At 71.0% G+C, this 57,671-nt stretch carries 48 protein-coding genes and 1 pseudogene (1 of these 49 running past the window's edge); 21 read left to right on the plus strand and 28 right to left on the minus strand.

All coding sequences use genetic code 11. From position 1 onward, the window contains the following. The first annotated feature begins 103 nt into the window (after positions 1-103). A complete protein-coding gene (locus ACFXJ8_RS36520; protein ID WP_379648923.1) occupies positions 104-733 on the plus strand; it encodes a 4'-phosphopantetheinyl transferase family protein in 630 nt (209 codons plus the stop codon). A gap of 4 nt (positions 734-737) precedes the next feature. Here ACFXJ8_RS36520 and ACFXJ8_RS36525 read toward each other — a convergent pair whose 3' ends face one another. Then, positions 738-1,655 (minus strand): cation diffusion facilitator family transporter, encoded by a 918-nt coding sequence (locus ACFXJ8_RS36525; protein WP_379648925.1) that lies wholly within the window; start codon positions 1,653-1,655, stop codon positions 738-740. A 78-nt stretch (positions 1,656-1,733) separates the two neighbouring features. On the opposite strand from ACFXJ8_RS36525, the gene ACFXJ8_RS36530 reads away from it, so the two are divergent. From ACFXJ8_RS36530 to ACFXJ8_RS36540, 3 genes are read left to right on the plus strand one after another with little or no spacing between them, the layout of a single operon-like run. Beyond that, a complete protein-coding gene (locus ACFXJ8_RS36530) occupies positions 1,734-2,192 on the plus strand; it encodes a MarR family winged helix-turn-helix transcriptional regulator (RefSeq protein WP_379648927.1) in 459 nt (152 codons plus the stop codon). 16 nt (positions 2,193-2,208) lie between these two features. Beyond that, the gene (locus ACFXJ8_RS36535) at positions 2,209-2,853 is read left to right on the plus strand and encodes an LppX_LprAFG lipoprotein (RefSeq protein WP_379648929.1); all 645 of its coding nucleotides are present in this window, start codon (positions 2,209-2,211) and stop codon (positions 2,851-2,853) included. Continuing rightward, the gene (locus ACFXJ8_RS36540; protein WP_379648930.1) at positions 2,850-4,367 is read left to right on the plus strand and encodes an MFS transporter; all 1,518 of its coding nucleotides are present in this window, start codon (positions 2,850-2,852) and stop codon (positions 4,365-4,367) included. The genes ACFXJ8_RS36535 and ACFXJ8_RS36540 overlap by 4 nt, the downstream gene beginning before the upstream one ends. Here the strand turns inward: ACFXJ8_RS36540 and aspS are convergent. Continuing rightward, complete coding sequence (gene aspS, locus ACFXJ8_RS36545) at positions 4,318-5,571, minus strand: aspartate--tRNA(Asn) ligase (protein ID WP_379648931.1); 1,254 nt, start codon at positions 5,569-5,571, stop codon at positions 4,318-4,320. The two genes, ACFXJ8_RS36540 and aspS, sit on opposite strands and share 50 nt — an antisense overlap. 351 nt (positions 5,572-5,922) lie before the next feature. Here aspS and ACFXJ8_RS36550 point away from each other — a divergent pair, with 351 nt between their 5' ends. Next, positions 5,923-6,372, plus strand: a complete 450-nt coding sequence (locus ACFXJ8_RS36550) for a DUF6220 domain-containing protein (RefSeq protein WP_379648933.1) — start codon at positions 5,923-5,925, stop codon at positions 6,370-6,372. Next, positions 6,369-8,213, plus strand: a complete 1,845-nt coding sequence (locus ACFXJ8_RS36555; RefSeq protein ID WP_379648935.1) for a multicopper oxidase family protein — start codon at positions 6,369-6,371, stop codon at positions 8,211-8,213. Before ACFXJ8_RS36550 ends, ACFXJ8_RS36555 begins: the two co-directional genes overlap by 4 nt. A gap of 161 nt (positions 8,214-8,374) precedes the next feature. On the opposite strand, the gene der is transcribed toward ACFXJ8_RS36555, so the two are convergent. The 13 genes from der to ACFXJ8_RS36620 all read right to left on the minus strand — a co-directional run bounded on the left by der (position 8,375) and on the right by ACFXJ8_RS36620 (position 22,756). Next, on the minus strand, positions 8,375-9,742 hold the full coding sequence (gene der, locus ACFXJ8_RS36560) for a ribosome biogenesis GTPase Der (RefSeq protein ID WP_379649015.1): 1,368 nt from the start codon (positions 9,740-9,742) through the stop codon (positions 8,375-8,377). Between the two features lie 86 nt (positions 9,743-9,828). After that, on the minus strand, positions 9,829-10,554 hold the full coding sequence (gene cmk / locus ACFXJ8_RS36565) for a (d)CMP kinase (RefSeq protein WP_379648937.1): 726 nt from the start codon (positions 10,552-10,554) through the stop codon (positions 9,829-9,831). A 66-nt stretch (positions 10,555-10,620) separates the two neighbouring features. Next, the gene (locus tag ACFXJ8_RS36570) at positions 10,621-11,988 is read right to left on the minus strand and encodes a carotenoid oxygenase family protein (protein WP_379648939.1); all 1,368 of its coding nucleotides are present in this window, start codon (positions 11,986-11,988) and stop codon (positions 10,621-10,623) included. Next, a complete protein-coding gene (locus ACFXJ8_RS36575) occupies positions 11,985-12,692 on the minus strand; it encodes a TetR/AcrR family transcriptional regulator (protein ID WP_379648941.1) in 708 nt (235 codons plus the stop codon). Before ACFXJ8_RS36575 ends, ACFXJ8_RS36570 begins: the two co-directional genes overlap by 4 nt. Before the next feature lie 123 nt (positions 12,693-12,815). Continuing rightward, positions 12,816-13,892: a prephenate dehydrogenase gene (locus ACFXJ8_RS36580; RefSeq protein ID WP_379648942.1), complete on the minus strand. Its 1,077-nt coding sequence runs from the start codon at positions 13,890-13,892 to the stop codon at positions 12,816-12,818. Continuing rightward, complete coding sequence (gene aroH, locus ACFXJ8_RS36585) at positions 13,889-14,248, minus strand: chorismate mutase (RefSeq protein ID WP_379648944.1); 360 nt, start codon at positions 14,246-14,248, stop codon at positions 13,889-13,891. The genes ACFXJ8_RS36580 and aroH overlap by 4 nt, the downstream gene beginning before the upstream one ends. A 66-nt stretch (positions 14,249-14,314) precedes the next feature. Continuing rightward, positions 14,315-16,339: a pseudouridine synthase gene (locus ACFXJ8_RS36590; protein ID WP_379648946.1), complete on the minus strand. Its 2,025-nt coding sequence runs from the start codon at positions 16,337-16,339 to the stop codon at positions 14,315-14,317. Continuing rightward, positions 16,336-16,869, minus strand: a complete 534-nt coding sequence (gene scpB / locus ACFXJ8_RS36595) for an SMC-Scp complex subunit ScpB (protein WP_379649017.1) — start codon at positions 16,867-16,869, stop codon at positions 16,336-16,338. Before scpB ends, ACFXJ8_RS36590 begins: the two co-directional genes overlap by 4 nt. Before the next feature lie 820 nt (positions 16,870-17,689). Then, positions 17,690-18,520, minus strand: coding sequence for a segregation and condensation protein A (locus ACFXJ8_RS36600; RefSeq protein WP_379648947.1), 831 nt, complete (start codon positions 18,518-18,520; stop codon positions 17,690-17,692). Next, positions 18,517-19,458 (minus strand): ParA family protein, encoded by a 942-nt coding sequence (locus ACFXJ8_RS36605; RefSeq protein WP_379648949.1) that lies wholly within the window; start codon positions 19,456-19,458, stop codon positions 18,517-18,519. Before ACFXJ8_RS36605 ends, ACFXJ8_RS36600 begins: the two co-directional genes overlap by 4 nt. 114 nt (positions 19,459-19,572) lie before the next feature. Continuing rightward, positions 19,573-20,478 (minus strand): site-specific tyrosine recombinase XerD, encoded by a 906-nt coding sequence (locus ACFXJ8_RS36610; protein WP_379648951.1) that lies wholly within the window; start codon positions 20,476-20,478, stop codon positions 19,573-19,575. Positions 20,479-20,492: 14 nt separating this feature from the next. Further along, positions 20,493-21,095 (minus strand): NUDIX domain-containing protein, encoded by a 603-nt coding sequence (locus tag ACFXJ8_RS36615; protein WP_379648953.1) that lies wholly within the window; start codon positions 21,093-21,095, stop codon positions 20,493-20,495. Next, positions 21,092-22,756 (minus strand): CTP synthase, encoded by a 1,665-nt coding sequence (locus tag ACFXJ8_RS36620; protein ID WP_379648956.1) that lies wholly within the window; start codon positions 22,754-22,756, stop codon positions 21,092-21,094. The genes ACFXJ8_RS36615 and ACFXJ8_RS36620 overlap by 4 nt, the downstream gene beginning before the upstream one ends. Positions 22,757-22,866: 110 nt before the next feature. On the opposite strand from ACFXJ8_RS36620, the gene ACFXJ8_RS36625 reads away from it, so the two are divergent. The 4 genes from ACFXJ8_RS36625 to ACFXJ8_RS36640 all read left to right on the plus strand — a co-directional run bounded on the left by ACFXJ8_RS36625 (position 22,867) and on the right by ACFXJ8_RS36640 (position 25,721). After that, on the plus strand, positions 22,867-23,523 hold the full coding sequence (locus ACFXJ8_RS36625) for an acyltransferase (RefSeq protein ID WP_379648957.1): 657 nt from the start codon (positions 22,867-22,869) through the stop codon (positions 23,521-23,523). Positions 23,524-23,732: 209 nt separating this feature from the next. Further along, on the plus strand, positions 23,733-24,308 hold the full coding sequence (locus tag ACFXJ8_RS36630; RefSeq protein ID WP_379648959.1) for a DUF4126 domain-containing protein: 576 nt from the start codon (positions 23,733-23,735) through the stop codon (positions 24,306-24,308). Between the two features lie 247 nt (positions 24,309-24,555). After that, a complete protein-coding gene (locus tag ACFXJ8_RS36635) occupies positions 24,556-25,092 on the plus strand; it encodes a hypothetical protein (protein ID WP_379648961.1) in 537 nt (178 codons plus the stop codon). Positions 25,093-25,148: 56 nt separating this feature from the next. Further along, entirely contained in the window at positions 25,149-25,721 is a 573-nt protein-coding gene (locus tag ACFXJ8_RS36640; RefSeq protein WP_379648963.1) for a Uma2 family endonuclease, read from the plus strand. Here ACFXJ8_RS36640 and ACFXJ8_RS36645 read toward each other — a convergent pair. Further along, positions 25,714-26,271 carry a hypothetical protein gene (locus ACFXJ8_RS36645; protein WP_379648965.1) on the minus strand — a complete coding sequence of 186 codons (558 nt, stop codon included), beginning with the start codon at positions 26,269-26,271 and terminating at the stop codon, positions 25,714-25,716. The genes ACFXJ8_RS36640 and ACFXJ8_RS36645 overlap by 8 nt on opposite strands. A gap of 231 nt (positions 26,272-26,502) precedes the next feature. Here ACFXJ8_RS36645 and ACFXJ8_RS36650 point away from each other — a divergent pair, with 231 nt between their 5' ends. Next, entirely contained in the window at positions 26,503-27,348 is an 846-nt protein-coding gene (locus ACFXJ8_RS36650; protein ID WP_379648967.1) for a serine protein kinase RIO, read from the plus strand. A 91-nt stretch (positions 27,349-27,439) separates the two neighbouring features. Here ACFXJ8_RS36650 and ACFXJ8_RS36655 read toward each other — a convergent pair whose 3' ends face one another. From ACFXJ8_RS36655 to ACFXJ8_RS36695, 9 genes are read right to left on the minus strand one after another with little or no spacing between them, the layout of a single operon-like run. Beyond that, complete coding sequence (locus tag ACFXJ8_RS36655) at positions 27,440-29,218, minus strand: amylo-alpha-1,6-glucosidase (protein WP_379648969.1); 1,779 nt, start codon at positions 29,216-29,218, stop codon at positions 27,440-27,442. After that, positions 29,218-30,039 carry a carbohydrate ABC transporter permease gene (locus ACFXJ8_RS36660; RefSeq protein WP_379648970.1) on the minus strand — a complete coding sequence of 274 codons (822 nt, stop codon included), beginning with the start codon at positions 30,037-30,039 and terminating at the stop codon, positions 29,218-29,220. Before ACFXJ8_RS36660 ends, ACFXJ8_RS36655 begins: the two co-directional genes overlap by 1 nt. Before the next feature lie 10 nt (positions 30,040-30,049). Then, on the minus strand, positions 30,050-30,979 hold the full coding sequence (locus ACFXJ8_RS36665) for a carbohydrate ABC transporter permease (protein ID WP_379648972.1): 930 nt from the start codon (positions 30,977-30,979) through the stop codon (positions 30,050-30,052). A gap of 2 nt (positions 30,980-30,981) precedes the next feature. Then, positions 30,982-32,268 carry an ABC transporter substrate-binding protein gene (locus ACFXJ8_RS36670; protein WP_379648974.1) on the minus strand — a complete coding sequence of 429 codons (1,287 nt, stop codon included), beginning with the start codon at positions 32,266-32,268 and terminating at the stop codon, positions 30,982-30,984. A gap of 55 nt (positions 32,269-32,323) precedes the next feature. After that, a complete protein-coding gene (locus ACFXJ8_RS36675; RefSeq protein WP_379648976.1) occupies positions 32,324-33,085 on the minus strand; it encodes an SDR family NAD(P)-dependent oxidoreductase in 762 nt (253 codons plus the stop codon). Then, positions 33,082-34,311: an ATP-NAD kinase family protein gene (locus tag ACFXJ8_RS36680; protein ID WP_379648977.1), complete on the minus strand. Its 1,230-nt coding sequence runs from the start codon at positions 34,309-34,311 to the stop codon at positions 33,082-33,084. Before ACFXJ8_RS36680 ends, ACFXJ8_RS36675 begins: the two co-directional genes overlap by 4 nt. Further along, positions 34,308-35,849: an aminomethyl-transferring glycine dehydrogenase subunit GcvPB gene (gene gcvPB, locus ACFXJ8_RS36685; RefSeq protein WP_379648979.1), complete on the minus strand. Its 1,542-nt coding sequence runs from the start codon at positions 35,847-35,849 to the stop codon at positions 34,308-34,310. Before gcvPB ends, ACFXJ8_RS36680 begins: the two co-directional genes overlap by 4 nt. Further along, complete coding sequence (gene gcvPA, locus ACFXJ8_RS36690; protein WP_379648981.1) at positions 35,846-37,171, minus strand: aminomethyl-transferring glycine dehydrogenase subunit GcvPA; 1,326 nt, start codon at positions 37,169-37,171, stop codon at positions 35,846-35,848. Before gcvPA ends, gcvPB begins: the two co-directional genes overlap by 4 nt. Then, positions 37,168-39,135: a beta-galactosidase gene (locus tag ACFXJ8_RS36695; RefSeq protein ID WP_379648983.1), complete on the minus strand. Its 1,968-nt coding sequence runs from the start codon at positions 39,133-39,135 to the stop codon at positions 37,168-37,170. The genes gcvPA and ACFXJ8_RS36695 overlap by 4 nt, the downstream gene beginning before the upstream one ends. Before the next feature lie 113 nt (positions 39,136-39,248). Here ACFXJ8_RS36695 and ACFXJ8_RS36700 point away from each other — a divergent pair, with 113 nt between their 5' ends. Further along, positions 39,249-39,911: a GntR family transcriptional regulator gene (locus ACFXJ8_RS36700; protein WP_379648985.1), complete on the plus strand. Its 663-nt coding sequence runs from the start codon at positions 39,249-39,251 to the stop codon at positions 39,909-39,911. A 531-nt stretch (positions 39,912-40,442) separates the two neighbouring features. Here ACFXJ8_RS36700 and uvrB read toward each other — a convergent pair. Beyond that, positions 40,443-42,551 carry an excinuclease ABC subunit UvrB gene (gene uvrB / locus ACFXJ8_RS36705; RefSeq protein ID WP_379648987.1) on the minus strand — a complete coding sequence of 703 codons (2,109 nt, stop codon included), beginning with the start codon at positions 42,549-42,551 and terminating at the stop codon, positions 40,443-40,445. 200 nt (positions 42,552-42,751) lie between these two features. Here uvrB and ACFXJ8_RS36710 point away from each other — a divergent pair, with 200 nt between their 5' ends. The 5 genes and pseudogenes from ACFXJ8_RS36710 to ACFXJ8_RS36730 all read left to right on the plus strand — a co-directional run bounded on the left by ACFXJ8_RS36710 (position 42,752) and on the right by ACFXJ8_RS36730 (position 49,439). Next, positions 42,752-43,549, plus strand: a complete 798-nt coding sequence (locus ACFXJ8_RS36710) for a SigE family RNA polymerase sigma factor (protein WP_379648989.1) — start codon at positions 42,752-42,754, stop codon at positions 43,547-43,549. Beyond that, positions 43,546-44,796: a hypothetical protein gene (locus ACFXJ8_RS36715; RefSeq protein ID WP_379648991.1), complete on the plus strand. Its 1,251-nt coding sequence runs from the start codon at positions 43,546-43,548 to the stop codon at positions 44,794-44,796. Before ACFXJ8_RS36710 ends, ACFXJ8_RS36715 begins: the two co-directional genes overlap by 4 nt. Positions 44,797-45,218: 422 nt before the next feature. Continuing rightward, a pseudogene (locus ACFXJ8_RS36720) lies at positions 45,219-46,763 on the plus strand (SPFH domain-containing protein); the annotation flags it as partial. A 650-nt stretch (positions 46,764-47,413) separates the two neighbouring features. After that, positions 47,414-48,643 (plus strand): SPFH domain-containing protein, encoded by a 1,230-nt coding sequence (locus ACFXJ8_RS36725; RefSeq protein WP_379648993.1) that lies wholly within the window; start codon positions 47,414-47,416, stop codon positions 48,641-48,643. Positions 48,644-48,665: 22 nt separating this feature from the next. Then, positions 48,666-49,439 (plus strand): sporulation protein, encoded by a 774-nt coding sequence (locus ACFXJ8_RS36730; RefSeq protein ID WP_379648995.1) that lies wholly within the window; start codon positions 48,666-48,668, stop codon positions 49,437-49,439. Between the two features lie 55 nt (positions 49,440-49,494). Here the strand turns inward: ACFXJ8_RS36730 and ACFXJ8_RS36735 are convergent, their stop codons facing one another. Then, positions 49,495-50,361, minus strand: coding sequence for a PIG-L family deacetylase (locus tag ACFXJ8_RS36735; protein WP_379648996.1), 867 nt, complete (start codon positions 50,359-50,361; stop codon positions 49,495-49,497). Between the two features lie 175 nt (positions 50,362-50,536). On the opposite strand from ACFXJ8_RS36735, the gene ACFXJ8_RS36740 reads away from it, so the two are divergent. The 3 genes from ACFXJ8_RS36740 to ACFXJ8_RS36750 are packed head-to-tail and all read left to right on the plus strand — an operon-like array spanning position 50,537 to position 52,996. Next, positions 50,537-51,568: a hypothetical protein gene (locus ACFXJ8_RS36740; protein ID WP_379648998.1), complete on the plus strand. Its 1,032-nt coding sequence runs from the start codon at positions 50,537-50,539 to the stop codon at positions 51,566-51,568. Next, a complete protein-coding gene (locus tag ACFXJ8_RS36745) occupies positions 51,565-52,185 on the plus strand; it encodes a hypothetical protein (RefSeq protein ID WP_379648999.1) in 621 nt (206 codons plus the stop codon). Before ACFXJ8_RS36740 ends, ACFXJ8_RS36745 begins: the two co-directional genes overlap by 4 nt. A 10-nt stretch (positions 52,186-52,195) precedes the next feature. Beyond that, positions 52,196-52,996 carry an inositol monophosphatase family protein gene (locus tag ACFXJ8_RS36750; protein ID WP_379649001.1) on the plus strand — a complete coding sequence of 267 codons (801 nt, stop codon included), beginning with the start codon at positions 52,196-52,198 and terminating at the stop codon, positions 52,994-52,996. Between the two features lie 87 nt (positions 52,997-53,083). Here the strand turns inward: ACFXJ8_RS36750 and ACFXJ8_RS36755 are convergent, their stop codons facing one another. After that, positions 53,084-54,232 carry an SLC13 family permease gene (locus ACFXJ8_RS36755; RefSeq protein WP_379649003.1) on the minus strand — a complete coding sequence of 383 codons (1,149 nt, stop codon included), beginning with the start codon at positions 54,230-54,232 and terminating at the stop codon, positions 53,084-53,086. A gap of 95 nt (positions 54,233-54,327) precedes the next feature. Between ACFXJ8_RS36755 and ACFXJ8_RS36760 the strand changes: the two genes are divergently transcribed. Further along, positions 54,328-57,671, plus strand: partial view of a TIR domain-containing protein gene (locus ACFXJ8_RS36760; protein WP_379649005.1) — the 5' portion only. The gene runs 2,254 nt beyond the window's last position; 3,344 of the gene's 5,598 nt are visible here — the first part of the coding sequence; its start codon is at positions 54,328-54,330; its stop codon lies beyond the right edge, outside the window.

A 57,671-nucleotide genomic window follows, 5' to 3' on the forward strand; every position in this document is an offset into this window, starting at 1 on the left:
TGCGGTTGCGAGGGTGTCCAGTTCGGTCGTCACACACTGAGGATGGGCGCCCTCGCCCTATCTCCGCAGCTATGCCTTGGACTCATTCATCTAGTCTGGGCGGATGCGTGATCCCGTGGCGATGGGCGCTCCCGTCGAGGACGTCCCCGGTTCGGCCGACTGGCTGACCGACGTGGAGAGGGAGCGGGCCGCCAGGTTCGTCCGCGACGCCGACCGCCGTTCGTTCGTCGCCGCCCACCTGCTCGTACGGCACTGCGCCGCCGCCTACCTCGGCGTGCCGCCCGAGAAGGTCACGCTGCTGCAGCACTGCGACGTCCACGGCGCGGGGCACGGCAGGCCGTACCTCGAACACGCTCCCGAGGTCGGCGTCAGCCTGAGCCACACGCGCGGCTACGTGTGCGCGGCGGTCGGCCACGGCAGGGTCGGCATCGACGCCGAGCAGGTGAAACCCGGCCCCGTGGACGAGGGGCTGGCGGGGCAGGCGCTCACCGACGGGGAGCGCGCGCTCGTGTCCGGCAACGAGGGCCTCATCAGGATCTGGGCGCGCAAGGAGGCCCTGATCAAGCGCGGCGAGCTGACCCTCGACCGGCTGCGCGAGGTGGACCTGTCGAAGCTGGCCGCGGCGGAGCGGCAGGAGTGGCAGGGCCGCCACCTCCTGGAGTGGACGGCTCCAGGACCGGTGCTCGTGACGGTTATCACCGACCGTCCGGCGACGCGAAAGCCGATAAAATAGCCGTTCATCGATACCGGCTCGGCGTCGGGTCCAGGAAGACCTGGACGATCCCGGGGTACTGCTCGCGCAGTCGCTTGTCCACCTCGTCGCAGGCGATCTCGAGCCCTGCGGCGCTGGCCTCATCCCTGAAGTCGATCTTGGCGGCCACCATGAGCCGCCCGGGGCCGAGCATCATGGTCAGCAGCTCGACCACGTCATTGACCTCCGGCTGGGCCAGCAGCGTGGCCCTGATCCCGGTTTCCATCGCCCGCGGCGCCGACTGCCCGATCAGCAGTGAGACATTGGTCACGACCAGGCTGAGCGCGATCGCCAGCAGCAGCAGGCCGATCAGCACCGAGGCGACGCCGTCCCACACCGGGTCGCCCGACAGTTCGACGCCCACCAGGCCGAGGGCGGCGATGACCAGGCCCGCCAGGGCCGCCGAGTCCTCGAACAGCACCGCCTTCAGCGCCGTGTCGGAGGTGCGGCGCACGTAGTCGCGGGCGCTGATGCCGAACCGGGCGGCCTCCTGGCGTACCTGTCTCATGGCCTTGCGCCAGGAGATCGCCTCGATGACGAACGAGACGCCCAGCACGATGTAGGAGAGGGTGAGGTCCGACAGCTCCTCACCGTGGGCGATCGTATGGAATCCGTGGGTGATGGAGAAGCCCGCCCCGCCGACGAGCGTGGCGCCTGCCGCCATCAGCCCCCAGAAGAAGCCCGCCTTGCCGTGACCGAAGGGGTGGCGGCGGTCGGCGGGTTTCTCGCCGCGCCGTACCGCGACCAGCAGCAGCACCTCGGTCACGGTGTCGGCGGCCGAGTGGGCCGCCTCCGACAGCATCGCGGCCGAGCCGCCGACCAGGCCCGCGACCAGCTTGGCCGCCGCGATGGCCAGGTTGGCCAGGCCCGCGACGATGACCGTCCCCATTGACTCCTCCGCCACAAGAAATCACTCTACGTAGGGTGCTGCTCGTCCGTTCCGACGAGGTCGTCAGTGTCGTCTGAGGGGTAAATTGGGATCATGAGCACGCCCCGCTGGCTGACCACGAACGAGCAGCGCGCTTGGCGTGCCCACCTCGCCGTGCACAAGCTCCTCATGCACCGCCTCGGCATCGACCTGCAGGAGTTCGGCCTGTCGGTGAACGACTACGAGATCCTCGTCAACCTCTCCGAGTCCGCCGGCAAGCGCATGCGGATGAGCGACCTGGCCGACGCCACGATCCAGTCGCGCAGCCGCCTGTCGCACCAGATCTCCAGGATGGAGGCGGCGGGCCTGGTCACCAGGGAAGACTGTCCCGACGACCGGCGCGGCACGTTCGCGGTGCTGACCGAGCAGGGGTGGGCCACGATGCAGCGCGTCGCGCCGCACCACGTCGCCAGCGTGCGCGACCATTTCGTCGACCTGCTGACCGACGACCAACTCGAAGCGCTCGAACAGGCCTACACCCCGATACTCGAGCACCTCAAGAGCCTGCGCTGAGCGCTACGATCCGGACATGCTGCGAAAGCTCCTTCTCGTCGTCCTCGCGCTGGCGCTGACGGCCTGCTCCAGCCGGCAGGACCTGCCCGAGGGCGCCGAGCTGGTGAACAAGGCCGCGACGGCGATGAAGGCGGTCAAGAGCGCGTCGTTCTCGATCACGACGGACGGCGTGCCGAAGATCCAGCTCAAGAAGGCTGACGGCAGGCTGACCGCCACCGGCGAGGCCGACGGCACGCTGCAGGTCTCGCTGATGAACAGCCTGCAGGAGTTCAGTTTCGTCATGATCGGCGACACCGTCCACTTCAAGGCCACCACGGGCGGCTACCAGAAGATGCCCAAGCAGTTGCTGATGGCGGGCGTGGGCTACGACCCCTCGACGCTCCTCGACCCGGACAAGGGCATCTCGGCGCTGCTCGGCGGGCTGGGCAAGCCGGCCACCGAGGCCGAGGACGACGGCTCCTACCGGGTCGCCGCCACCTTCCCCGGCAAGACGATGGGCACGCTGATCCCCGGCGTCACCGCCGACATCAACGGCAAGCTATGGATCGACACCGCCTCCAGCCGGCTCACCAGGATCGAGCTGCCGCTCGACGGCGGCTCGGTCACGGTGACGCTGTCGGACTACGACGCCCCGATCACGATCACCCCGCCCGCCGGATGAACCTGAACCCCGCCGGCCGGATGAACCTGCGACGTGGCGTCGCCCTCGGCGTGGGCGGCACCGCCGTCCTGCTGGCGGCCCTTGACGCCTACGTGGTCGTCACCGTCCTGATCGGCATCGCCCAGGACGTCGGCGTGCCCATCAACAGGCTGGAGCGGGCCACGCCCGTGGTCACCGGGTTCCTGCTCGGCTACGTGGCCGCGATGCCGCTGCTCGGCCAGCTGTCCGACCGGTACGGCAGGCGCCCCCTGATCCACGCCTGCCTGGCCTGCTTCGCCCTCGGCTCGGTCCTCACCGCGCTGGCCGCCTCCCTGCCCATGGTCGTGGCGGGCCGTACCGTGCAGGGCGTGGCGGGCGGCGCGCTGCTGCCGATCACGATGGCGCTGGTCGGCGACCTGTGGAAGGACGACGAGCGGCCGGTCGCGCTCGGCGCCGTCGGCGCGGCGCAGGAGCTGGGCAGCGCGCTCGGGCCGCTCTACGGCGCGCTCGTGGCCCTGCTGCCCGCCTTCTCGCTTGTCGGCGTGGACCTGGGCGGCTGGCACGCGATCTTCTGGCTGAACGTGCCGCTGGCGGCGCTGGCCGCCGTCGCCGTGCAGCGGACCGTCCCCCCTTCGACCCCACGTGCCGGCAGGGTCGACGTCGCCGGTGGCGTGCTGCTGGCCGTGGCGCTCGGCCTGCTGGTGGCCGGGCTGTACAACCCTGACCCCGCCAAGGCCGTCCTGCCGCCGTGGGGCCCGCCGCTGATCGGCGCCGGATTGCTCGTCGCGGGCGCGTTCGTCTGGTGGGAGATCCGCTCCCCCGTCCGGCTGCTCGACCTCACCGGCGTTCCCAAGCGCCCGCTGCTGGCCACGCTCGCCGTCAGCTTCCTGTCGGGTGCGGCGCTGCTGGTCACGATGGTGTTCGTGCAGCTGGCCGCGCAAACGCTGTTCGGCACCGACGCGCTGGGCGGGGCGCTCACGCTGGCCTGGTTCCTCGGCGCGCTGGTGGCGGGCGCGCTCGCCGGCGGCCTGCTGACCAGGAGGTACGGCGAGCCGCTCGTCATGGCCGCCGGGCTGGCCGTGGCGACGGCGGGCTACTGGCTGCTGTCGGGCTCGCTCACCGGCCCGCTCCACCTGGTGGTCGCGGGCGCAGGGCTCGGTGTGGTCATCGCGCCCGTCTCCTCGGCCGCGCTGCGCGTCATGCCCGCCGCCCAGCACGGCGTCGCCTCGGCCGCCGTCGTGGTGGCCAGGATGATGGGCATGCTGATCGGCATCGCCGCGGTGTCGGCCTGGGGGTTCTACCGCTTCCAGTCGCTCACCGCCGACCTCGATACCCCGCTGCCCATCGGCGTCGACGCGGCCACCTACGCCCGGCAGCTTGCCGTCTACACCGAGCAGGTGCAGGCGGCGCTGCGCGTGGAGTACACCGAGATGTTCGTGGCGACCGCCGCGCTGTGCGTGCTCGGCGCGGCGGTCGCGCTGCTGGTCAGGGCGCCAGTCGGTGCAGGTCGCGCGGGAACAGGGTCGCCGACCTGACGTTGGCGGCCCCCGTCAGCCTGGCCGTCCATCGTTCGAGGCCGATCGCGAACCCGCCGTGCGGCGGCATGCCGTGCGCGAAGGCCGCCAGGTAGCCCTCGTACGGCCCGGTGTCCGTGCCCAGCGCGGCGAGGTAGTCGGCGTGCCGGTGGAGCCGCTGCCCGCCCGTGACCAGCTCCAGCCCCTTGAACAGCAGGTCGAAGCCGTTGGAGTAGCCGGGCCGCTCCGGGTCGGGGTGGGTGTAGAACGGCCGCTTGGCCATCGGGTAGCCGGTGACGAACAGGAACTCCGAGCCGTGCTCCCGCAACGCCCACTCCGACAGCCACCGCTCCTGCGCGGGCGACAGGTCGGGCTCGTCCTCGCCCGTCATCGCCTGCGCCTCGGTGAAGTGGATCGAGGGGATCTCCCGCGGCACCTCGGGCAGCGTGACGCCCATCGTTTCGACGGCCCGCCCCGCGCGCCGCCGTACCTCCTCGGTCATCCCCGCCAGCGCCTCCCGCAGCACCGCCATCACGTCGCGGTGGTCGCGCACGAAACCGAGCTCGGCGTCGAGTGAGGTGTATTGCGCCAGGTGGCGGGCGGTGTCGTGGGGTTCGGCGCGGAAGACGGGGCCGACCTCGTAGACCCGCTCGAACACCCCGACCATCGCCTGCTTGTAGAACTGCGGCGACTGGGCCAGGTAGGCGGGCCTGCCGAAGTAGTCGATGCCGAAGACGTTCGCACCCGACTCGGTGGCCGAGGCGACGATCTTCGGAGTGTGGATCTCGGTGAACCCGAGGGCGTCGAGCGCCGCCCTGAACCCCGCCACGCTCGCGGCGGCGATCTGGAACGGGGCCCGCAGCGCCGGATGCCGGAGCGCGACGGGCGCGTGGTCGAGGATCGTGGGCAGCGCGGCGGGCACGCCGGGCCGGTAGAGGTCGAACGGCGGCGCCACGGCGGGCTCGGCCAGCACGACGATCTCCGGGGAGGTGAGCTCGACGCCGCCGGGCGCCTGCGGGTTGACGGTGACGGTGCCCGTCACCTCGACCACGCTCTCCTCCACCGGCAGGTCGCCGGACGCGACCGCCTGCGCGAGCCCCGTGCGGTCGCGCACGATGAGGAAGGAAACGGACTTCAGCTGCCGCCTGCGGTGGACCCACCCGGCGACCTTCACTCGTTGTCCGGCGTGCTCAGCGAGCTCCGCCGACAGGACACGAGAGATCATCACAACTCCTTGAGCCGCATGATCCCTTGGGGACGCGGGGGAGAAGGGTGCTCCCGGTGCCACCGCGCCTTCGCCGCCCTCGCGAGCGGCCTCATACGACCCTGTGACGGAGGTCAGACCGGCGGGGCATTTCCTCCCCGCACTCAGGAGTGTCTTCACCCGGGATCGCGGTGCCGCCTTCCCAGCTTCCGGCGGCTCTCTCGGCCCTTGGTGGCCCGGGCTACTCGTCTCCCTCGACGTGTTGCGCAGGATGCTAGCACGCGTTACAGATCATCTGAGTATGGGGCTACTCATGCGCGAGCGGGTATTTCGCCTCAGAGTGAGAGGACCGATCCCCCCGAGGAGCACGACATGCGCAAGGTCCTGGTCGTCTTCAGCGTGATCCAGCTCGCCCTCGTCGTTCTGCAGTTCTACCTTGCCACCTTCGGCGCCTTCGAGACGCCCAAGCCGGCCAACCCCGAGGCTGCGGCGATCGGCTGGCACGTCATGAACGGCTTCTTCGTCATCCCCGCCGTGTCGCTGATCGCCACGATCATCGCGGTCGTCGCCCGCGCGCCCGGCAAGGTGATCGGCGCGTCAGCGGCGCCGATCGTGCTCGTGGCCGTGCAGATGTTCGTGCTGTTCCCGCTGGCCGAGCTGACCGGCGCGACGATGGAGAAGACCACGCCCTCCAGCCTCTACGTGCTCGGCTTCCACGCCGTCATCGGCCTCCTGCTGCTGGGCGCGGCCATCTCGGCCTGGCGGGGCGCGCAGGCGCACGCCAGGGCCGTCACCGGCCACCGGGCCACCGAAACGGTGTGAGCACGGCCGCGCTGCTCGCGCTCGACCGGATCCTGGTCATTCTGGTCGCCGTTTCGTGGGGCTTCGCGGGAGGTCATGCCCTGGCCTCCCGCAAAGCCGTGCCCTCGGCGCTACTGGTGCTCGCCGCGCTGGTGGCGACGGCCTGCCGGGTGGCCGTGACCGTCGCCCTGGCCGGGGCGGGATGGTGGTTCGCGGGTGAGAAGGCGCTGCTGGCCCTCCCGCTGCTGCTGCCGCCCGCGATCGCCGCCGCCGTGGTGTCGCTGCCCAGGATGCTGCGCGGCTCCTTCACCCCGCTGACCTTCGTCTTCCCGCTGGCCGCGGCCTACGCGGGGGTGGCGGGGGTGGTCGTCTCGGTGGGGATGGGCTATCCGCTCTCGCCGTACCTGTCGGTGGTGCTGGTGGCGGCCGTCCTCGGCGCGACGGCGGCCACCTGGTCGATGCTCACCCGCACGGGACCGCGCGGGCGGGCCTGGCGGGTGGCGGGAGCCGTGGTGGCGGCGCTGGCGGTGGCGTGGACGGGCCTGTCGATGTGGAACTCGCGTCCGCCCGCCGCGCTGCGGCTGGCCCCCTCCGGCTCCGTCGACGTCACCGCGCTGCGCGGCCCCTCGGGCGGGGCCGTCAGGCGGTTCGAGCTGACGGCCAGGCCCGCCACGATCACGCTCTCCTCGGGGCGCAGGGTCGAGGCGCTGACCTTCAACGGCCGCTCCCCCGGCCCCGCCCTGCGCGTACGGCAGGGCGAGACGGTCGAGGTACGGCTGCGCAGCGAACTGGCGGATCGGGGCGTCACCCTGCACTGGCACGGCTACCACGTGCCCAACGGCGAGGACGGCGTGCCGGGGCTCACCCAGGACGCGGTGCGCGAAGGCGGCGCGTTCGTCTACCGCTTCCGCGCCGACCAGCCGGGCAGCTACTGGTACCACACGCACGAGACGCCGAACCTGGCGCTGCAGGCCGGGCTGTTCGGCACTCTCACCGTCGACGCCACCGCGCCCGAGGGCTTCGACGAGCCGGTCGCGCTGCACACCTTCGACGGGGCGCTGACCGTGTCGGTGGCGGGCGGTCCTCCGGCCGACGGCACCGCCACCCGCACCGTCGCGGCGGGCACGCCGGTGCGGCTGCGGGTGGTCAACACCGACAACGGGCCGCGCACGCTGGGCGTCAGCGGCGTGCCGTACCGGATCGCGGCGGTGGACGGCGTGGCGGTGGCCGGGCGCGTCCTCGGCGACGAGCAGGCCCGGCTGGCCGCAGGCGGCCGCTACGACCTGGTCTTCACCATGCCGTCACGGCCCGTGCTGCTGTCGGCCGAACGCGCGGGACTGCTCCTGACCCCCGGCACCGGCCGCGCCCCCGCGCCCGCCGCGGGGCCGCTGCTCGACATCACCAGGTACGGCACCAGCGGCGCGCAGCCACCCGAGCGGTTCGACCGGTCGTACACGTGGGTGCTGGACCGGCTCGTCGCGCTGCGCGGCGGGCTGCCGATGCTGTCGCACACGGTCAACGGCGAGGTGTGGCCCAGGGTGCCGCCCGCGCTGGTACGGCGGGGCGAGTGGGTGCGCTTCACGGTGGTCAACAGGAGCGGGGAGGTGCACCCGATGCACCCGCACGGCCATCATGTGCTGGTGCTGTCGCGCAACGGGGTGCGGGCGGCCCCGGTCTGGATGGACAGCTTCGACGTGGCGCCCGGCGAGGTGTGGGAGGTGGCGCTCAGGGCCGACAACCCGGGGGTGTGGCTGTCGCACTGCCACGAGCTCAGCCACGCGGCGGAGGGGATGACGCTGCACCTGGCCTACGAGGGCGTGCGCATCCCCTTCACCCTCGACGCCCACAACCACCCCGAGTGACACCCTCCCGGCGGCCTCCCCGAAGAGACCCCGGCCCGCTTCCCCTGGAGGACGCGTGGCCCCATAGGTGCCGTTCCGGGCGCAGGTCGACGCGTGGCCCTCCAAACGCCGAACGCCCCTCTCCACGTGGAGAGGGGCGCCGGTCACGCGGACGGCCTGGCTCACTTCTTGTTGGCCGGGGCGCCCTTCTTCTTCTCGCGGATCTTCATCGTCACCTCGATCGGCGACCCGGCGAAGCCGAACTCCTCCCGGATGCGCCGCTCGATGAAGCGCCGGTAGGTGTCCTCCAGCCATCCCGAGGTGAACAGCACGAACTTCGGCGGCTCGGTCGACGCCTGCGTCGCGAACAGGATCTTCGGCTGCTTGCCGCCGCGCACCGGGGGCGGCGTCTGCTGCACCAGCTCGGTGAGGAAGGCGTTGAGCCGCGCCGTCGGCACGCGGGTGGACCACGAGTCGAGCGCCTTCTCGATCGCCGGGACCAGGCGGTCCATGTGGCGGCCGGTCCTGGCGGAGATGTTGACGCGCAGCGCCCACGGGGTGCGGACGAGCTGCCGGTCGATCTCCTTCTCCAGGTAGTAGCGCCGGTCCTCGTCGACCAGGTCCCACTTGTTGAACGCCACGACCATCGCCCGGCCCGACTCGATGACCAGGCCGATGATGCGCAGGTCCTGCTCGGTCAGCGGCTCGGAGGCGTCGATCAGCACGATGGCCACCTCCGCCTTCTCCAGCGCGGCGCGGGTGCGCATCGCGGCGTAGAAGTCGGCGCCCTGCAGCTCGCGGTCGCGCCTGCGGATGCCGGCGGTGTCGACGAAGCGCCAGGTGGTGCCGCCGACGTCGATCAGCTCGTCGACCGGGTCGCGGGTGGTGCCGGCCATCGGGTCGACCAGCACCCGCTCCTCGCCCGCCAGCTTGTTCAGCAGGGAGGACTTGCCCACGTTGGGCTTGCCGAGCAGCGCCACCCGGTGCGGGCCCTTGGCCTCGCCGAAGGTCTGCTTGGGAGTCTCGGGCAGCGCGTCGAGCACCACGTCGAGCAGGTCGCCGGAGGAGCGGCCGTGCAGCGCGGAGACGGGCTGCGGCTCGCCGAGGCCGAGCGCCCACAGCGCGTGCGCCTCCAGCTCCATCTGCTGGTTGTCGACCTTGTTGGCGGCCAGGATGACCGGCTTGCCCGAGGCGCGCAGCACGCCGCCGACGATCTCGTCGGCGTCGGTGGCGCCCACGACGGCGTCGACCACGAAGAGGATCACGTCGGCCAGCTCGACCGCGACCTGGGCCTGTTCGGCGATGCGCAGGTTCATGCCGGTCGCGTCAGGGTCCCAGCCGCCGGTGTCGACGACGGTGAAGCGCCTGCCGCGCCAGTTCGCGTCGTAGGTGACGCGGTCGCGGGTCACGCCCGGCACGTCCTCGACGACCGCCTCGCGGCGGCCGATGATGCGGTTGACCAGCGTCGACTTGCCGACGTTCGGCCGCCCGACGACGGCGAGCACCGGCAGGGCGACCTGCTCGTCCTCGCGGTGGTCAGGGATCTGCATGTCGGCGAGCTCGGCCTCGATCCAGCCGGAGTCGTCGTACTCCCCCGTAGTCACGTGTCTTGTTCCTTTGAGTACCGCGCCTGACGTCAGGCGCGCTCGCGAATATGGGAGCGATCGAGCTCGGAGTTCTCCTGGCCCGTTCGCTCCCTGAGCAACCTCAGCACCTCCGCGATGACCTGCTCGAGGTTGAGCGCGGTGGTGTCGACCTCGACGGCGCCATCCGCCATCGAGAGAGGGTCGGTCTTGCGTGTCGAGTCGAGGGCGTCGCGCCTGGCCATCGCGGCCTGCTGCGCCTCCACCGTGGTGCCGGCAGGGCCGCCGGCCTCGACGTTGAGCTCCGCCGTACGGCGCAGCGCCCTGGCCTCGGCGCTGGCGGTCAGGTAGACCTTGAGCGTCGCTTCGGGAGCCACCACGGTGCCGATGTCGCGGCCCTCGACCACGATGTCGCCCTTGCCGATGATCTCCCGCTGCGCCTCGACCAGCCTGGTCCGCACCTCGGGCACGGCGGCGACCAGCGACACCGCGCCGGTCACCTCCTGGCTCCTGATCGGCCCCGCCACGTCGACGCCGTCGACGTGGATGGTGGGCTCGTCGGGGTCGGTGCCCGAGACGAGCGAGGGCTCGTCCGCGCGGGCCGCGATCGCCGCAGGGTCGGTCAGGTCGACGCCCCGCTGGAGCATCCACCAGGTGATCGCGCGGTACATCGCCCCCGTGTCCAGGTAGCGCAGCCCCAGCGCGCGGGCGACCCCGCGCGACGCGCTCGACTTACCCGACCCCGAAGGCCCGTCCATCGCGACGACCAGAGCGGTCACGGCCTCTCCCTCTTCACGTTTTCCCAACCTCAAGAGGTTACCGCCTCACGGCCATGAGCCCATCACTCAGTCGGCCACCCAGCTCCCGTGGAAGCCGAGCGGGACACGCGCGGGCAGGTGCACGGTGGCCACCGGCTCGCCGGCGAAGTCCTGGGCGGACAGGATCACCAGGTCGGTCGCTCCCCTGCCGGGGTCGTTGACGAAGGCCATGACGTAGCCGTCGTCCTCGGCCGTGCTGTCCTCGGCGGGGACGAACACGGGCTCGCCCACCGACGCGCCCCTGCCGAAGTTCCGCGCCTGCTGCGTGCCGGTCTCCAGGTCGTGCTTGATGAGCGCGTTGCCGAACGCCGCGTCCGGCAGGTCCTCCATAGCGGTGTCGGCCGGGTAGACGACGTCCACCAGGTCTTCGGCCGCCGCCGCGTAGCCGTACCTGTAGGGCAGGGAGGTGCGGCGCTCGTCGGCGCGCGGGAACTCCTGCGCCCGGTCGTCGAGCCTGCTCTCGCGCACCTTGCCGGAGGCGAGGTCGAGGGTGAACCGGTCGAGCGTCGGCAGGCCGCCGAGGTCGAGCCGCGCGTCGACGAACCTCCTGGGGTAGCGCACCGCGTCGATGACCACCTGGTCGCCGTCGTCGTAGGCGTTGAGCGTGTGGAAGATCCAGCAGGGCTCCACCTCCAGCCATCGGACCTGGCCGCCGCCGTCCTTCGGCAGCAGCCCGATGCGCGCGGGGTGGTCGTCGTTCCAGCTGTACGGCAGCGGCGCCCCCTCGGCGGCGTGGTCCATGCTGAACGTGACGGGCAGGTCGTAGATCACCACGTAGCGCTGGGTCAGCGCCAGGTCGTGGACCATCGGCGCGTCGGCGACCGGGATGTCGACGATCCTGCTGACGTTGCCCTGCGGGTCGATGACGACGTGCTGATGGTGGTCCCAGCCGAAGAAGTAGGCGATGGCGTGCAGTTCGCCGGTGTACGGGTCGAGCTTGGTGTGGGCGGCGTAGCCGCCCGGCAGCGTCCCGCCGAAGTCGCAGGGACCGACCGTGTCCAGCTCGTAGGTCAGCTCGTACGGCCGCGCGCCCGCCTCGACCGTCGCGAACGTGCGCCCCGCGTGGCCGATGACATGGGTGTTGGCGGCGAAGTCGAAGCCGGCGTGGACCGGGCCCTGCCTCGGCTCCTCGCCCAGGCGCCTGGCGATCTCGGCGTTGCGGACCCAGCGGTTGCGGTACCACTCGGCCCTGCCGTCGCGCAGCCGTACCCCGTGGACCATGCCCGCGCCGAGGAACAGGTGCGCGGCGCCGGGATCGTCGAGGCCGAACGGGTTGGGGCCGTTGCGCAGGTAGCGCCCGGACAGCTCGGCGGGGACGCGCCCGGTGACCGGCAGGTCGAAGGCGGTGATCTCCTCGGAGACGGGGGCGAAGCCGTTCTTGAAGGGCGTGGTCATGCTGGTGGTGTCCTCTCGTCGCGGGTGTCGGACAGGAGCGGGCTTCCGGGCATGACCGGGCCGCCGGACAGGACCGGAGTGCCGGGCAGCGACAGGCTGTCGCTGTCGGGCAGGAACGAGCGCAGCACGGAGGCGCACAGTGTCACGTAGCGCCGCTCGGCCTCGGCCGCGCCGATGTGGCCGGACAGTTCGAGGCTGGTCGCGCCGTGCGCGGCCATCCACAGCAGGTCGGCGATCTCCTGGGCGGTGCCGCCGCGCAGCCGTCCCGCCTCCAGGCAGGCCGCCACGTCGGCGTAGAGGATGTCGAAGGCCCTGCGCGCCGCCGCCACCGCGCCGGCGCTGGGCACGAAGCCGGGCAGCGCGCCCTGGAACATGACCCGGTAGTACTCGGGCTCGGCGAGCGCGTAGGCGCGGTAGGCGATGCCGCACTCCGACAGTCTGATCAGCGGGTCGGCGTCGCGGCGGCCCGCCAGCAGGGCCCGCTCGAACCTGGCGAAGCCCTCCAGCCACAGCGCCTCCGCCAGCCCCTCCTTGGCGCCGAACAGCGTGTAGATCACCTTGGTCGAGCAGCCGACCTCTCCCGAGATCCTGCGCACGGTCAGGGCGCCGGGCCCCTCGGTGACCAGCAGGTGGGTGGCGGCGTCGAGGATGGCGGCCCTGACGGCCCCCTGCCCGACCTGCTGCGCCTCGCTGTATGCCGTCATGAGCGGGTAACGCCGTTTCTGTGCGGTAACACTGTTACCGCATTTCTACGCCGGGCTCTGCCACGCGTCAAGGGATTGTGGGCGGCCGACGTGCTCGACACCCATCCCCGCACACCCCGCGCCCTACGGCACCTGCCAGCCGCGCTCCTGCAGCGCCTGGTTCAGCACGGCGACCGCGCCCGGCTGCACCGACAGCTCGGCCAGACCGAGCGGCAGGCCCGGCGCGTGTTCGAGGCGTACGTCCTCGACGTTGACGCCGACCTCGTCGCAGATCTGGAACAGCCGCGCCAGCTGACCGGGACGGTCGCCGATGACCACCTGGACGACGGCGTAGGCCGCCGCGGGCCCGCCGTGCTTGCCCGGGATCCTGCCGTGGCCGACGACACCGCGCTTGAGCAGCTCCGTCACCTCGGCGCCCGCGCCGGCGTCGCCTTCGGCCAGCGACCGCAACGCGCTGGCGGCCTCGGACAGGTCGCGCGAGACCGCCTCCAGCACCTCGGCCACCGGGGCGGCGTTGCCCGACAGGATGCCGAGCCACAGGCCAGGGTCGCCGCCGGCGATCCTGGTCACGTCGCGCACGCCCTGCCCGGCCAGCCCGAGCGCCACGTCGGAAGCCTCCGCCAAGCGCGCGGCCACCGCGGAGGCGGCCACGTGCGGGGCATGCGAGACGACGGCCACCGCCGTGTCGTGGTCTTCGGCCGCCACCTCGACCGGGTTGGCGCCGCACAGCTCGATGAGCTCGAGGACGGCGTCCCTGGCCTCCTGGGAGGCCTCGGCGGTCGGGCACACCGCCCACGGCCTGCCGAGGAACAGGTCGCCCCTGGCCGCTCCCGGACCCGCCTTCTCCCTGCCCGCCATGGGGTGGGAGGCCACGTACGTAGCCAGGTCGCAGCCGAGCGCGGCCGCGTCGGCGATCGGCCCGGCCTTGACGCTGGCGACGTCGGTGTAAAAGCGGGCCACGTCACGCTGCTGCAGGCCGCGCAGCTCGCTGGCCACATGGCCGGGCGGCACGGCCACCACCGCGAGGTCGACGCGGTCGCCCAGACTCCACTCCTGACCCGCCCCCATCTCCCTGGCCAGCCGTACCGCGGCCAGGTCGCGGTCGGCCAGCAGCACGGTCACGCCGCGCTGGCGCAGCGCCAGCCCGATCGAGGTGCCGACCAGGCCGGTGCCGAGGACGAGGACGGTCTCGAGCTTCACTGCGCGATGTCCTGGCGAAGCACGGTCGCGCCGCGCAGGTAGACGTGCTGGATCTCGCCGCGCGGACGGTCGCTCTCCACGTGGGCCATCAGCCGCACCACGCGGGGCAGCGCACCAGGCACGCCGATCTCGGTGCAGCAGATCAGCGGCACCTCGTGGAAGCCGAGCTTGCGCGCCGCGAGAGCAGGGAACTCCGCCGTCAGGTCGGGCGTCGCGGTGAACAGCACACTGATCACGTCGTCGGTGGTCAGCTGATTGCGCTCCATGACCGCCGCGACCAGCTCGGTGGTCCCGCTGATGATCGCGTCTCGATCGTTGGCCTCCACCTGGATCGCCCCGCGAATCGCCCGCACCATGCCAATTCCCTCCATATGGCTCGGAGCCCGCACAAACGCGTGCGCGGGCTCCTACGTGTGGCCAGATTACAGCTTGACCGCCGCGTAGAGGTCGCCGACCTCCTTGAGGCTCAGCGCCCTGATCGTGCCAGGCTTGGTACGGCCCAGCTTCACCGGACCGAACTCGATCCTGGCCAGGTCGATCACGCGGTGACCCGACTCCTCCAGCATGCGCCTGACGATGTGCTTGCGGCCCTCGTGCAGGACGACCTCCACCAGCGCCTGCTGGCCGTGCTCCTGCACGATCTCGAAGTGGTCGGCCTTGGCCAGGCCGTCCTCGAGCTCGATGCCCTTCCTGAGCCTGCGGCCGAGGTCACGCGGGATCGGTCCTGGCACCTTCGCCCAGTACTTCTTCTGCACGCCGTAGCTCGGGTGCGTCAGCCTGTTGGCCAGCTCGCCGTCGTTGGTGAGCAGCAGCAGGCCCTCGGTCTCGGTGTCGAGCCTGCCCACGTGGAACAGGCGCGGAGCCAGCTCCTGCACGTAGTCGGCCAGGCACGGACGGCCCTGCGGGTCCTCCATGGTGGAGACGACGCCGATGGGCTTGTTCAGCGCGTAGTAGACCAGGTCGGGAGCGGTCGGGATGCGCTTGCCGTCGACGTGGATGACCTGCGCCGCGGGGTCGACCTTCGCGCCGAACCTTCTGACGACCTGGCCGTTCACGGTGACGCGGCCGTCGCCGATCATCTCCTCGCACGCGCGCCTGCTGGCCACGCCCGCCTGGGCGAGCACCTTCTGCAGCCGCACGCCGCCCGGCACCTCGGTGGTGTCGCGCTCGTCGACGTAGCCGTCGGGGTAGAAGTCACGGTCGCGGACGGGCTGGCGAGCGGTCTTGAACACGTCGCGCTTCTTCGCGCCGCCGCCGATCGTCTGCACCTTGCCGGTACGGCCGGCGCCGTCGCCGCGCTTGGCGTCGTTGCGCTTGGCGTCATAGCGCTTGGCGTCGTTGCGCTGGGCTCCGGGACGGCTGGGAGTGCGGCCGATCGTCTGGGGCTCATCGCGCCTGCCGTAGCGGGCCCGCGAAGCGCCTTCCTCACGCCTGCCACCCCGGTCGGCCCTCAGCCCGCCGCGGTCGTCACGACCGGCGAAACCGCCGCGCTCCTGACGGTCTTCGCCGCCCTGGAAGCCACGGCCGTCCCGCTCACCCCGGAACCCACGGTCGCCACCGAACCCACGGTCCTGCCGGTCGCCGAACCCACGGTCGCCGGACCCGCGTCCCGCGCGGTCACCGCCGAACCCACGGCCTTCGCGGCCACCGCCGAACCCGCGCTCGCCGGAACCGCGACCCGCACGGTCGCCGCCACGGTACCCACGGCTGTCGCGCTCGCCCTTGAACCCGCGGTCGCGCTCAAAGCCGCGACCCTCACGGTCACCGCCGCGGCTCTCACGGTCGCCGCCGCGGAACCCGCGGTCGTCACGGTCGGACCTGAAGCCTCGCTCACCCCGGCCCTGGCGGTCGCCCCCGAAGCCACGCTGGTCGCGGTCGCTCCCGCGGAAGCCGCCGCCCTGACGCTCGCCACCGAAGCCGCGGCTCTCGCGGGCTCCGCGCTCGTCACCACCACGGAAGCCGCGGTCGTCACGCTCGGAGCCTCGCTCACCTCGGGCCTGCCGCTCGCCACCGAAACCACGCTCGTCGCGGAACCCGCGGTCCTCGCGCGGGCCTGCGTCGCGGAAGCCACCGCGCTCGTCGCCGCCCTGGGGCTTGCCGTACCTGGCGCGGGAGCCGCCACGGTCGGCGCGCACGGAGTCGCGGGGACCGCCGAAGCCGCCCCTGTTGTCGTCACGGCGAGGCCCGCCACGGGAGTCGTCACGGCGCGAACCGCCGCCGAACCCCTCCCCGCGCGAGCCGCCGCCGAAGTCGTCACGGCGGGAACCCCCGCCGAAGTCGTCGCGACGGGACCCGCCGCGGTTGTCGTCGCGACGCGAGTCGCGCCTGTCGTCCGAGCGGTAGGCGGGACGCCCACTGCCGCCGCTCCTGGAGCCCGTGCCCCGGGAACCGCCGGTGCGTCCTCGACCGCGTCCATCACCGGACGGGGTGCTGCGCCTGTTGATCACTTCGATATCTCCTCAAGGTTTTCCACGTCGTCGGGCAGGAAGGGCGCGAGCTCGGGGAGCTCGTCGAGGCTCTTCAGGCCCAATCGCTCCAAGAAGTAGGAGCTGGTCCGGTAGAGCACGGCCTGGCTCTCCGGATCGGTGCCGGCCTCTTCGACCAGCCCCCTGGCGACCAGCGTCCGCATGACGCCGTCGCTGTTGACGCCGCGCACGGCGGCGACCCGGGCGCGGCTCACCGGCTGCCGGTAGGCCACGACCGCGAGGGTCTCCAGCGCGGCCTGGGTCAGCCGCGCCTGCTGGCCGTCGCGGACGAACCGCTCGACCAGCGGGGCACAGTCGGCACGCGTGTAGAAGCGCCAGCCGCCTGCGACCTCTCTCAGATCGAAACCCCGCCCGTGGCTGAAGTATTCCGCCGCGAGCTCGTTCAGCGCGGTCTCGACCTCGTGGGTGGGGCGTTCGAGCACCTGGGCGAGGGTCATCGCGTTGACCGGCTCGTCGACGACGATCAGGATCGCCTCCAGCGCCGCCTTCAGATCGGGCGCTGCCTGCCCGGCCCCTTCGGCGACCGCTGAATCATCCTCTTCGTCGTCCGGACGGCTCAGGTCTCCCTCGGAAGGCTCGCCGAGGTCGAGCGCAGCCCCCTCGGAGCGCAGGTTCTCCTTGGACGGCCCACCCAAGTCGCGCCCAACCCCCTCCGAACGCAGGTCCTCCTCCGACGGCCCGCCCAGAACGGGGGCAGCCCCCTCGGAACGCAGGTCCTTCTCTGACCCGGGGGCAGTCCCCTCGGGGAGCCCGCCCCGCGTCTGGTCGCCCTCCGGCCCTGGAGACGTCAGCGCTCCGCCGGAGGACGTCAGCTCTCCGCCGGAGTCGGCCCCGAGAGGGCCCGCCACGTCAGGTGCGTCGTCGGCGCCCCCGAGAGGCACGTCGACCTCGACCGAGGGCTCACCACCGGTAACCGCAATGCCGTCGACCGCGGGCTCCGCATCGGCGGCGACCGCGTGCTGGCGCTCGGGAGCTACCCCGGCCTCAGTCCCCGCAGCCGCGACCTCGGGCTCGGCGTCGGGGGCGACAGAGCGCTCGGGCTCAGGTGCGCACCCGGCTTCGGGCTCGGGAGCTCCCCCGGCCTCGGGCTCAGGCTCCGCGTCCGCCGCGGCAGCAGGCTCGGGAACCTCGTCGGCCGAAGGTCCGGGAGCGGCGGAAGGAGTGGGCGTGCCGTACCCGACGCCGTCAGGGCCGAAGACGGCCGAGCCGGGCAGGCTCGCCCACGCCGCCCCGCGCGGACGCTCCCGCCGAGCCGCCGAGGAGTCGCCGGCGAGGTGTTCGGATGGCGACGGGTCCCTGGGAGCCGGGAACTCACTCATCAGCAGCCTTCTCCGCGCTCTCTTCGTAGTCGTCGCCCACCGACACGTCTCCGTCGTCGGCGCCCGTCCAGGTCACGTGCAGATCGCCGAGCGGCTCCACCTGCTCGAAGGTGACGGCCGACTCTCTGAACAGCTCCAGCACGGCCAGAAAGCGGGCGATCACCTCGAAGGTGCCCTCGCAGTCGGCGACCAGGGTCCTGAACGTGGCCGTCCGCAGGCGCCGCAACCGCCGCACAAGGATAGCGGCTTGCTCCCTGACGCTGGCCAGCGGTTGGTAGATGTGGCCGACGCCGACGGTCGGCGGCAGCTTGGGGGTGAACGCCTTGGCCGCGATGCGCGCCAGCTGGTCGGGCCCGATGCCGAGGACCAGTTCGGGCAGCAGGTTGGCGAACTGCGGCTCCATGGGTACGGCACGCGGGAACCGCAGCGACTCCTCCGCCATCAGCCCGGAGAAGACCTTGGCGACCTCCTTGTACGCCTTGTACTGCAGCAGCCTGGCGAACAGCAGGTCGCGCGCCTCCAGCAGCGCGAGGTCCTCTTCGTCCTCGACCTCGCCGCTCGGCAGCAGCCTGGCCGCCTTCAGGTCGAGCAGGGTGGCGGCGACCAGCAGGAAGTGGCTGGTCTGGTCGAGGTCCCACTCGGGGCCCTTGGACCTGATGTAGGCGATGAACTCGTCGGTCACCTTGGACAGCGAGACCTCGGTGATGTCGAGCTTGTGCTTGGAGATCAGCCCGAGCAGCAGGTCGAAGGGGCCCTCGAAGACGTCGAGGTGCACCTGGAAGCCCTGCTCCTCGCCGGAACCCGTTGGCGAGGTCGCGGTCACCTGGCCATTGTCGCAGGCTGCTGCCAGCGCGAGAGCACCTCTCTGGCCAGTTCACGGTAGGCGTTGGCGCCGAGCGAGGAGGGGTCGAAGGTGGTGATCGGCTCGCCCGCGACGGTGGCGTCGGGGAAGCGGACGGTCCTGTTGATGACCGTGTGGAACACCTTGGGGCCGAAGGCCTCCACGACGCGGGCGAGCACCTCGCGGCCGTGCAGGGTGCGGGCGTCGTACATGGTGGCCAGCAGGCCCTCGATCTCGAGCTCGTCGTTGAGCCGCTCCTGCACCTTGGCGATGGTGTCCATGAGCAGGGCGACACCGCGCAGCGCGAAGAACTCGCACTCCAGCGGCACCATGACGCCGTGGGCGCAGGTGAGCGCGTTGACGGTGAGCAGGCCGAGCGACGGCTGGCAGTCGATCAGGCACACGTCGTAGAAGGGCAGCAGCGGCTTGAGCACGCGCCCGAGCACCTGCTCGCGGGCCACCTCGGTGACGAGCTGGACTTCGGCCGCCGACAGGTCGATGTTGCACGGCAGCAGGTCGAGCCCCTCGACCCCGGTCTGGAGCAGCACGTCTTCGGCGGCGACGTCGCGCTCCATGAGCATGTTGTAGACCGTCAGGTCGAGCTGGAGCGGGTTGATGCCCAGGCCGATCGACAGGGCGCCCTGCGGGTCGAAGTCGACGAGCAGGACCTTCAGCCCGCACTCGACGAGCGCGGCGCCCAGGTTGATCGTGGTGGTGGTCTTGCCGACCCCGCCCTTCTGGTTGACCATCGCGACCACCCTCGCGGGGCCGTGGATCTCACGCGGCACCGGGTCGGGGAACACCGGGCGGGGCCGCCCGGTGGGGCCGAGATTCACTCCCTTGGCGGGTGTGTCGGTCTTCGTGTCGCCCCAGGGGTTCTCAGGGGTCCCCTGGGTCGAACCGTTGGTGGTCACAGTCACCAGCTCGAACCTCCCTGACGGTCCCGAACCGGACCGTCCGGACGGACACTATGGCGTCAGCACTTAGGCGGCAAGAAGGCACGCCGACTTACCGCACGACGCAAAGACTATAGATCACTGCCGGGCACGGGGATGCGCGGCGGCGTAGACCTCGCGGAGCTTGTCGACCGTCACCAGTGTGTAGACCTGGGTGGTCGTCACCGAGGCGTGGCCGAGGAGTTCCTGGACCACCCTAACGTCAGCGCCGCCGTCGAGGAGGTGGGTTGCGAACGAATGCCGCAAGACGTGCGGAGATATCCCTTCCAGGCACGCTCGTTCGGCGGCGGCCTGAAGCACCTCCCAGGCGCCCTGCCTGGTGAGACGGCCGCCGCGGGCGTTGAGGAAGACGGCGGGGGTGCCCCTGCCGTGGCCGAGCAGGGACGGCCTGGCCCGCACGAGGTAGGCGTCGAGCGCCTGCCTGGCGAAGCGTCCGACGGGCACGACGCGGGTGCGGCCGCCCTTGCCGCGCAGCCGTACCTGGTCGTCGTCGAGGTCGTCGAGGGCCAGGCCGACGGCCTCGGAGATGCGGGCGCCGGTGCCGTACAGGACCTCGAGGAGGGCGCGGTTGCGGAGGGTCAGCGGCGCGCCGTCGGGGCCGGAGGCGGCGATGAGCCGCTCGACCTCGGCCACGCCGATCGCCTTGGGCAGGCGGCGCAGCTGGCGGGGCGGGCGCACCTCGTGGGCGGGGTCGTGACCGGTGACGCCCTCGCGCAGCGCGAACCTGTGCAGGCCGCGCACGGCCGAGACCGCGCGGGCCGCCGAGCTGGCCACGAGGGCGGGGTGGTCGCCGTCGCCCTCGCGCAGCGCCGCGAGGAAGGCGAGGACGTCGGCCTCGCCCACCTCGCCGAAGGAGGCCCGGCCGCGCGCCTCGAGGTGCTCGACGTAGCGGCGCAGGTCTCTCCGGTAGGAGGCCAGCGTGTTGGCAGCCAGACCCCGCTCCACCGCCAGATGGGCGAGGTAGCTGGAGAGCACTGCCTCCACGAAGGATCCTCCTGTCACGCCTCCGGTGCGTCGGCGGGCCGCAACAGGGCGAATCCCTCAACCGACGCCGCATATGCGGCGAGGATACCGGCCACGGCCGGGGAATTGTGGATCATTCCCATGAGCGCCTTCTCGACCGCGTCAGCCAGGGGAATCCACTCCACCGGCATGTCGAGCTCCTCGTGCCGGCGCTCGAAGTCGATCTCCGTCTCCGACAGGTTTCTGGCGAGGAAGACGCGGATGCGCTCGTCGGACATGCCGGGCGAGGTGTAGAGGTCGACGAGGGTGTGCCAGGTGTCGGCCTTGTAGCCCGCCTCCTCGGCCAGCTCGCGGGCGGCGGTGGCGACCAGCGGCTCGCCCTCGACGTCGCGCAGGCCGGCGGGCAGCTCCCACAGCAGGTGGCGCGCCGGGTGGCGGTACTGCCTGATCAGCAGCACGCGCTCGTCGTCGTCGAGCGCGAGGACCGCCACCGAGCCGGGGTGGACGACGTAGTCGCGCTTGGCGACCTCGTCGCGCGGCATGCGCACGGTGTCGGTGCGCACGCCGATCACGTAGCCCCTGAAGTGGTCCTGGGAGTCGACGACCGCCCACTCCTCAGGGGAGTCGGCGACGTTCACTTGCCTGCCGCCTTGGGCGAGCGGCCCTCGGCGTAGGCGAGCGAGGCGCCGATGAGGCCCTTGAACAGCGGGTGCGCGCGGGTCGGCCGCGAGCGGAACTCGGGGTGGGCCTGCGTGCCGATGAAGAACGGGTGGGTCTCGACGGGCAGCTCGGTGTATTCCACCAGGCGGCCGTCGGGCGACAGGCCGGAGAAGACCAGCCCGACCTTCTCCAGCTGCTCGCGGTAGGAGTTGTTGACCTCGTACCTGTGGCGGTGGCGCTCGTCGGCTTTGGCCTTGCCGCCGTAGAGCTGGCGGGCCAGGGTGCCCTCGCCGAGCTTGGCGGTGTAGATGCCCAGGCGCATGGTGCCGCCCATGTCGCGCTCGCCGGAGACGACGTCCTCCTGGTCGGCCATGGTGGAGATGACCGGGTGCTTGCAGTCGGGGTCGAACTCGGCGCTGTTGGCGTCGGTGACGCTCGCCAGGTTGCGGGCGGCCTCGATGACCATGCCCTGCATGCCGAGGCAGATGCCGAGCAGCGGGACCTTGTTCTCGCGGGCGTGGCGGATCGCGCCGATCTTGCCCTCGATGCCGCGCACGCCGAAGCCGCCGGGGATCAGCACGCCGTCGACGCCGTCGAGCTCGCGGGCGGCCCCGTCCTCGCTCTCGCAGTCGTCGGACTTGACCCAGCGGATGTTGACGCGGGCGTCGTTGGCGAAGCCGCCGGCGCGCAGCGCCTCGGTAACGCTCAGGTAGGCGTCGGGCAGGTCGATGTACTTGCCGACGAGCGCGACCGTGACCTCCTTGGCGGGCCGGTGGACGCGGCGCAGGAGCTGCTCCCACTCCTTCCAGTCGACGTCGCGGAACGGCAGGCCGAGGCGGCGCACGACGTAGGCGTCGAGGCCCTCGGAGTGGAGCACCTTCGGGATGTCGTAGATGGAGGCGGCGTCGACGGCGCTGACCACGGCGTCCTCGTCGACGTCGCACATCAGGCTGATCTTGCGCTTGATCGAGGTGTGGACCGGCCGGTCCGAGCGCAGCACGATCGCGTCGGGCTGGATACCGATGCTGCGCAGCGCCGCCACGCTGTGCTGGGTCGGCTTGGTCTTCAGCTCACCGCTCGGCCCGATGTACGGCAGCAGCGAGACGTGCAGGAAGAAGACGTTGTCGCGGCCGACCTCGTGCCTGATCTGGCGCACCGACTCGAGGAACGGCAGCGACTCGATGTCGCCGACCGTGCCGCCCACCTCGGTGATGACCACGTCCACGTCGGGACCGGCCATGCCGCGGATGCGCTCCTTGATCTCGTTGGTGATGTGCGGGATGACCTGGACGGTGTCGCCGAGGTACTCCCCGCGCCGCTCCTTGGCGATGACGTTGGAGTAGACCTGGCCGGTCGTCACGTTGGCCGAGCCGTGCAGGTCGGTGTCGAGGAAGCGCTCGTAGTGGCCGACGTCGAGGTCGGTCTCGGAGCCGTCGTCGGTGACGAAGACCTCTCCGTGCTGGAAGGGGTTCATCGTGCCAGGATCGACGTTGAGGTACGGGTCGAGCTTCTGCATGGTGACCCGCAGGCCGCGGGCCTTCAGCAGGCGGCCCAGGCTGGAGGCCGTGAGCCCCTTGCCGAGACTGGAGGCGACACCGCCGGTGACGAACAGATGCTTGGTTTGCGATGCGCTGCGCAAGAAGTCTCCCGTGGCTCGAGGTGTGGCGTTGACGTCCACGGGCTCTCAGGATATCAAACGACGCCCTCGACATGCTCGAACAGGATGACCAGGGAGTAACTTTGGGCCCTATGTCACTTGTACGGCGGGCGGCGGGCTCCCTCGTCCACCGCGTCTACGCCGCCATCCGCGCCGCCGGGGCGATCACTCCCGCCACCCCCGCCGGTTACCGGTTCGGGCGGCTCGGCGAGGGCGTCAACATCGCCTTTCCCGTCGGCGCGATCTTCGGCGAGCGCTGGATCGAGATCGGCGACCACACGCTCATCGGGGAGCGGGTCTCGCTGTCGTGCGGCATGGGCCCTGGCGTCGACCTCGGGCCTGACTCCATCCTGCGGATCGGCGGGAGCTGCTCGATCGGCAGGGGCAGCCACATCGTCGCCCACCAGTCGATCGACATCGGCGAACACGTCTTCACCGGCCCTTACGTCTACATCACCGACCAGAACCACGTCTACGACGACCCCGAGACGCCGATCGGCAGGCAGTGGCCGCGCAACAATCCGGTCTCGATCGGGGCGGGGTCGTGGCTGGGCACGGGCGCGATCATCCTGCCGGGCACGCGGATCGGGCGGCAGTGCGTGGTCGCGGGCGGCGCGGTGGTGCGCGGCGAGTTCCCCGACCACAGCGTGATCGCCGGCGTGCCGGCCAGGCTCGTCAGGAGCTACTCGCCGGAGCTGGGCTGGCACGCGCCCGGCGTCACCCCGCTGGACCGCCAGGCGACCGCCTGACCCTTCTTCTCCGGTACGGCGGGCTTTTCGGTACGGCGTGCCGCGCCCGGGCAGCCTGGGAGGAGTGGTCACGGTCCGGGGAAGATCCGGACTCGAGTGCGACGTCTCGGCGAGCACCGAAGTCCCGCTCGCGTTAGCGTGAAGGACAGAGGGTCACACAGTGACCGCGGTGGGCTGTGGGGTGCCTGCCGTACAGGACGGGGAACACGATGCTCGCTGCACTGACCGGCCTCGGCCTCAGCACCGCGGCCGGACTCAACGCCTACATCCCGCTGCTCGTCGTCGGGGTGCTGGCCAACCTCACCGACGCGGTCAAGCTGCCCGACGGCTACGCGTGGCTGTCCGACTGGTGGGTGCTGGCGATCATCGCGGTGCTCCTGGTGGCCGAGTTCGTGCTGGACAAGGTGCCGGTCGTCGACAGCATCAACGACGCCATCCAGACCGCCGTACGGCCCGCGTCCGGCGGGGTGGTCTTCAGCGCCACCGCAGCCGCCGCCGAGTTCGACCGCTCCACCTGGATGACCGAGCACCCGTGGGCCGGGTGGCTGATCGGCATCGTGACCGCGCTGCTGGTCCACGTGCTGAAGTCCACGGCCAGGCCGGTCGTCAACGCCACCACAGGAGGGCTCGGCGCCCCCGTGGCCAGCACGGTCGAGGACGCGGGCTCGCTGGGCGTGAGCCTCATCGCGATCTTCCTGCCGGTGCTGGTGCTGCTCCTGCTGGCCGGGCTGGTGGTCGTCGCATGGTTGCTGATCAGGAAGGTGCGCAGTCCTTCGAGAGAGTGAGGTGTCGTCATCCCGGAGACTGACTCGGTGGGGGGCCCGCTCCTCTAGCCTTCGACAGGACACGTGCGGGCGCCCTGTGGCCCCCGCCCCGGCGCCCGCACGTCCGTCAACGGTTCGGGACGACACGCGTACGGTCGCGAGGGATCAACTATCCTCTCAGGTAAAGGCCGGACGGGAGGTCCCTCCAATCAGCACATTCCTTCTGATCCTGCTCGCGATCTTCGTGATCTTTCTCGTGCTCGCGGGCGTGGCAGTCTACGCCCTGGTCAAGGTCGGCAAGCGGGCCAGCCGGTCGGCCCGGCAGGCCACCGCGCGCCTGGCCACCCACGTCAACGCCATGGGCACGGGCGACGCCGCCGAGGTCGAACGGCTCCGCCTCGACCTGCGCCGCGAGGTCTCGATGACCAGGCAGGCGATGGACGCCGCGCTGCAGCAGGGTTGGGGGCTCGGCGACCTGCCGCAGCTGATGGGCGAGCTGTCCCGCCAGGCCGACGTGCACGACACCCAGCTCGGGATGTACGCCCAGCAGCGCCGCGTCTCGCCGTACGTCGACCATGTCACGCTCGACCGGTTGCGCGAGCACCAGGCCAAGCTGACCGCCATGTGCGCCAGGATCAGGGCCGACCTGCTCGACAGCCAGGTCCACCACGCCGCCACCGGCATCGACGAGCTGAACGCGCGCACCGAACTGGAGATCGAGTCACGCCGCCGCACGGTCGACCCGCTCGACGAGATCGACGAGCTCTACAACAAGACCATGCAGGAGCGCCGCGACCAGACCTGACGGTCACCGTGCGTGTCATAATGGATCCGTCGCGTGACCCCCCGAGGAGGTATCCGATGACCACCGCGCTTCCCGAGTGGTTCTGGCCCGGCCCTTCTGGCGGGTGGACCGCCGACATGCTCGATCACCTCCCCCCCGACGCGCCCAGGCACGTCGAACTGATCGATGGGTCTCTCGTCATGATGTCGCCGCAGACCGGCTTCCACATGCTCATGCTCCGGCTTCTTGAGCAGCGGCTCGTTCCCACGCCCGACCTGATGGTCGTGCGCGAGATGACCGTCACCCTTGGGCTCCGCCAGCGCCCCGAGCCGGACATCATGCTCGTCAAAAAGGCAGCCTTCACCACCAGGGGCACCTCGTTCAAGCCAGAAGACGTCCATTTGGCCGTCGAGGTGGTCTCTGAAGAATCCAGAGAGCGCGACGAAGAGACCAAGCCCATCAAATACTCCAAAGCCGGCATCAAGCACTTCTGGCGTATCGAGCTCGAAGGGGACAGTCCCGTCGTCTACACCTTCGAGCTCGACCCGGCCATCAAGGCCTACTTCCCCACGGGGATCCATCGCGGCAGGCTCTGTGTCAACATCGGTTTCGACGTCGACATCGACCTGGACCTCGACCAGGTCAGATGACGATGTTCCAGCCCGTGTAGTCGGGTGCCTCGGTGGCGAGGTCCTCGTAGGTGGCGCCCTTGTTGATGCGTGCGCGGAGGGCCTGCGCCTGCGGGGTCGTCGGAAGCCAGCCGCTCAGCAGCAGGGGAAGGCCGACCTGCCAGCTCAGCAGGGCCCGCGGAGAGTGCCGGTGGCCGTTGCGCAGGACGGCGACGCCGACCCTGATCCCGTGCTCGTTGCGGGACATCGCGCCGGGCCTGTCCACCTCGCGGGCGCTGTAGCGGAAGCCCTCGTCCAGGTCGCACGGCCCGCAGCCCACCGGGCCCCTGCCCCGCCTGCTTCCACATGCGGCGCACGTCAGGCGGTCGAAGGCGGCGTCGACGACCCACCAGTCGTAGCCCTTGATCTCCTCGACGATCATCTCGGCGAGGGCCTGGTCGTCGTCGAGACCGTGCTCGGCGAGGAAGGCCTGGTAGCCGTCCTCCACGACGCGATCGACCAGCGCCAGGCAGCGGGCGCACCCGGGCGCTCCGCCGTACGGCCAGCGCCCGCACTCCGCACACCGCTCCATGCCCGTGATCGTAGAGGGCCGAAAATCCGTTGCGCCGCCGGTTTTCGCTCCGGCATACTCGTCGAGGCTTGCAGGCGAAAGGCCCTCAAGCGAAGGGCTTTCGAGCGAGGGGAGGGTGAGACCGTGACGACGACTGTTCGCGTGCCGTTTTCCGCGTCCTCTTACCTTCTCACCGGTCAGCAACCGACCTGATCGCGCGCCGGTGGGCATCCTCTTCAGGAGATCACCACCGTGCCGAAGAAGCACCGCCTCGACGCCGACGACCTCGAGTGGCTCGAGAGCAACCCCATAGACCTCGACGGCCCGCCCGCCGGTGACCGCTGGTCCACCTGGGACCTCAGCACCCCGACCGAGCGTGGTCCCGGGCCGCATCCCGTATGGCTGGTCACCGAGCTGGCCGCCGTCGACACCGAGCTCGGCATCCTCAAGACCGGCAAGGAGGCCGACGTCCACCTCCTGTCGCGCGGCGTCCCCGACACCGACAGGGTGTGCCTGCTGGCCGCCAAGCGCTACCGCTCCTCCGACCATCGGCTCTTCCACCGCGACGCCGGATACCTGGAGGGCCGCCGGATGCGTGACTCGCGGGCGAGCAGGGCCATGGCGTCGCGGACCGCGTTCGGCAAGGAGGTGATCGCCGGGCAGTGGGCGCAGTCGGAGTTCGCGGCGCTGGTGCGGCTGTGGAAGCTGGGGCTGCCCGTGCCGTACCCGGTGCAGATCCTCGGCACCGAGATCCTGCAGGAGTTCGTGGGCACGGCCGACGGCTACGCCGCGCCTCGGCTGGCGACCGTGGACGAGGGGCTCGACGAGCTGTGGGAGCAGCTGGTGGAGGCGATGGTGACGCTTGCCCGTGAGGGGCTGGCGCACGGTGACCTGTCGCCGTACAACCTGCTGGTGCACGAAGGGCGGCTGGTGATCATCGACCTGCCGCAGATCGTGGACGTGATCGCGCATCCCTCGGGGCCCGACTTCCTGGAGCGGGACGCCCGGAACGTGGCCACCTGGTTCGCGCACAAGGGGCTGCCCGTCTCGGGCGACGAGCTTTCCACGCTCCTGCTCGCCGAGTCCCGCCGCGCCTGACCGCCGGGGCGCGCCCCGTGGGATCGCGCCCCGGCCCGCCGCCGCCGTGGGCCGGGCCCTGGGCGGACCGCGGCGGGGCCTGCCCCGGCGGTCACTCCGCCTGGGCTGGCGCATTCTCGTGGGCGGCTGGCTCCTCGTGGGTGGCCGGGTTCTCGTGGGTGGCCGGGTTCTCGTGGGCCAGGTCCAGGAAGAGCGCGGCCGACCAGCCGAACCCGCTGGTGGCCCGGCCCGCTCTGCGGCCCGTCAGCGGGTTCCAGTACTCGTACAGACCGCCGCCGTCGCGCACCATCGCCAGCGTGCGCTCGCGCAGCTCGCGGGCCGTCTTCTCGTGGCCGGACCGGCGCAGGCCGTCGATCAGCAGGTAGTTGACGTTCAGCCAGACCGGGCCGCGCCACATGGCGTCGGGGTCGAACCTCGGGTCGTCGAAGGCGACCGTGGGCACGGGACGCTCGCCCCAGAAGCTCGGCGAACGCAGGTCCTCGACGAGCCTGTCGGCGATGGCGGTGGGCAGCCGCCCGGTCAGCAGCGGCATGAGGTCCAGCGGGGTGCGCACGTCCGCCTCCCGGCCCGCGACCTTGGTGACGAACCGGCTGCCGTTCCAGCGGCGCGCCACCATGAGGTCGACGAGCGCCTGCGCCTTGGCCCGCCACCCCGAGGGGTCGTGGCCGAGCGCGGCGGCGATGTCGCCCAGCCGGTCGTACTGCAGCGCCAGATAGGAGTTGAGGTCGGGCGGCTCGGCGCGCGGCCCGTGGTCCCAGATGGGGCTGTCGTCCAGGCCGGACGAGTACGGGTGGAGGTATTCGGCCAGGCCATCGCCATCGGGGTCGGAGTGGGTGAACCACCATTCCTGCGAGCGCGCCAGCGGCTCGTAGACCTCGGCCAGGAAGTCGAGGTCGGGGTCCGCCTCGTGGATCTTCCATACGGCCCAGGCGGTGAGCGGCGGCTTGGTGACCGGCACGACCTCCCTGAGGGGCTCTCCTCCCACGTGCTGGGCCAGGCGGGCCAGGTCCGAGCGGGGCAGGTCGGTGGTCTCGGCGAGCACGCCGTGGTCGTGCACCACGTCGGGGATCAGGCCGTCCAGGCTCTGGTTGTCGAGCAGGATGCGGATCTGCTCCCTGGCCAGCGCGGGGTCGGCGTGCCTGAGCGCGATGGCATGGAAGTAGGAGTCCCAGTTCCACAGTCCGACGTAGCCGTACTTGGAGGGGATCAGCGACTCGCGGCCCCTGATCGGCACCAGGTTCACGCCGAGTGTCCACCAGGCCTGCTCCGCGCGTTCGCGCAGCGCCTCCGGCACGGACGGCATGGCGGCGAACCAGTCACGCCAGCGCCCGGCGGCCGCCGCGAGCACCGCCGCGCCGCCGGTGACATGACCGCCCGTGACAGAGTCGCCGGTGACGGGGCTGACGGTGACAGAGCCGCCGGTGACAGGGCCGGTAGCAGGGCCGCCCGTGACAGAGCCGCCGGTGACAAAGCCGCCGGGGATAGGCCCGCCGGTGACAGGGCCGCCGGTGACAGGGCCGTCGGGGGCACGGCCGCCGGGGGCGGGAGGGCCGACCAGGGTGAGGCAGTCGTCGATGTCCGCCTCGCCGCCGTCCCATACGGCCCGCGCGTTCCTGCCGGTCAGCACGATCGTGTCGGGGCCCGCGAAGGCCATCGCCACGCCGCCCTCGAAGTCCACCCGGTCCGGCAGCGCCTGCCGTACGCGCAGCTCCCGGTCTCCGGCCAGGACCCGCAGGCCCGTCAGGACGGTCGTGTCGCGAAGCCGGGTCTCGTAGCGGGCCCTGGCGATCCAGAGCGAGCCGTCGTCGGCCGCCATCACCAGCAGCCGGGAGCCCCGGTCGGTGAACGGTCGTTCTCTCAGGTCGAGCATCAGCGCCCACCCAGTCCGGAAGCCGCCATGGAGTTGATGATCCTTCTCTGTCCGATCAGGAAGGCGATCAAGGTCGGCACCACCGCGATCGCCGAGGCCGCCAGGATGAGCCCGTAGTCGACCGCCGTGCGCTGCCCGGAGAACTGGCTCAGCAGCAGCGGCACCGTGTTCAGCTCAGGCGAGTTCAGGAAGATCAGCGGGAAGAGGAACGAGTTCCACGAGGCGAGGAAGGCGATGATGCCCAGCGCGCCCAGGCCGGGGCGGATGTTGGGCAGCACCACGTTCCAGAAGCACCGCCAGCGGCCCGCGCCGTCGATCCTGGCAGCCTCCTCCAGCTCCACCGGCACGGCCCTGATGAACTGGCGCAGCAGGAACACCGCGAACGGGTTCGCGATGGACGGCACGATCAGCGACAGGTGCGAGTCGATCCACCCGAACTGCGCGAGCATCAGGTAGAGCGGCACGATCGTCACCTGCGACGGCACCATCTGGGTGGCCAGGAACACCACGAAGAGCACTTCCGAGCCCCTGAACTTGATCCGGGCGAAGGCGTAGGCGGCCATCGCCGAGGTCAGCAGGGTGAGCGTGACGTTGAGCGCGGCGATGTAGAAGCTGTTCCAGTACGCGGTGCCGAACGGCATCGCGGCGAGCGCGTCGGGATAGTTCTCCCAGCGCCACGGGTCGGGCAGCCAGTCGAGCGGGTTGTTCAGCATCTGCCGCACGCTCTTGAACGACGTCAGCAGCATCCAGACGAACGGGAACAGCATCGCCAGCCCGCCGATGGTGAGCGCGGCATGCAGGGCTACCTGCCGGGATCGCATCCGGGTTCCCTCACGTGTCGTAGTGGACGAGGCGCTTTTGCGCGGCGAACTGGACGAGGGTCACCAGCAGCGTCAGGACCAGCAGAATCAGCGCGGCGGCGCTGCTCATGCCGAACTCGAAGTCCTTGAAGCCGAGCTCGTAGACCTGGTAGACGATCGTGCGCGCGCCCTCGTTGTGCTCCGGGTTGACCAGCACGTAGATCTGGTCGAACGCCTGGAACGAGCTGATCACCGCGACGACCGACGAGAAGAAGATCGTGGGCGAGAGCAGGGGCAGGGTGACCGAGCGGAAGATGCGCAGGGCGCCCGCGCCGTCTATCCTGGCGGCCTCGACGATCTGCGGCGGGATGGTCTGCAGCCCCGCCAGGAAGATCACCACGTTGAGGCCGAGCGACGACCAGATCGTCACGATGGCGATGGCCACGATCACCCAGCCGGGATCGCCGAGCCAGTCGGGCGCGGAGATGCCGAACCATCGTTCCAGCGAGGTGTTGAGCACGCCGTACTCGTCTCCGGCCAGGATGATCTGCCACATCAGCGCGACGGCGACCGAGCTGGTGACCACCGGCATGAAGTACAGCACGCGGTAGAAGCCGCTGCCCTTGACGCTGTTCAGCGCGATCGCGATGAGCAGCGCCAGGCCGAGCCCGAACGGCACGGTCAGCAGCGCGAGCTTGACCGTGTTCCACACGGCCAGCCCGAACTCGGGGTCGGTGAGCTGGGCGGCGAAGTTGTCCAGGCCCGCCCACTCCTTCTGGCCGAGCCCGTCCCACCGCATGAAGGCCAGCACGACGGCGAACCCGAGCGGGAAGACCAGGAACACGGCCAGCAGGGTGAGCTGCGGCCCGAGGAAGAACGCGGCCCACCAGCCGTCCCTGTTCCTGACGGTCTTCGCCGCCCGGCCCGCCGCGCGCGGGCGGGCCTCGGTGAGGATCGCCACGGCTAGCCCAGCTTGCTCTCGACGAGCTGCTGCAGCTCGGTCATGCCCTGGTCGAAGCCGACCTTGCCGGTCCACACCTTCATCAGGTGCTCGTTGATGTCGGCGGTCAGGCCGGGCACGGCGACCTCCTCGGGGTAGTTCGCGAAGCCGGTGTCGCGGACGTCGAGGAAGGTCTGGGCGTGGGCGGGGTAGCCGTCGGCCAGCACGACCTGCTCGGCGCCCTTGATCGACGGTACGGCGCCGCCGTTCTTGAGCCGGATGAGCTGGCCCTCCTTGCCGACGAACTCGGTGAGGAAGGTGAACGCCTCCTTGGGCAGCTTGGTGTCCTTGTTGAGCGCCAGGTAGGAGGCGGCCACCGCGCCCGGCATCGGCTCCCCGGTCGTGGACGGGAACGGCACGATGTCGTAGTTGGCCAGGTCGCCGCCCTTCTGCAGGGAGTCGATCATCCAGCGGCCTCCGGCGTAGAAGCCGACCTTGTGCTTGAGGAACTGGGTGCTGGCCCCATTGCTGCTGGGCAGGATGTCGGCGCTGAGGAAGGTCTTGTCCTGGTAGCCCTTGGCCAGCGTCTGCAGCGCCTCGCGGGCCTTGGGGTCGGTGGTGGCGACGAACTTGCCGCCGTCCCACACCTTGCCGCCGAAGCCGTTGATCATGGAGTAGGTGGAGCCGTACCAGTTCCAGAAGATCGAGCCGGCCTTGCCTGCCGCCTTGAGCTTGGCGTTCATCTCCAGATATTTGGCCATCGTCCACTGCTTGGCCTCGTGGAGGGCGGCCGGATCCTCGGTGATCCCGGCGTCCTTCAGGGCCTGCTTGTCGAACCAGAGGACCTCGGGGTTGGTGTCGTTGGGGACGCCGTAGATCTTGCCGTCGCGCTTGGCGCCGCCGTACACGCCGTCGAAGAAGTCCTCCGGCCTGCTCTTGGAGTCGGGACCCGCGAGCTGGTCGTTGAGAGGGCTGAGCACCCCGGCGGAGACGAACTTGCCGATGTTGTCGTCGCCCACGAAGATCACGTCGGGCGCAGTCTTGCTGGTGAGCTGGGTGAGCAGCTTGGGGTGGTACTCCTCGTACTTGGCGACCGACTCCATCTTGAGCCGGATGTTCGGGTGCCGCCTGTGGAACTCGTCGGTGAACTTCTGGTAGAGCTTCACGTCCTCGGCCGATCCCCAGGTCGACCAGCGGACGGTGACCTGGCCCTGGCCGTTGCTCGCGCCGGGAGCGTTCCCGCCGCCGCTGCCGCTGCAGGCGGTGGTGGCGAGGGCGAGGACGCCCAGGATGGCTAGCGCACGCTTCATGGTGGCTCCTTCAGGCTTTGTTGGGGGGTGGGGGGCTCACGGGGAGGCCCTGGGGTCAGGCGAGGCCGCCGCCGTCGACGACGAGGGCCGATCCGGTGATGTAGCTGGCGGCGTCGCTCGCCAGGAAGAGCACGGCCTGGGCGATCTCGTCGGGGGTGCCGGAGCGGCCCATCGGCCGGTCGGCGGCGTCGGACTGGAAGGCGGCCCAGTCCTCGCCGAGCTGGCGGGCCTCGTCGCGCAGCATCGGGGTGTCGGTGTCGCCGGGGTTCACCGAGTTGACCCGGATCCCGGCCTTGGCGTGGTCGATGGCCAGGGCCCTGGTCATGTTGACCACGGCGGCCTTGGACGCGCAGTAGGAGATGGCGTTCCCGCCGCCCTTGAGGCCCCAGCCCGAACCGGTGTTGACGATGGAGCCGCCCTCGGTCATGGCGGGGATGGCGTGCTTGCACATGAGGAAGACCGACCGGACGTTGACCGCCATGACCCGGTCCCACTCCTCGACGTCGAGGTCGAGAGCCGTGGTGCGGCGGATGATGCCCGCGTTGTTGAACAGCACGTGCAGCCCGCCGAAGGTGTCGACGGCGGTCTGGACGATCCTGCGGCAGTCGTCGGAGTCCGACACGTCGGCCCGCACCGCCACGGCGGCCTTGTCACCGGCCTCGGCCGCGATCAGCGCCGCCGTCGCCTCGGCGCCTGGGCCGTCGATGTCGGCGACCACCACCCTGGCGCCTTCGCGGGCGAACAGCAGCGCCGTGGCCCGCCCGATGCCCGAGGCACCGCCTGTGACGATCGCGATCCTGCCCTCGAGCGTGTTCATGGATGGAGCTCCTCACTTGCCGTGCGAATCTGATAGATCGTGCTCTCGCGGTATCCGGTGATCACCTGGACGTGTCCGCCGAGCTTGCCGTCGAGGTTCTCGTCGCCGCTGTCGGCCAGCAGCGGCCGCCCCCGCAACGCGGCCAGCTTCTGCGGGGTGGCCAGCACGAGCAGCCGCCGGCCAGTGGCGTCCCCGTGCCCGATGACCGCGTCGAGCACCCGGGGGGAGACCTGCTGGTTGCCCCGGCCGAGGACGAACCCCTGCCCGCCGATCACCGACAGCACGACGACCGCCTCCCGGCCCGTGACGAGAGCCAGCAGCTCCGCCTCCGAGACGTCACCGGCGACCAGCACGCCCCCGTCGCCGTCCGCTGGCTCGACCACGTCCACGCCCAGCAATGTGGTCGTGAGCCCGAGCGCGCGGCCGACCGCCTGGGTGGTGGCGCCAGGGCCGAGGACGTAGCGGACACCGGGCCGCATTCTTGCCACGACCTCCCGCGCGATGCCCTCCACAGTGGCGGGGAAGGTCGCCGAGGACCCGGCCTTGCGTCCGGACAGGGCGGCCCTGGCGGCGGGGACGCGCAGGCTTCCGTAGAGGCGGGGGCTGACCAGGCCCTGCCGGTAGCGCTCCTCGTCGAGGTCCACCACCTCGGCCTCCACCGTATGGCTCAGCGCGGAGAGGTGAGCCGCGGCGAGGAACCCCGCCGCGGCCGGGCTGATGGCGAAGCATCCCGAGTAGACCTTCACCCCTGCCGGGATGCCCAGCACGGGTGGCGCCTGGTCGCCGAGCTCGCGGACCGCGTCGAGCACGTCCCGCGCGGTCCCGTCACCCCCGGCGAACAGCAGGAGGTCGACGTCGGCCAGCGCGTGGACCGCCCGCCGCGTATCCCGCGCCGTGGTGCCGCCGACCTGATCGGCCGGTTTCGCGCCGTGAGGCGGGCTGGTCAGGGTGTAGGGCGCTGCGGCGGCGAGGGCGCTGTGTTCGCCCATCGGGCCGGGCGCCGTGACCACGCGGGTGCCGGGGCGGCGGGCCAGGAGCGCGCGGACGGCGCGCGCCGCCCGCTCCCCCGCCCGCGGCCTGGCCCCCCTGGCCAGGGCCGCGCGCTGCACGTCGGCGCCGTCGCTGCCCTTCAGGCCCGCCGCCCCGCCCAGCCCGGCCACCGGGTTGACGACCAGCCCGACCACCACATCGCGGTCGGGGTGCCGGATGGGCAGGTCGGCGGTCATGACAGGTGCTTGCGGACGTAGGCGCGCCAGGTGGGCGCCCACGCCTTGGGGTCGTCGAGCGGCGTCATGTCGATCTTGTGCACGCTCTGGTTGTACGGCGCGCCCTTGACGAACTCGGGGTCCTGACGCGCCTCGGCTGCGACGTGGGCCAGGATGGCGGCGTACTCGTCCAGGTCCTCCTTGGAGTACGACTCCGTCGGCTCCAGCGTGAACGGCTCCGGCACCAGGTAGGGGTGGTGGCTGGTCCAGTAGTGGACGCCGAAGTCGGCCGCCCTTACGCCGATCTCCTCCGAGTGGACCCCGGTCTCCTCCGACAGCTCCTGCCAGGAGTAGCGCACCTGCTCGACGCGCCGCTTGTCCCACGGCGCCGACGCCCCGGGGATCTGCAGGATCTTGTGCATCAGGTAGTTGTTGTTGAGCACGGCCGTCTCGGCCACCTGCCGCAGCCCCTCGGCGCCCATGGCCATGATCCAGGCGTAGGCGCGGACGATGTTGGGCGTCACGCCGAGGAACGGCCGCACCTTGCCGATCGAGTGGGGCGGGGTCTCCAGCCCGTAGGCGGAGCCGTCGAAGCTGACGACCGGGCCGGGCAGGAACGGCTCCAGCGCCGCCGAGACGCCGCACGCGCCCGCCGCGGGGCCGCCGCAGGCGTGCGGGGTGGAGAACGTCTTGTGCAGGTTGAAGTGGCACAGGTCGAACCCGGCGTCGCGGGCCCTGGTGATGCCGAGGATGCCGTTGGCGTTGGCCTGGTCGTAGCAGGCCAGGCCGCCCACCCCGTGCACCAGGTCGACGAACTCCCTGATGCGCGGGTTGAAGATGCCGGTGTCCTCCGGGTTGGTGATCATCAGGGCGGCGGTGCGGGGGCCGACGGCCGCGCGCAGCGCCTCGATGTCGGGGTAGCCGTCGGCGTCCGGCATCAGCGTGATCACTTCGTAGCCCGCGGTCTTGGCGCAGGCGGCGTTCGACGGGTGGGAGAACATCGTGGTGATGACCTGGTCGCGGTGGCCCTCGCCGTTGGCGGCGTGGTAGGCGCGGATCATGGCGATGTTCGCGTAGATGGCCGCCGACCCCGATCCGGGCTGCAGGGAGACCCTGGACATGCCGGAGATCTCCGCCAGCATCTTCTCCAGCCGCCAGTAGATCTCCAGCACGCCCTGCACGGTCTCCTCGTGCTGCAGCGGGTGCAGCTCGGCGATCGCGGCGGCGAACCGGTCGTTGACCTTGGGGCTGTACTTCATCGTGCAGGTGCCCTGGCCGACGTCGATGTTGAGGTCGACGCCGAGGTTCTCCTGCGACAGGCGCAGGTAGTGCCGCAGCACGTGCAGCTGCGACATCTCGGGCAGCTTCGGGGGCTCGGCCCGCCGTACCGACGCGGGCAGCTCGACGCGCGGCGCGCCCGGCTCCGGTACGGCCAGGCCGCGGCGGCCGGGGGCCGACAGCTCGAAGATGATCGGCTCGTCCCATCGGGCCTGGTGGAAGCGGCGCAGCGGCGGCTTCGGCGCGACGGGGAGTTCGGCGAAGGACTCCGCGGTGTTCACAGCACCTCCTGGACGGCTGCGGCGAGGCGGTCGATGTCGGCGATGGAGTGGCGTTCGGTCACGCAGACCAGCACGGTGCGCTCGTCGAGGGCGACGCCGCCGAAGATGCCACGGGCGCGCAACCCGTCGAGCAGGGCCGCGCTGGAGGGCACCTCGATGGCGAACTCGCGGAAGTGGATCGCGTCGCTGTGGAGCACGGTGACCGATGCGGCGAGGGCGTCCATGGCGTAGCGGGTGCGGGCCAGGACGGTCTGTCCCAGCTCCCGCATGCCGTGCGGCCCCATGAGCGCCAGGTAGACCCCGGCCGTGATGCCCCAGAGGGCGGCGGCGGTGCCGACCCATTCCTTTCCCTCCTCGCGCAGGGCGAAGGAGGTGCGGTCGTAGAAGACGTCGCCGAAGCCGTACTCGCCGGGGACCTTGGTGGGGGCGATGCCGAACAGCCGGGACGGGAACTCGGCGACCAGCGGCTCGTGGTCCTGCGTGGCGATGTATCCGGCGTGGCCGCCGCCGTAGCTCTGGTGCATGCCGAGCGACTGGATGTCGCCGCAGGCGATGTCGGCGCCGTAGGAGGCGGGCGGGGCGAGCACGCCGAGCGAGATGGGGTCGGCGCCGACCACGAGCAGCGCGCCGTGCGCGTGGGCGAGGTCGGCCAGCTCCCGTCCGCGCGTCTCGACGACGCCGTAGACGTTGGGGGTCTCCAGGTAGATCGCCGCGTAGGAGTCGTCGAACTCCGTGACGGCGATCTCGCCGCTGTCGGCGACCGGGGCGAGGACGATCTCGATGTCATGGCTGAGGAAGTCGCGCAGTTTGCTCAGCTTGTCCGCGCTGACGGCGCCGCTGACGAGCACCTTCGAGCGCCGGGTGTAGCGGCAGGCCATGCGCAGGGCCGTACCCGCCGCCTGGAAGCCGTCGTAGGTGGGGACGTTGACGACGTCCATGTCGAGCAGCTCGCCCATCATGCTGACGTACTCGAACAGCGCCTGGAACCGTCCGTGGTCCTCGTACGGCTCGCCGGCGTAGGCGGTCAGGAACTCGCTTCGGGAGTTCACCTCGTCGCAGACGGCCGGCACGTAGTGGGGGTAGCAGCCGTGCCCGAGGAAGCTCAGCGCCTGCTCGGTGTCGGTGACGCGGTCGAACAGGCCCTTCATGTGGCGCACGAGGTCGTGCTCGGCGACGAAGGGCTCCGGCAGGTCGAGCGGCCTGGCCAGGCGCAACTCCTGCGGGATGTCGGCGTAGAACTCCTCGACGCTCGACGCGCCGATGGCGGCGAGCATCTCGGCCCGCACGCCGGGCTCGGCGTTCGGGATGTACGGGTGCGTCACGTGTCTCCTTCGATCCTGAGCACGACGGCGTCGCGCGGGGCGAGGCTGATGACGCCTCGCAGGTCGCTCTCGGTGAGCAGGTCCCTGCCCGGGTACGGGAGGGTGACCTGCTGCGGGCTGGTGGTGTGGTTGAGCAGGAAGAGGTGCTCGCCCCGCCTGGTGGCCTCCACGCCCGGCGGGACGTCGATCGTCCGGACCGCGTGGAGCACCCGGTCGAGGACGGGCGTGAGGTCGTCGAGCAGGCAGCTGACGTAGGTGGCGGTGCCGTTGCGGGTGACGGCGGGCAGGCCGTCCAGGTCGCCGCCCTCGTAGTGGGCGAGCACCTCCACGTCGTCGCCGACCACGCGGGGCCACTCGGCCCACGTACGGGCAAGCCCCGCGCCGCCGTCGGCGTGCCGTACCTGCTGGGTGGTCCCGTCGGGCAGCGGCCAGCACTCGTCGATCGCGACGCCCAGCAGGTCGGTCAGTGGGCCGGGGGCGCCGCCGTCGTGGACCCTGTCGTACTCGTCGACCACGCCGCTGAACGGGCCGACGACCAGCTCGCCGGTGACGGAGGCGAGGGCCTTGGCCTGCTCCGCCGTACAGAGGTAGAGGTTGGGCACGATCACCACGCGGTAGGCCGACAGGTCGCGCTGCGGCGGCGCCAGGTCGACGGAGATCCCGCGGGCGTGCAGCGGCGCGTACCAGGCGAGCAGCAGGTCCTTGAGCTTGAGCCGGTTGGACGGCATCGACTCCGGCGCCTCCAGACCCCACCAGCTGTCCCAGTCGAGGACGAGCGCCACCTCGGCGCGCGTGGTGGTGCCGGCGACGTCGGCCAGCCGCCGAAGGTCGGCGCCGAGCCCGATCGTGTCCTGCCAGCCCCGCGTGCGGGTGCCGCCGTGCGGGAGCATCGCCGAGTGGAACTTCTCGGGTCCGTACTTCGCCTGACGCCACTGGAAGAACATCACCCCGTCGGCGCCGTGGGCCACGGCCTGGAGGCTGTGCAGGCGCATCATGCCGGGCGGCTTCGGCGCGTTGACCTCGCGCCATGACACCGCCGACGGCGCCGACTCCAGCAGCAGCCAGGGGCGTTGCTTGAGCGAGCGCATGAGGTCGTAGCTCAGGGCGACCGCCACGTGTGAGGCGGGGTCGGCGGGGTCGGGGTAGGCGTCGTCGCTGACCAGGTCCTCCGCCGCGGCCCACGACCAGTAGTCGAGGCCGTGCAGGATGCTCATGAAGTTCGTGGTCACGGGTACGGCGGGCGTGATCGCGCGCAGCGCGTCGCGCTCGGCGGTGAACAGCTCCAGCAGGGCATCGCTGCAGAAGCGGCGCCAGTCGAGCAGCTGGGCGGGGTTGACCGGGCCCGGCGCCTTGCGGGGCGGCTCGATCTGCTCGAAACCGGTGTAGTGCTGGCCCCAGCAGGAGGTGCCCCAGGCGTCGTTCAGCGCGCCGATCGTGTCGTAGCGGGCCCGCAGCCAAGCTCGGAAGTGCCGGGCGGACTCGGGGCAGAAGCATTCGAGGGTGTGGTCGGCGTACTCGTTGCCCACGTGCCACATCGCCAGCGCCGGGTGGTCGGCGTACCGGGTGGCGATCGCGGTCGCCAGGCGCACGGCGTGCTCGCGGAAGATCGGCGAGCTCGGGCAGTAGCCCTGCCGGGACCCGAACTCCAGCCGCACCCCTTGCGCGTCGACCGGCATGACCTCCGGGTGCTCGCGCACCAGCCAGGGCGGCGGGGTGGCCGTCGCGGTGGCCAGGTCGGCGCTCACCCCGTTGGCGTGGAGCAGGTCGAGGACGCGATCCAGCCAGCCGAAGTCGTACGCGCCCCGCGTGGGCTCGAGCCGCGACCAGGAGAAGACGGCGACGGTGGCCATCGTGACCCCGGCCTCGGCCATGAGCCGGACGTCCTCGGCCCAGACCTCCTCCGGCCACTGCTCGGGGTTGTAGTCACCGCCGAACAGCAGCCCCGGCACTCGGGTCAGACGCACTCTAAGATCCTTTCTGGCCGGTCCGTAAATCTGTATTCAGAATTCATAGTGTAGTATTTTGCATCACGTCAAGGGCTGAGCCGCTGAGCGACTCTGGGGACCGAAGGAGCGACATGCCGATCGACCGGCGACCGCTACGCGAGCAGATCAGGGAAGAGCTGCTGAGCAGGCTCGATCGGGGCGACTTCGCCGCCGGGACGGACATCAACGAGGTCGCGCTGGCGACCGAGCTCGGCGTCAGCCGCACTCCCCTGCGCGAGGCGTTGATCACCCTGGCGGGCGAGGGCGTGCTGGAGAGCAACCAGGGCCGCGGGTTCCGGTTCGCCCCGGTCAGCAGGAAGGAGTTCAGGGAGCTCTGCGAGATCGTCGCCGCGCTGGAGTCGCTGGCGCTCGACCTGTCCGACCCCGCCTACCTGCGTGAGATCGCGCCCGAGCTCCTCAGACTGGCCCGCGACTTCCCCGACCGGATCGCCGAGCAGCAGATCATAGAGCGGCACGACGACGAGTGGCACGACCTGCTGCTGAGCGGATGCCGTAACGAGCGCCTGCTCGACCTCATCACCAGCGTCAAGGCGGGGATGCGCCGCTACGCGCACCTGCTCGCGGGTGACGAGACGCCGCTGGAACGGGAGGCGGCGGAGCATCGCCGCGTGGCCGAGCTCCTCATGGCCGGAGAACTGGCCCAGGCGTCGGAGGCGCTGCGCGGGAACTGGGTCAACGGGATGGAACGGATGATGTCGCACATCCCAGCCCCTGAGGGCGCTGCAAGCACGTGACTGCTGAGCGGGCCCTCGCCGGGCTGAGCACAGGCGGGGGCCCGCAACCCGAACCCACATGGGCCCGACCGTGGCCGAGCTCCACGCGGGAGATTCCGGACCGGGTCATCAGGCTGCAGTTGCCGGTAGAGGCGGATGATCTGCTCGAAGTCGCCAAGCCGGGCCTCCCGGAACATGCGTGGAGCATAGCCAACGCGCCGAGTCCGCCTTCTGCCGGTGTCGACGCCGCGGAAGGGCCCCGGCCAGGGATGTCCCGGCGGCTGCGGTCGTCATCGAGTGATGCGCCCGGCGGACAGGAGCGGACTCCTGATAGTCCTCACCGCCGCCTCCATCCAGGACCATCCTGGCCAAGCTACTCACCGAGGCACGGTGCCTAACCCATGACAGACGCCAGCGCGATCACCCATGAGCAACCCCTGGGGTACGCGAGGGTTCTCCCTCGCCTGGGGTCTGGGGCAACGCCCCAGTGTCCCAGCCCGAGCCGAAGGCGAGGCCCACGCCCTCGGCCCAAGAAAACGCCTTTCGGGCGGGTTACTTGATGCCGGCCTCGCGCATGTCGCGGAGTTCGCGCTTCAGCTCCTTGATCTCGTCGCGCAGTCGGGCCGCCACCTCGAACTGCAGGTCGGCCGCCGACTGGTGCATTTGTTCGGTGAGCGACTCGATGAGCGTCTCCATCTGCGCCCGCGGCATCTCCCCCGCGATCGCCTTGGCGTGCTGTCCTGCTGCCTTGGCCGCGAAGCCCGGCACCGGGGCCTTGCCGCGGGACTGCTGCCTGCCGCTGCCCATCAGCTGCTCGGTGTCGGCGTCCTCACGCTGCAGCGAGTCGAGGATGTCGGCGATCTTCTTGCGCAGCGGCTGCGGGTCGATGCCGTTGGCCTCGTTGTAGGCGATCTGCTTGGCCCGGCGTCGCGAGGTCTCCTCGATCGCCCGCTCCATCGACGGGGTGATCTTGTCGGCGTACATGTGGACCTGGCCCGACACGTTTCGCGCCGCGCGGCCGATCGTCTGGATCAGCGAGGTCTCCGAGCGCAGGAAGCCCTCCTTGTCGGCGTCGAGGATGGCCACCAGCGACACCTCGGGCAGGTCGAGGCCCTCACGCAGCAGGTTGATGCCGACGAGCACGTCGAACTCGCCCATCCGCAGCTCGCGCAGCAGCTCGATGCGGCGCAGCGTGTCGACCTCGCTGTGGAGGTAGCGGACCCTGATGCCGAGCTCGAGGAGGTAGTCGGTGAGGTCTTCGGACATCTTCTTGGTCAGCGTGGTGACCAGGACCCGCTCGTCCTTGTCGGCGCGCTCGCGGATCTCGTGGACCAGGTCGTCGATCTGGCCCTTGGTCGGCTTGACGACCACCTCGGGGTCGACGAGACCGGTGGGGCGGATGACCTGCTCGACGACCTCGCCCTTGACCCTGCCCAGCTCGTAGGCGCCGGGCGTGGCCGACAGGTAGACGGTCTGGCCGATCCGCTCCAGGAACTCCTCCCACTTCAGCGGCCGGTTGTCGAGCGCGGACGGCAGGCGGAAGCCGTGGTCGACGAGGGTGCGCTTGCGGGAGGCGTCGCCTTCGTACATCGCGCCGATCTGCGGCACCGTCTGGTGGGACTCGTCGAGAACGAGCAGGAAGTCTTCGGGGAAGTAGTCGAGCAGCGTGTTGGGCGCGCTGCCGGCCTCGCGGCCGTCCATGTGGCGCGAGTAGTTCTCGATGCCGGCGCAGGTGCCGACCTGGCGCATCATCTCGAGGTCGTAGGTGGTGCGCATCCGCAGCCGCTGCGCCTCCAGCAGCTTGCCCTGCCGTTCGAGCTCGGCCAGCCGTTCGGTCAGCTCGGCCTCGATGCCGTCGACCGCCTTGGCCATGCGCTCCTCGCCCGCCACGTAGTGGGAGGCGGGGAAGATGTAGAGCTCCTCGTCTTCGGTGATGACGTCGCCGGTGAGCGGGTGCATCGTGGACAGCTTCTCGATCTCGTCACCGAACATCTCGATGCGGACGGCCAGCTCTTCGTACTTGGGGATGATCTCGATCGTGTCGCCGCGCACCCTGAACGTGCCGCGGGTGAAGGCCAGGTCGTTGCGGGCGTACTGCATGTCGACCAGGCGGCGCAGCAGCTGGTCGCGGTCGACCTCCATGCCGACGCGCAGCCTGGTCATGCGGTCGACGTATTCCTGGGGCGTGCCGAGGCCGTAGATGCACGAGACGGAGGCGACCACGATCGTGTCACGCCTGGTCAGCAACGAGTTGGTCGCCGAGTGGCGCAACCGCTCGACCTCGTCGTTGATCGAGGAGTCTTTCTCGATATAGGTGTCGCTCTGCGGCACGTAGGCCTCAGGCTGGTAGTAGTCGTAGTAGGACACGAAGTATTCGACCGCGTTGTTGGGCAGCATCTCGCGCAGCTCGTTGGCGAACTGCGCGGCCAGCGTCTTGTTGGGCTGCATGACGAGCGCGGGTCGCTGCAGTCGCTCGATCAGCCAGGCGACCGAGGCCGTCTTGCCCGTGCCGGTGGCGCCGAGCAGGACGTTGTCCTTCTCCCCCGCCAGCACCCTGCGCTCCAGCTCGGCGATCGCCGTCGGCTGGTCGCCGGAGGGGGTCATCTCGGTGACGACCTCGAAGGGCGCCACCCTGCGCTGCAAATCTGTTACCGGCCGCATGTCATTCACTGTAGGCGGTGGCACTGACATTTCTTACGGCAAGCCCACCCACCCCACCGCGGTCACCGGCTGACGTCCGTCCAAGCACGCCACTCCAGCCGGACTCCGGTCCCCGCCGTCACATCGGGGTCGTTTCTTCCCGCATCCCCGTGCAACGTCAGCCCCTCCTGCACCGTCTATATCGGGATGGAAGGGACCACATGACCGACGATCTGCTGTTCGAAACGTTCGTCGCCAACAGGGCCGACGCGCTGACACGGTACGCGTATGCGCTGACCGGCAACCCGCACGACGCGGCGGACCTGGTGCAGGAGGCGCTGGTGCGGCTGCGCGGCTCGTGGTCGCGGGTGCGCAGCAAGCACGACCCCGAGAGCTACGTGCGGGTGTCGATGACCCGCCTGCACATCAACGTCTGGCGCAGGCGGCGGCGCGAGTACCTCGCGTGGGATCCGCCCGACACGCAGACGGCCGACGTCCCTTCCGCGTGGGCGGACATCGACTCCGAGGTGTGGCGGGAACTTTCTCGCCTGCCCCGCCGTCAACGCGCGGTGATCGTGCTGCGCTACTACGAGGACCGTTCGGACGAGGAGATCGCCTCGATGATGGGCGTCTCCCAGGGCACGGTCCGCAGCCAGGCCTCCCGTGCCCTCGACAAACTCAGATCGAGCCTCACCGGCCTCGCCGAAGATGTCCAGGGAAGCGACTCAGGGACCGGGCTCCTGGAGGGCGTCAGGGAGAGCACCCGAGGAACCGGGCTCGCGCGACGAACCCACCATGCCGGCCCAGCAACCCGGCTCGCGGGAAGCGCTCGAGGAAGCGATGCCCCAGGAACCGGGCCCACGTATGGAACTCGGGAAGCCGACCCGGCAACCCGGCTCGCGGGAGGCGTCCAGGAGAACGACCCGGGAACCGGCCCCGCATCAGGAGGCCCCGCGCCGGGGCGCGAAGGGGCGCCGCGGCGTCCGATCCACGCAATCGTCAAGGAGGGCGCGCGATGAGCGAGCTGGAAACCCTGCTGTCCGACTCCCTGTCCCGTGCGGCGGGCCGCGCGCCCGCCGCTCCCCACGATCTTCTCCAGCGGGTGGCCGCCGCCCGCCGCCGCCGTCGCAGGGGCACGGCGGCGGCGGGCGCGGCGGCCGTGGCCCTGGTCACGATGGCCGGGTTCCTCGTGACGACGTCGATCTCCGACGGCGCGCCGCGGGAGGCTGCCGCGTCCTCCACAGGGCTCGGCCAGGCGCGGCCGTTGAAGAAGGTGTGGCCTGGCGCGGTGCACACGATCCCGCTCACGCTCCCGAACGGCAGGCCGTACCACACCGAGAGGTTCCTCGACCCTGACACGCTGCTGGTCCGCACCCTGAAGGGCGGCCACGCCGACCGCTCCGACGGGCTGTGGGCCTACAACGTGAAGACCCGCGCGGCGAGCAGGCTGGTCGCCGTCAAGACGCCGAAGGGCACGGTGGGGAGCTGGTCGTTCACCGCCATGGGCGAGGGCCAGCTGGTGTGGTGGACGCTGCGCAGGGACGGCGACCGCCGGGTGGTGGACATCTGGGCGGCACCGGTGAAGGGCGGCGCGCAGCGCGAGGTCACCTCCTTCCACGGCGCGCCGGGAAGGGCGGAGATCGACGCGTTCGAGGTCGCGGACGGGAAGGTCGTCTGGTCCCTGGGCCGCGACGGAGGCGTGTACGAGGCGCGGCTGGCGGGCGGGGCATCCAAGAAGATCGCCGGGACGGAGGGGCTGCACCTGATGCGCTGGCCGTGGGCGGCGGCGTTCCAGTTCCCGCGCAAGAAGCACTTCGATCGGCCGCCGTACGGCGAGTTGGTGAACGTCCTCACCGGCGAGCGGCGCGCGGCTCCCGCGACGCAGTCACAGCAGGCGCAGTCGGAGCAGGCACAGTCACAGCAGGCGCAGTCGCAGCAGCCGTGGGACTGCGGGATCACCTGGTGCGTGTCCGGCGACAAGGCTCGCACGCGCGACGGTTCCCGTGAACGCGATCTGCCCGGGTACCCGTTCGGCAACCTGCCCGCGATGGACCGCTTCCTTGTGGTCACCAAGATGGACGGCGCCAGGTTCAAGGGCATGGTGCTCTACGACCTGGAGACGGGGAAGTCAGGCGACCTCGGCATCAAGCGGAACCGCGACGGCTCCTTCAGCTCCCCGACGCTCGACCACCGCGCTCCCGCGATGTTCGCCTACGAGCTCGGCGACAAGATGGTGGTCGTCGATCTGGCCGTCGCGGCCCACTGAGCGTCGTGGGCCACGAGCGTCGCGGCCCGTGAGCGTCGCGGCCCGTGAGCGTCGCGGCCCGTGAGCGTCGCGGCCCGTGAGCGTCGCAGGGCGGTGAGCGTCGCGGGCCCCTGAGCGTCGCGAGGCGGTGACCGTCGCGAGGCGGTGAGCGTCGCGGGGCGGTGACCGTCGCGAGGCGGTGACCGTCGCGGGGCGGTGACCGTCGCGAGGCGGTGAGCCGAAACTTCGCGCAGGGCGTTTACATGGGGGCACCTGCTCGGATATCTCCTAGGGAAGGTCCTCACCGTCCCAGCGTGCCGACTCCTCGGGCCTCGCCCGGGGGACCTCTCCACCGTTGCGGGATGTTGACATCCTTTTGCAAGCGATCATCAAGAGATGCCCGATACGGTACGGATTCCCCCAGGTTCGACGAGAGAGGTGCGATGTCTCGACCAAGAGAGGCCCTGATCCAAGCGGGTCAGGGCATAGCTCAGGCCGTGGTCCAAGGCGGGAACGTACGGCAGGCCATGGGCCAGGCAGTCGAACAGGCCGTGGGTCAGGTCGGTCAGTTGGCGGGGCAGACACCCGGCTTCCAGCTCAACCCGCACGACTTCCTCGCCGCCCGCGACGGAGGGGCCTCCGTCGGCACGGTCATCGAGGCGCGTTCGGCGTCGCTGAGCGAGGCCGGTGAGATCGTCAGCCGCAGCTTCAGCGAGCGCGGCCAGAACGGCGAGCCGCTGCACGTCATCTCTCCCGTCGTGATCCCCAAGGGCAGCACCGCCAAGGTGGTCATCCCGCTGGTCGTCCTGGTCGCGCTGGGGCTCGTCGGCGCGCTCGGCAACGTGGTCCCCGGCATCGACGTGCTGTTCGGCCCGCACTACTGGATCGTGCTGGTGGTGGCGGCGGCGTTCCTGTGGTGGCGGCGCAGCGTCGTCATGGTGCCGGAGGGCTGCAAGGCGCTGATCACCAAGTTCGGCAAGCTGGTGCACATCGCCGACCCTGGCAGGGTGACGCTGTTCAACCCGTGGAAGCGGGTCAGCTACATCGTCAACACCACGCGCGAGTACCCGTTCAACGCGCCCATCCGCGAGGCGCCGACCCAGCAGGGCGTCAAGGCGAGCGTCGACCTGTTCCTGCAGTTCAGGATCGAGAACCCGGCGGAGTTCATCTTCGTGCTCGGCTCGGTCAGCGGCTTCCAGTCCAAGCTGCAGAACGCCATCAGCGAGGTCACCCGCTCGCTCATCTACGCCCAGCGGGCCGAGGAGATCTACGACCTGGTGGGCGAGAGCACGCTAGGCATGCTCGACAACCTCAACCAGCAGTTCCTGCCTGCCGTACGGCTGACGGACGTGAACATCACCCACGCCGAGCCGTCCAGCCAGGAGTACCGGATGGACCTGGCGGCCCCCGAGATGGTGCGGGTGGCCAAGGAGGCCTACACCTACGAGTACGAGCTGCAGCTGCGCAAGGAGCAGAACGAGGGTGACCTCATCAAGGAGCTGGCCGGGCTGCAGGAGACGCTGAGCGCCATCCAGGCCGAGATCGCCGCCTACCAGGCGCGCATGGACACCGCGCTGGAGCGGGCCTCGCACCAGGCCAAGGCGCAGGCCAGGCAGCGGCTGGTAGAGGCGGAGTCGACGGCCAACGCCAACTCCGCGCTGCTGGAGGCGCAGGCGCTGGACATCAGGGCGCTGTCGGCGGCCGAGGCCCCCGAGATCCTCGACTACCGCTTCCAGCAGGACCTGCTGGACAAGCTGGAGTCGGTCGCGGCGCGGCTGCCGCAGGTGGTCCAGGTGGGCGAGGAGACCGACATCGACTTCCTCGCGCTGGCCCAGCAGCTGGTCGGCGGCAAGGGCGCGGCGCTGTTCTCGCCCGAGGACATGGCGGCCATCAGGTCCAGGCTGGCCGAGATCGGGCAGCGGGTGGAGGGGCGCGAGGACGAGATCGCGGCGCTGCTCAAGCGGGCCGCCGACGACGTGGCCGGGGCGTCCGATCCCGATCCCGTCGCCATCCCCGACCCGGTCATCCCCACGATCCCGGCCGCATCGGCCACCCCCGCGATCCCCGGAGCGCCCGTCACCACCAGCCCAAGCGAGGCAAGCCGCCCGAGCGGCACGAGCAACCCGAGCGGTCCAGGCGGTCCGAGCGGCCAGAGCGGCGCGGGCCGCCACGCCTCGCCGCCGCAGAGCGCCCACGACTGGGCGAACGTCGACGTCGAAACGACGATCGAGCGCCCGATGCGGCTGCCCAACCCCGCGACCCCCTCGACCCCCGACGCGCTGCCGTCCTACCACCGCCCGGTCCAGCCGCCCGCGCCGGGCTCGGCCGTACCCGGCTCGCCGTCCCAAGGCGGCACCACTCCGGCACCCCCGCGCGAAGGCACCACCCCAGCGTCGCCCCCGCGCGAAGGCACCGCATCGGGAACGCCCGCACAGGGCGCCACACCGGGAGCGCCCGCACAGGGTGGCCCCGCACAGGGAACGCCCGCACAGGGCAGCGCGGGGCAGGCGGCCGAGTGGCCCGCCGTACCAGGCGCCTCAAGTGGAGGCTGGCCGGCCCCGCCTCCCGAGCCGCGCCCGCTCGGCACCCCCGTCTGGCCCGCTCAGCAGCCCCAGGGCACCGAGGAGGATGACGCTCGATGAGCCGCGAGTTCTCGAAGATCAAGGAGTCGCTGGCCGCCTGGTCCGACATCCGCCAGCTCCTGCGCGGCGGTGAGCAGGGCCAGCTCGTGCCCGTCGTCATCCCCAAGGACCGGCGCGGCTTCGCGTGGGTCACGCTGGTGCTGCTCGCCCTGTACTTCGCCGGGATGGCCGTCTTCGCGGGCGAGCTGCTGGCGGCGCTGGCCGCCGTCGCCGTCCTGCTGGTCGCCCTGGTCTGGATGTGGCGGCGCGCCATCATCGAGATCGAGGAGGGCACCACCGGCGTGCGCAGCAGGTGGGGCGCCATCACCGGGGTCCTGCCTCCCGGCCGCCACTACCTGTGGCTGCCGTGGGACAGGGTGGACGCGGTCGTCGACACCTCCACCGAGATCCCCTACTCGGCGCCCATCTCCGCCTGCCCGACGGCCGAGAACGTGCCGCTGAAGTCGATCGAGTTCTTCCTGAAGTTCCGCATCGTCGACCCTGTGGCGTTCGTCCGCACGATCGGCGCGGGCAACTTCGACCTGGTGCTGTCCAGCGCCGTGCAGGACGCGATCAGGCAGCGCAGCCGCAGGGTCAACACCGAGCGCGCCTACGACCTGCGCGGTTCCGACGTCGGCGACATGCAGGAGGCGCTCAACAGGCAGCTCGGCAGGTACGGCGTGCGCGTCACCGGCGCCAACATCCCCGACGTGCAGCTGCCCGACCAGTACCAGCAGCACCTGGCCACCAGGGAGAAGGTCGCCAAGGAGCTGTCGGCCTACGAGCGCGAGTGGGAGCTGACCCGCAAGCGCCGTATCGACACCCTGCTGATGGAGATCGAGCGGTCGAAGAAGACTCGCGACGCCCGCGTCGTCGAGGTCAAGGCCGCCCACAACACCGCCCGCAAGGACGTCGCCCGCATGCTGGAGGAGCAGGAGACCGAGGCGCAGCGGGTACGCTGGGAGATCGAGGCGCGGGGCAGGGCCGAGCTCACCGCCGCCGAGAACGAGGCGAAGGCGCTGCGCAGGCTCGCCGCCTCCTACCGCGACAACCGCGCCGTCCTGCAGTACGAGCTGGCTCGCCGCCGTCTCGACGTGGGCGCCAAGCTGGCCGAGAGCGCCCCGCAGCCGCTGGTCGTCCGTACGGCGAGCGGTCAGGGCGACTCGGCGCTGTCCACGTTGCTCCTGGCCCAGCTGCTGCCCAGGTTCGCTGGGAACGGCCCGGCCAACCCACCCGTTGCGCAGTAAAAAACCTCAAGGAGAAGCCCCAATGGTGTTCCGTAAGCTGATGGCCGCCTTCGGCGCGGGCGTCGAGGTCGACACGGTCCTGCACAACGCCACGGTCAGGCCGGGCGAGGCCCTGCGCGGCGTGGTCAACTTCAAGAGCGGCAGCTCCGACTACAAGGTCGACGGGATCACCATCGACCTCACCGCGGTGGTCGAGGTCGAGAGCGGCGACAACGAGTACAAGACGACCTACAGCTTCCTGCGCCAGCAGGTGGCGGGCGCCTTCCAGCTGGCCGGGGGCGCCTCCCACTCTCAGCCGTTCGAGATCCCGGTGCCGTGGGAGACGCCGATCAGCGCGATCGGCAACCACCCGCTGCACGGGATGCGCCTGGGCGTGCAGACCGAGCTGGCGCTGGCGGGCGCGATGGACAAGGGCGACCTCGACCCGCTGTACGTCACGCCGCTGCCGGTGCAGGAGCAGGTGCTGGCCGCGCTCGACCGGATGGGCTTCCGCTTCAAGAAGGCCGACCTGGAGCGGGGCACGCTGTACGGCTCGACGATGCCGTTCTTCCAGGAGATCGAGTACTACGCGGGCGGCCAGTGGCGCAGCCACTTCAACGAGCTGGAGCTGACGTTCCTCGCGGGCCCGTCCCAGATGGACGTCATCCTGGAGGCCGACAAGCGCGGCGGCTTCCTCACCTCCAGCCACGACTCCTACAACCGCTTCACCGTCCGCTACGGCGACCACCCCGGCGCGGCCGAGCAGGCGCTGCAGTCGGGCCTGGAGCAGATGGCCCGCCGCCGCGGCTGGTTCTAAACAGCGAGGGCGCGAGGGGCCGCCCCGGCCCCTCGCGCCGCTCAGGTCGGGTCGATCATCCCGTCCGGTACATCCTGGCGATCCATCCGCGATACTTCGCCCCGCCGCGCGCCCGGTAGTCGTGGCGGCGGTAGACGTGGAAGACCGCCTGCTTCACCCACGCGGCACCCGCCGGCAGGTTCGGCGGCAGCGAGGTGATCGGGTACCCGCGGTAGGACCGCACGCGCACCCCCAGCCCTGCCGCCGCGGCCTTGGCGAACCGGGCGGAGGCGGTGTGGTCGGGGTGGTCGGGATGGACGGCTGGCGTTCCCGAGGGGTCGAGCGTTCTCAGCTCGGTCGGCCTGAATCTGGCCAGCAGCGCGGCGAGCATGCCGATCACGTCCGCCTTCGACAGGCACGGGCCTGGCGAGACGAACGCCCGCACGCAGCCCGTCGCCCCGGACAGCAGCCGCGACAGCGCGTGGCCGCCGCCGTCGGCGCGCGGGTCGCCCCCGTCCGGGAGCCCCACGAAGACCAGGCGCACCCTCGGCCTGCCGACCAGCCGCTCGATCCTGACCGGCACCCGGCCCACCAGCACCGTACGGCCCCGCCACCGGTCGGGCACGCCCGCCAGCCACGCGTAGGCGGCGCGGATGCCCTCCTGCCGCTGTCTGGCGTAGGCGTGCGGGTCCTGTCCGTCGTCGAGGCCCGCCGTCCCCTCTCCCGCGGTGAGGAAGACCGTCATCGTGGGCCGCCCCGCGATCACGCCGCCGAACAGGTCAGGGCTCATGAACAGCAGGTCGTCGTCGGGGTGGGCGACCACCTGGACCAGCCGCTCGCCCGGCGGCGGCAGGCCGAGCAGGTGCCTGATCGGCCGGACGGCGAAGGGCGCCACCGGGATGAGGACGAGCGCGACGGCGACGACCAGGCTGAGCGCGCGCATGCCGTACCTGAAGAACAATCCCCACCCCCGTGCGTCGACCGTAGTGACGGGCGTGGTGACGCGTCATCGGCCGGAAGTCGGGTCTGTCTCATCCCTTGGTATTACTATGCGCTGGTGATCGCGTGACGCTCTCGTTACCATGGCGTGGGGATCGCGAGGAGGTGCGGGGCACACCATGAGGCGGCTCGTCACAGGGATGAAGCGGGTCGCGCCATGGGCGGCGCAGAACGCCGACGGCGCCATCGCGCTGACGCTGGCGATCGTGGTGGGCGTGCTCGGCATCATGCCGCCGACGGTGATCCGCGACGACGTCCAGAACGACATCATCAGCGCCGCGACGCTGGTCATCCTCGCCCTCGTCGCCACCGCGCTGCTCAGGGACCGCGTACGGCAGGCGCCGGTCGAGCGCACGATCACCTCCGGCGCCCTGACCCAGCTGCCCGCCCGCCTGGAGCGTCTCGACCACCTGGAGTCGCTGGTCGCCGGCACCCGCAGGGCGCTGGACGAGCTGCAACTGGTCAGGGTGCTCGGCAGCAGGCAGGAGATCGGCGAGGCGCTGGCCGATGCCCGCAAGGACACCACCAGATGGAGCTTCAAGGGCGGCACCGGCACCTACCTGCGCGCGGTCACCCTGCCGGAGTGCGTGGCGGCCTCCCGCAAGGTCAGGCGGCACCTGACGATCACGGTCGAGATCGTCGATCCCACGAACGAGGACGTCTGCGAGGCCTACGCGCACTACCGGCGCTCGCTGTCGGATCTGCCCGACGGCACGGGCGAGCGCTGGTCGACCGACAGGGCCAGGAAGGAGTCCTACGCGACGATCCTGGCCGCCTTCTGGCACCGCCAGCGCTACGGGCTGCTCGACATCAGCGTCGGCCTGTCCCACACGATGACGACCTTCCGCTGGGACCTGTCGGCCACGCGGCTGGTCATGACCGTCGAAGACCCGAACAGGGCGATGAGCGCCCTGGCCGGCACCTTCTACTACGAGAACTGCGACTCTGAGCTGCGGCTCAGCCTGGAGCAGGCGCGGCGGGTGCCCATCGAGCGCTACAAGGCGGTGCCGCTCAGCGACGAACCCACGGTCGAGGAGGTCGAGGAGCTGTTCAGGCGGATCGAGCTACCGTTGCCGAAGGCCTACACCGAGCATGACGTCGTGGACGTCACCAGGAAGGCGCTGCGGGCCAAGGACCCCTACGGGTCATGAACCACCGGGCGGTGCGCGAGGAGATCCTGCGCGGCGGGGGCAGGCGGTGGGCGCTGCGCGCGCTGGCCGACCTGGGCGGGCTGCGGGCCGTACGGCATCCGCTGGGTTTCGTGTGCCTGCCGCTCGACCGCGACGGCGGTGAGGGCGTGTGCCTGCACCTGTGGTCGAAGGCGTTCCCGCACGCCGGCGCGACCACCTCGCAGATCCACTGCCACAGCTGGGACCTGGTCAGCCACGTCCTGTACGGGCAGGTGCGCAACGTGCACGTGGTCGTCGAGGACGCGGGCGCCGACGCCACGCACCGGGTGTTCGAGGTGGTCAGCGACCCGGGCGGCGACCGCATCGAGCCGACGGGGCGCACGGTGCGCCACCGCACGGGGCTTGAGGAGGTGTTCGGCGAGGGCGACACCTACACGCTGCCCGCCGACAGCTTCCACTCCAGCGTCGTCCCCGAGGACGGGGAGGCGGCCACGATCGCTCTGGGCAGCGGCCGTCCCGGCAGTCGCGACCTGTCGCTCGGCCCGCTCGGCACGCCCGCCCACCACATCGTCCGCGAGCGTCTCGACGCCGCGGAGACCGCGCGAGCGGCGAGACTGATAGCCGAGCACCTCATCTAGGGAGGACCCCTTGGACCTCGAGCACGCTCGGCAGGTGGCGGTGCAGGCCGCCGAGGCCGCAGGGAGACTGCTGCGCGAGGGCGAGCGGGGCGCGCTGGGCGTGCGGCCGAAGGGGGAGAACGGCGACGTCGTCACCGACCTCGACCTGGCCTCGGAGAAGCTGCTGCTCGAACGGATCCTCACTGCCTTCCCCGCCCATGCGGTGATCGCCGAGGAGTCCGGGCTCGTGGGCGCGTCCGGCGCGGAGTGGACATGGCTGATCGACCCGCTCGACGGCACCAACAACGTGGCCATCGGCCTGCCCGCCTACGTCGTCGGCCTGGCGCTGTGCCATCACGGGCGGCCCGTGGTGGGCGTGGTGCACGAGCCCGTCCCCGCCCGCACGTGGTCGGCCGTCCGGGGGCGCGGGGCGTGCGGTCCTTCGGGGGTACGGCTGGCGCCGCCGTACCGGCCGTGGCGGCACGGGCCCGTGGTGGCCTGGACGCAGGGGCACGAGGTCTCGCGCGCCGCGGCGCATCCGCTGAAGATGCGCCTGGACCTGGGCGCGCGGCGGGTGCTGCAGCTGTGGGCGCCGCTGCTGTCGTGGGCGATGCTGGCCAGGGGCGACATCGACGGTTTCGTCGGCTACTGCGCCGAGGCGGTGGACCTGCCCGCGGGGGCGCTGCTGGCCCACGAGGCCGGCATCGAGATCAGAGCGCTGGACGGCGGCCCGTTCCCCTGGGGCGTCGACGGGCCGCCGGAGGACCGCAGCTTCGTGGCCGGCCACCCGCAGGCGATCCCGGCCCTGCTGGAGCTGGTCGGCGCAACCTGAGGCTGCCACCGGTCGGCAGGACGGCCGGGCCCGCCGGGCCCGCCAGGTCGGCTCGATCGGCCTGCTCAGCCCGAGGTCAGGCCAAGGTCAGCCCGAGGTCAGCGCGAGAGCGGCCACCGAGGCCGCGATCCCCGCGACCGCCAGACCCGCGCCGGTGAGCACGAAGCGGCCCATCGGCACCTTCACCCCGTGCCTGGCGCACGACTCGAACCACAGCAGCGTGGCCAGCGACGCCCACGGCGTGACGACGGGGCCCACGTTGACGCCGACGAGCAGCGCGAGCGGGTCGGCGACGACGCTCTCCAGCGCCTTGTAGGCGGGCAGGTTGTTGATCGCGTTGGCCAGCCCAGCCCCGACGAAGGCGGTGCGGTAGGGATCCTGGGCCTCGCCCAGCAGCCACGACATGACCGCCGACAGCCCGTGGGCGCTCAGCGTCGGCACCACGAGGAACAGCCCGGTGACGAAGATCAGCAGCTGCCACGGGATCAGGCTCCAGGAGAGCTTGTCCCTGTCTCGCGCGAGGAAGGCGACCACCACGACGGCCGCGGCCACCGGCGCCGCGACCGAGACCGGTACCTCGACCAGCAGCGCGCCGATGAACAGCGTGCAGGCCGTGGACGCCGACCAGAACAGCACCCTGTCGGCGGCGGGCTCCATCCTGGGAGGGGTGTAGCGGGCCCGCCCCCGCCAGTAGAACACCCACAGGAACACCATCGTCACCGCGATCGCGGCGAGTTGCGCCCCCCACATGTGCGCGGCGAACTCCCTGGTGGACATGTTGATCTTCGCCATGCCCAGCAGGTTGGTCAGGTTGGAGACCGGCAGCAGCAGGCTGGCGGTGTTGGCCAGCCAGATCGTCGTCATCGCCAGCGGGAGCGCGGCCAGCCCCGCCCGCGGGGCCAGGGCGAGCATGACGGGCGTCAGCAGCACCGCGGTGGTGTCGAGGTTGAGGAAGATCGTCACCAGTGAGGCGAAGAGCACGCAGAGCAGGAAGAGCGCGGCGTTGCTGCCGCGCGCCACCAGCGCCATCCTGGCCGCGATGACGTCGAAGACCTGGGCCTCCTTGGTCAGCTCCGCCAGCACGATGACGCCCACCAGGAAAATCATCAGCGGCCAGACGCCGTCGAGCTCCTCGACCGCCCGTTCGAGGGGAAGGAGCCCGGTCGCGACGAACGCCACCCCGAGGGCGAGCAACCCGATCCTGATCCAGTCGAGGACGCCCAGTCGGCTCAGCACGGCTCGATCTTCGCACATGGCCCGGAGCAGACGAACTGATCGCCGCACGTGCCGTAACCCTCCACAACCCCGGCGCCACCGGGGATACTGGCGCAATGGCGCGCGATGGCAGGCCCACCGACATCTTCGTCAGCTACTCCCCCGCGGACACGGCCTGGGCCACCTGGATCGCGTGGGAGCTCGAAGCGGCCGGATACCGGACGATGATCCAGGCGTGGGACTTCGTGCCCGGCACGAACTTCATCGACTTCATGGACAGAGGCGTCAGCGAGGCGCAGGTGGTCGTGGCCGTGCTGTCGCGCAACTACCTCACCTCCCGCTACGGCCGCATGGAATGGCAGGCCGCGCTGCGGGCCGCGCCCGACAACCCCTCCAGCAGGCTGATCACCGTCCGCCTCGAGGACGTGCCGCTCGAAGGGCTGCTGTCCACGATCACCTGGGTCGACCTGGTCGGTGTCACCGACCCTGGCACGGCGCGCGGCCTGCTGCTCAACCGCATCGCCGAGGCGGTCGCCGGCCGCGCCAAGCCGCACCTGCCGCCCGCCTTCCCGAACGGCGACGCCGAGCCCGCGCCGCGGGAGGAGCCGCCGCCCGCACGCGCCCGCCTCGGCAGGGCCAGGCGCACCCCGAGGTCGGCTCCCTCCTTCCCGCTGAGCCGGGCCGAGGAGCGCGCCCGCGACACGCTCAGCGTGCTGCACCTGGGCGGCACCAGGTTCGGGCGGGCGCTGCCCGACCCCGGCGAGCCGTTCACGCCTGAAGACCTGCAGGCCCGCATCTGGGCGGACCTGACCAGGATGCGCGACAGGGGTATGCCCGCGCCCGACCTGATGGTGGTCACCGGCGACCTGACCGAGTCGGGCACGCTCACCCAGTTCGGTCACGCCACCCAGTTCCTGACGAGCCTGCGCGTGCTGCTCGGTCTCGAACCGAGCCGTCTGGTCGTGGTCCCCGGTCCGCGCGATGTGACCAAGGCCGCGGCCAAGGCCTACTTCGCCACCTGCGAGGCCGACGACGTACGGCCGCAGCCGCCGTACTGGCCGAAGTGGCGCCACTACGCGGGCCTGTTCGGCGAACTGCACCACGAGGGGCCGGTCTTCGACGGCGGGCAGCCGTGGACCCTGTACGAGGTGCCTGAGCTGCGGCTGGCCGTGGCCGGGCTCAACTCGACGATGGCGATGAGCCACCTGGAGAAGGACGCGTACGGCCTGGTCGGCGAGGCGCAGGCGGCCTGGTTCGCCGAACGGCTGCGCGAGTACGAGGAGCGCTCGTGGCTGCGCCTGGGCGCGATCGGCCACGCCCCGAGCGGGCTGCGCGACATCACCACGATGGAGCGGCTGATCGGGCACCGGCTGAACCTGCTCTTCCACGGGCCAGGGCCCACCGCCGAGGCCACCGTGGGCGCGCCGCGGCGCCACCAGGTGGTCGAGCTCACCCCTACCGGCATCCGCGTCTGGACTCCCGACGGGGAGCCCGAGCGCACGCCGTACCGGTGGAAGGCCGCCCAGGCGACGTTCACCGGCGAGGCGGCGCCCGCGCCCGTCAAGGCCCCCGAGGTCGTCGAGCGCGCGCCGAGCCCCACCGAGCTGCTGCTCGACCGCATCACCGAGGTGTGCGAGGCCAGGCACGAACGGATCAAGATCCGCAGGTTCGACACCTACCTGGTGATGACCTATCCGGAGGACGGTTTCGTCCGCCAGGTGATGATCGCCGCCCATGTCGGCGAGCTGACCGCCGAGCACACCGACTCCCTCGTACGGCAGGCCCACGCCACCACCCTCGGCCTCGAGCTCGTCTACCAGGGCCCGCCCCCGGCCAGGGCGCTTCGCGAGGAGCTGACGCGCAGGGGCATGAGGGTGCGCAGCTTCACCGAGTTCCAGGGCCTGCTCGACCTGTCGGAGTACGTCGCCGAGCAGTCCATGCGGTTGCGCGCCGACCGCCGCTACCCGCCTGGGCTGTACGTCCCCCAGCGCTACCGCGAGCTCGACAGGACCGCGCCCGAGGTCAAGGAGGGGCTCACCGACGAGCTGATGCGGCTGCTGGCCGCCGACCACGGCAGGTTCCTGCTGCTGCTCGGCGACTTCGGCCACGGCAAGACGTTCGCGCTGCGGGAGCTGGCCAGGCGCATCCCGGCCGAGCTGCCGCACCTGACGCCGATCCTCATCGAGCTGCGTGCCCTGGACAAGGCGCACTCGGTCGACGGGCTGGTCGCCGCGCACCTGGCCAACCACGGCGAGGAGCTCATCGACCTCAAGGCCTTCCACTACCTGCTGCGGCAGGGCCGGATCGTGCTGCTGTTCGACGGGTTCGACGAGCTGGTCACCCGCGTCACCTACGACAGGGCCGCCGACCACCTGACCACGCTGCTGGCCGCGGCCGAGGACAAGGCGAAGATCGTCGTGGCCAGCCGTACCCAGCACTTCAAGTCGCACGGGCAGGTGCTGACCACGCTCGGCGAGATGGTCGGGGTGCTGCCGCAGCGGCGGGTCTTCAGCGTGGAGGACTTCACCCACGGGCAGATCCGCTCCTACCTGGCCAACCGCTTCACCGACGGCGACGAGGCGCGGGCCCGCATGTCGCTGCTCGAAGGCATCAAGGACCTGCTCGACCTGGGGCGCAACCCCAGGATGCTGAGCTTCATCGCCGACCTCGACGCCGAGCGGCTGCGCACGGTCGCCACCGCCCGCCACACGATCAGCCCCGCCCTGCTGTACGAGGAGATCCTCAGCTCCTGGCTCGCCTTCGAGGAGCGCCGCACCAGCGTGCCCGGCGCGCCCGCGACGCTCACCACCGAGGAGCTGTGGCGGGCGGTGACGGCGCTGGCGCTGCGGCTGTGGGATACCGGCGAGTCCTTCCTCGGCCTGGCCGAGCTGACCGAGATCGCCGAGACGCTCACCGATCTGGCCGACGGGCAGCTGACCGGCGTCCAGGCCGCCCATGCCGTCGGCACCGGCAGCCTGATGGTCCGCACCGACGAGGGCATGTTCGGCTTCATCCACGCCTCTGTGATGGAGTGGCTGATCGCCAGGCAGATCGCGGCCTCCCTGTCCGATTCGACGCTGTCCGATTCGACGCTGCCCGATTCGACGCTGACGGCCAGGCGGCCGCTGTCGGCGCTGATGGTGGAGTTCCTGTGCGACCTGGCCGACACCAGGGCCGTGCAGAGCTGGGTGGCCGCGGTCCTGTCCGACCCCGCCACCGACGACGTGGTCAGGGCCAACGCCGTCAAGATCCTGGCGAGGCTGCGCACGCCCGCCAAGGCCGACCTGCGCGGCGCCAACCTGCGGGGCGAGGACCTGTCGGGGCGCGACCTGCACGAGGTCGACCTCACCGGCGCGCGGCTCGACGGGGCGACGCTGTCCGGCACCGACCTGTCCAGGGCGGTCCTGCGCGAGGCGAGCCTGCAGGGTGCCCGGCTCGACGGCGCCACGCTGGCCGGGGC

Source organism: Nonomuraea sp. NPDC059194, from assembly GCF_042754765.1.
Classification (GTDB): domain Bacteria; phylum Actinomycetota; class Actinomycetes; order Streptosporangiales; family Streptosporangiaceae; genus Nonomuraea.

Coding starts and splice junctions, on each gene's coding strand:
- ACFXJ8_RS36630 (WP_379648959.1), top strand. CDS start 23,733: ATGCTCGCTGCACTGACCGGCCTCGGCCTCAGCACCGCGGCCGGACTC.
- ACFXJ8_RS36570 (WP_379648939.1), bottom strand. CDS start 11,988: ATGACCACGCCCTTCAAGAACGGCTTCGCCCCCGTCTCCGAGGAGATC.
- ACFXJ8_RS36675 (WP_379648976.1), bottom strand. CDS start 33,085: ATGAACACGCTCGAGGGCAGGATCGCGATCGTCACAGGCGGTGCCTCG.
- ACFXJ8_RS36540 (WP_379648930.1), top strand. CDS start 2,850: ATGAACCTGAACCCCGCCGGCCGGATGAACCTGCGACGTGGCGTCGCC.
- ACFXJ8_RS36680 (WP_379648977.1), bottom strand. CDS start 34,311: ATGACCGCCGACCTGCCCATCCGGCACCCCGACCGCGATGTGGTGGTC.
- der (WP_379649015.1), bottom strand. CDS start 9,742: ATGCAGATCCCTGACCACCGCGAGGACGAGCAGGTCGCCCTGCCGGTG.
- ACFXJ8_RS36700 (WP_379648985.1), top strand. CDS start 39,249: ATGCCGATCGACCGGCGACCGCTACGCGAGCAGATCAGGGAAGAGCTG.
- ACFXJ8_RS36575 (WP_379648941.1), bottom strand. CDS start 12,692: ATGACGGCATACAGCGAGGCGCAGCAGGTCGGGCAGGGGGCCGTCAGG.
- ACFXJ8_RS36735 (WP_379648996.1), bottom strand. CDS start 50,361: ATGCGCGCGCTCAGCCTGGTCGTCGCCGTCGCGCTCGTCCTCATCCCG.
- ACFXJ8_RS36740 (WP_379648998.1), top strand. CDS start 50,537: ATGAGGCGGCTCGTCACAGGGATGAAGCGGGTCGCGCCATGGGCGGCG.
- uvrB (WP_379648987.1), bottom strand. CDS start 42,551: ATGCGGCCGGTAACAGATTTGCAGCGCAGGGTGGCGCCCTTCGAGGTC.
- ACFXJ8_RS36535 (WP_379648929.1), top strand. CDS start 2,209: ATGCTGCGAAAGCTCCTTCTCGTCGTCCTCGCGCTGGCGCTGACGGCC.
- ACFXJ8_RS36670 (WP_379648974.1), bottom strand. CDS start 32,268: ATGAAGCGTGCGCTAGCCATCCTGGGCGTCCTCGCCCTCGCCACCACC.
- ACFXJ8_RS36730 (WP_379648995.1), top strand. CDS start 48,666: ATGGTGTTCCGTAAGCTGATGGCCGCCTTCGGCGCGGGCGTCGAGGTC.
- ACFXJ8_RS36530 (WP_379648927.1), top strand. CDS start 1,734: ATGAGCACGCCCCGCTGGCTGACCACGAACGAGCAGCGCGCTTGGCGT.
- ACFXJ8_RS36715 (WP_379648991.1), top strand. CDS start 43,546: ATGAGCGAGCTGGAAACCCTGCTGTCCGACTCCCTGTCCCGTGCGGCG.
- ACFXJ8_RS36625 (WP_379648957.1), top strand. CDS start 22,867: ATGTCACTTGTACGGCGGGCGGCGGGCTCCCTCGTCCACCGCGTCTAC.
- ACFXJ8_RS36520 (WP_379648923.1), top strand. CDS start 104: ATGCGTGATCCCGTGGCGATGGGCGCTCCCGTCGAGGACGTCCCCGGT.
- ACFXJ8_RS36745 (WP_379648999.1), top strand. CDS start 51,565: ATGAACCACCGGGCGGTGCGCGAGGAGATCCTGCGCGGCGGGGGCAGG.
- ACFXJ8_RS36660 (WP_379648970.1), bottom strand. CDS start 30,039: ATGCGATCCCGGCAGGTAGCCCTGCATGCCGCGCTCACCATCGGCGGG.
- ACFXJ8_RS36645 (WP_379648965.1), bottom strand. CDS start 26,271: ATGGAGCGGTGTGCGGAGTGCGGGCGCTGGCCGTACGGCGGAGCGCCC.
- aroH (WP_379648944.1), bottom strand. CDS start 14,248: ATGGTGCGGGCGATTCGCGGGGCGATCCAGGTGGAGGCCAACGATCGA.
- ACFXJ8_RS36550 (WP_379648933.1), top strand. CDS start 5,923: ATGCGCAAGGTCCTGGTCGTCTTCAGCGTGATCCAGCTCGCCCTCGTC.
- ACFXJ8_RS36655 (WP_379648969.1), bottom strand. CDS start 29,218: ATGCTCGACCTGAGAGAACGACCGTTCACCGACCGGGGCTCCCGGCTG.
- ACFXJ8_RS36640 (WP_379648963.1), top strand. CDS start 25,149: ATGACCACCGCGCTTCCCGAGTGGTTCTGGCCCGGCCCTTCTGGCGGG.
- ACFXJ8_RS36725 (WP_379648993.1), top strand. CDS start 47,414: ATGAGCCGCGAGTTCTCGAAGATCAAGGAGTCGCTGGCCGCCTGGTCC.
- ACFXJ8_RS36710 (WP_379648989.1), top strand. CDS start 42,752: ATGACCGACGATCTGCTGTTCGAAACGTTCGTCGCCAACAGGGCCGAC.
- aspS (WP_379648931.1), bottom strand. CDS start 5,571: ATGATCTCTCGTGTCCTGTCGGCGGAGCTCGCTGAGCACGCCGGACAA.